Annotated in this window: 41 protein-coding genes, 1 tRNA gene and 1 pseudogene (1 of these 43 cut by a window edge); 31 read left to right on the plus strand and 12 right to left on the minus strand. The window is 46.5% G+C overall.

The window, feature by feature from the left end; translation table 11 throughout:
* The 3 genes from CLV98_RS16505 to CLV98_RS16515 form a co-directional block, all read right to left on the minus strand.
* A protein-coding gene (locus CLV98_RS16505) for a phosphatidylserine decarboxylase family protein (protein ID WP_109675907.1) crosses the window boundary here: on the minus strand, positions 1 to 537 show its 5' portion. Its footprint begins 123 nt before the window's first position; only the first 537 of its 660 coding nucleotides appear in the window; its start codon is at positions 535 to 537; the stop codon falls past the left edge of the window.
* A 184-nt stretch (positions 538 to 721) separates the two neighbouring features.
* On the minus strand, positions 722 to 4,060 hold the full coding sequence (gene secA / locus CLV98_RS16510; RefSeq protein WP_109675909.1) for a preprotein translocase subunit SecA: 3,339 nt from the start codon (positions 4,058 to 4,060) through the stop codon (positions 722 to 724).
* A gap of 193 nt (positions 4,061 to 4,253) precedes the next feature.
* Positions 4,254 to 4,442, minus strand: coding sequence for a hypothetical protein (locus CLV98_RS16515; RefSeq protein WP_109675911.1), 189 nt, complete (start codon positions 4,440 to 4,442; stop codon positions 4,254 to 4,256).
* A 291-nt stretch (positions 4,443 to 4,733) separates the two neighbouring features.
* Between CLV98_RS16515 and CLV98_RS16520 the strand changes: the two genes are divergently transcribed.
* From CLV98_RS16520 to CLV98_RS16550, 7 genes are all read left to right on the plus strand, one after another.
* Positions 4,734 to 4,970 (plus strand): PspC domain-containing protein, encoded by a 237-nt coding sequence (locus CLV98_RS16520; RefSeq protein ID WP_109675913.1) that lies wholly within the window; start codon positions 4,734 to 4,736, stop codon positions 4,968 to 4,970.
* Positions 4,971 to 5,144: 174 nt separating this feature from the next.
* Complete coding sequence (locus CLV98_RS16525; protein ID WP_109675915.1) at positions 5,145 to 6,323, plus strand: acetyl-CoA C-acyltransferase; 1,179 nt, start codon at positions 5,145 to 5,147, stop codon at positions 6,321 to 6,323.
* 104 nt (positions 6,324 to 6,427) lie between these two features.
* The gene (locus CLV98_RS16530) at positions 6,428 to 7,432 is read left to right on the plus strand and encodes a glycosyltransferase family 2 protein (protein ID WP_109675917.1); all 1,005 of its coding nucleotides are present in this window, start codon (positions 6,428 to 6,430) and stop codon (positions 7,430 to 7,432) included.
* Positions 7,429 to 8,571: a glycosyltransferase gene (locus CLV98_RS16535; protein WP_109675919.1), complete on the plus strand. Its 1,143-nt coding sequence runs from the start codon at positions 7,429 to 7,431 to the stop codon at positions 8,569 to 8,571. The genes CLV98_RS16530 and CLV98_RS16535 overlap by 4 nt, the downstream gene beginning before the upstream one ends.
* Before the next feature lie 173 nt (positions 8,572 to 8,744).
* On the plus strand, positions 8,745 to 11,615 hold the full coding sequence (locus CLV98_RS16540) for a putative Ig domain-containing protein (protein ID WP_109675921.1): 2,871 nt from the start codon (positions 8,745 to 8,747) through the stop codon (positions 11,613 to 11,615).
* 124 nt (positions 11,616 to 11,739) lie between these two features.
* Positions 11,740 to 13,554 carry an acyl-CoA dehydrogenase FadE gene (locus CLV98_RS16545; protein WP_109675923.1) on the plus strand — a complete coding sequence of 605 codons (1,815 nt, stop codon included), beginning with the start codon at positions 11,740 to 11,742 and terminating at the stop codon, positions 13,552 to 13,554.
* A gap of 180 nt (positions 13,555 to 13,734) precedes the next feature.
* Positions 13,735 to 14,250, plus strand: a complete 516-nt coding sequence (locus CLV98_RS16550) for a DUF6265 family protein (protein ID WP_109675925.1) — start codon at positions 13,735 to 13,737, stop codon at positions 14,248 to 14,250.
* A 32-nt stretch (positions 14,251 to 14,282) separates the two neighbouring features.
* Here the strand turns inward: CLV98_RS16550 and CLV98_RS16555 are convergent, their stop codons facing one another.
* Both CLV98_RS16555 and CLV98_RS16560 read right to left on the minus strand, forming a co-directional pair.
* Complete coding sequence (locus CLV98_RS16555; RefSeq protein ID WP_211320054.1) at positions 14,283 to 14,858, minus strand: hypothetical protein; 576 nt, start codon at positions 14,856 to 14,858, stop codon at positions 14,283 to 14,285.
* A gap of 14 nt (positions 14,859 to 14,872) precedes the next feature.
* Entirely contained in the window at positions 14,873 to 15,637 is a 765-nt protein-coding gene (locus CLV98_RS16560) for a hypothetical protein (protein WP_109675929.1), read from the minus strand.
* A gap of 214 nt (positions 15,638 to 15,851) precedes the next feature.
* On the opposite strand from CLV98_RS16560, the gene ubiE reads away from it, so the two are divergent.
* From ubiE to CLV98_RS16580, 4 genes are all read left to right on the plus strand, one after another.
* The gene (gene ubiE, locus CLV98_RS16565; RefSeq protein WP_109675931.1) at positions 15,852 to 16,574 is read left to right on the plus strand and encodes a bifunctional demethylmenaquinone methyltransferase/2-methoxy-6-polyprenyl-1,4-benzoquinol methylase UbiE; all 723 of its coding nucleotides are present in this window, start codon (positions 15,852 to 15,854) and stop codon (positions 16,572 to 16,574) included.
* Positions 16,523 to 17,257: a type IX secretion/gliding motility protein PorT/SprT gene (porT, locus tag CLV98_RS16570; RefSeq protein ID WP_109675933.1), complete on the plus strand. Its 735-nt coding sequence runs from the start codon at positions 16,523 to 16,525 to the stop codon at positions 17,255 to 17,257. The genes ubiE and porT overlap by 52 nt, the downstream gene beginning before the upstream one ends.
* Before the next feature lie 177 nt (positions 17,258 to 17,434).
* Positions 17,435 to 17,509 (plus strand) — tRNA-Val (locus CLV98_RS16575).
* 564 nt (positions 17,510 to 18,073) lie between these two features.
* Positions 18,074 to 19,186 (plus strand): Fic family protein, encoded by a 1,113-nt coding sequence (locus CLV98_RS16580; protein ID WP_109675934.1) that lies wholly within the window; start codon positions 18,074 to 18,076, stop codon positions 19,184 to 19,186.
* A 46-nt stretch (positions 19,187 to 19,232) separates the two neighbouring features.
* On the opposite strand, the gene CLV98_RS16585 is transcribed toward CLV98_RS16580, so the two are convergent.
* Positions 19,233 to 19,430: a hypothetical protein gene (locus CLV98_RS16585; protein ID WP_109675936.1), complete on the minus strand. Its 198-nt coding sequence runs from the start codon at positions 19,428 to 19,430 to the stop codon at positions 19,233 to 19,235.
* A gap of 120 nt (positions 19,431 to 19,550) precedes the next feature.
* Between CLV98_RS16585 and CLV98_RS16590 the strand changes: the two genes are divergently transcribed.
* Both CLV98_RS16590 and CLV98_RS16595 read left to right on the plus strand, forming a co-directional pair.
* A complete protein-coding gene (locus tag CLV98_RS16590; protein ID WP_310588732.1) occupies positions 19,551 to 20,549 on the plus strand; it encodes an NAD(P)/FAD-dependent oxidoreductase in 999 nt (332 codons plus the stop codon).
* Positions 20,550 to 20,559: 10 nt separating this feature from the next.
* Positions 20,560 to 20,805, plus strand: a complete 246-nt coding sequence (locus CLV98_RS16595; RefSeq protein ID WP_109675938.1) for a hypothetical protein — start codon at positions 20,560 to 20,562, stop codon at positions 20,803 to 20,805.
* Between the two features lie 81 nt (positions 20,806 to 20,886).
* On the opposite strand, the gene CLV98_RS16600 is transcribed toward CLV98_RS16595, so the two are convergent.
* Complete coding sequence (locus CLV98_RS16600; protein ID WP_109675940.1) at positions 20,887 to 22,311, minus strand: DUF1593 domain-containing protein; 1,425 nt, start codon at positions 22,309 to 22,311, stop codon at positions 20,887 to 20,889.
* A gap of 317 nt (positions 22,312 to 22,628) precedes the next feature.
* Here CLV98_RS16600 and CLV98_RS16605 point away from each other — a divergent pair, with 317 nt between their 5' ends.
* The 12 genes from CLV98_RS16605 (at position 22,629) to CLV98_RS16660 (ending at position 39,048) form a co-directional block, all read left to right on the plus strand.
* Positions 22,629 to 23,504, plus strand: coding sequence for an anti-sigma factor (locus CLV98_RS16605; protein ID WP_146202299.1), 876 nt, complete (start codon positions 22,629 to 22,631; stop codon positions 23,502 to 23,504).
* Between the two features lie 774 nt (positions 23,505 to 24,278).
* Positions 24,279 to 24,920, plus strand: a complete 642-nt coding sequence (locus CLV98_RS16615; RefSeq protein ID WP_109675946.1) for a YoaK family protein — start codon at positions 24,279 to 24,281, stop codon at positions 24,918 to 24,920.
* Positions 24,921 to 25,050: 130 nt separating this feature from the next.
* Positions 25,051 to 25,290: a hypothetical protein gene (locus CLV98_RS23475; RefSeq protein WP_158281283.1), complete on the plus strand. Its 240-nt coding sequence runs from the start codon at positions 25,051 to 25,053 to the stop codon at positions 25,288 to 25,290.
* A gap of 178 nt (positions 25,291 to 25,468) precedes the next feature.
* Entirely contained in the window at positions 25,469 to 27,877 is a 2,409-nt protein-coding gene (locus CLV98_RS16620; protein ID WP_158281284.1) for a TonB-dependent receptor plug domain-containing protein, read from the plus strand.
* Positions 27,878 to 27,889: 12 nt separating this feature from the next.
* The gene (locus tag CLV98_RS16625; protein WP_158281285.1) at positions 27,890 to 29,191 is read left to right on the plus strand and encodes a RagB/SusD family nutrient uptake outer membrane protein; all 1,302 of its coding nucleotides are present in this window, start codon (positions 27,890 to 27,892) and stop codon (positions 29,189 to 29,191) included.
* Between the two features lie 26 nt (positions 29,192 to 29,217).
* Positions 29,218 to 32,286: a SusC/RagA family TonB-linked outer membrane protein gene (locus CLV98_RS16630; protein ID WP_109675952.1), complete on the plus strand. Its 3,069-nt coding sequence runs from the start codon at positions 29,218 to 29,220 to the stop codon at positions 32,284 to 32,286.
* Between the two features lie 26 nt (positions 32,287 to 32,312).
* Positions 32,313 to 33,839 carry a RagB/SusD family nutrient uptake outer membrane protein gene (locus CLV98_RS16635; protein WP_109675954.1) on the plus strand — a complete coding sequence of 509 codons (1,527 nt, stop codon included), beginning with the start codon at positions 32,313 to 32,315 and terminating at the stop codon, positions 33,837 to 33,839.
* A gap of 20 nt (positions 33,840 to 33,859) precedes the next feature.
* A complete protein-coding gene (locus CLV98_RS16640; RefSeq protein ID WP_109675956.1) occupies positions 33,860 to 34,495 on the plus strand; it encodes a fasciclin domain-containing protein in 636 nt (211 codons plus the stop codon).
* A gap of 9 nt (positions 34,496 to 34,504) precedes the next feature.
* A complete protein-coding gene (locus CLV98_RS16645) occupies positions 34,505 to 35,356 on the plus strand; it encodes a DUF5007 domain-containing protein (protein ID WP_109675958.1) in 852 nt (283 codons plus the stop codon).
* Positions 35,357 to 35,362: 6 nt separating this feature from the next.
* Positions 35,363 to 36,994, plus strand: a complete 1,632-nt coding sequence (locus CLV98_RS16650; RefSeq protein WP_109675960.1) for a LamG-like jellyroll fold domain-containing protein — start codon at positions 35,363 to 35,365, stop codon at positions 36,992 to 36,994.
* A 21-nt stretch (positions 36,995 to 37,015) separates the two neighbouring features.
* On the plus strand, positions 37,016 to 37,480 hold the full coding sequence (locus CLV98_RS16655; RefSeq protein ID WP_146202300.1) for a hypothetical protein: 465 nt from the start codon (positions 37,016 to 37,018) through the stop codon (positions 37,478 to 37,480).
* A gap of 53 nt (positions 37,481 to 37,533) precedes the next feature.
* Positions 37,534 to 39,048 carry an Ig-like domain-containing protein gene (locus tag CLV98_RS16660; RefSeq protein ID WP_109675964.1) on the plus strand — a complete coding sequence of 505 codons (1,515 nt, stop codon included), beginning with the start codon at positions 37,534 to 37,536 and terminating at the stop codon, positions 39,046 to 39,048.
* 144 nt (positions 39,049 to 39,192) lie between these two features.
* Here the strand turns inward: CLV98_RS16660 and CLV98_RS16665 are convergent, their stop codons facing one another.
* Positions 39,193 to 40,218, minus strand: coding sequence for a LacI family DNA-binding transcriptional regulator (locus CLV98_RS16665; RefSeq protein WP_109675965.1), 1,026 nt, complete (start codon positions 40,216 to 40,218; stop codon positions 39,193 to 39,195).
* Between the two features lie 160 nt (positions 40,219 to 40,378).
* Between CLV98_RS16665 and CLV98_RS16670 the strand changes: the two genes are divergently transcribed.
* The 3 genes from CLV98_RS16670 (at position 40,379) to CLV98_RS16680 (ending at position 45,431) form a co-directional block, all read left to right on the plus strand.
* Positions 40,379 to 41,818 (plus strand): mannitol dehydrogenase family protein, encoded by a 1,440-nt coding sequence (locus tag CLV98_RS16670; protein WP_109675967.1) that lies wholly within the window; start codon positions 40,379 to 40,381, stop codon positions 41,816 to 41,818.
* Between the two features lie 35 nt (positions 41,819 to 41,853).
* Positions 41,854 to 43,203, plus strand: coding sequence for an MFS transporter (locus CLV98_RS16675; protein WP_109675969.1), 1,350 nt, complete (start codon positions 41,854 to 41,856; stop codon positions 43,201 to 43,203).
* A gap of 620 nt (positions 43,204 to 43,823) precedes the next feature.
* Positions 43,824 to 45,431 (plus strand): MutS-related protein, encoded by a 1,608-nt coding sequence (locus CLV98_RS16680; RefSeq protein WP_109675972.1) that lies wholly within the window; start codon positions 43,824 to 43,826, stop codon positions 45,429 to 45,431.
* A 317-nt stretch (positions 45,432 to 45,748) separates the two neighbouring features.
* On the opposite strand, the gene CLV98_RS16685 is transcribed toward CLV98_RS16680, so the two are convergent.
* The 4 genes and pseudogenes from CLV98_RS16685 to CLV98_RS16700 all read right to left on the minus strand — a co-directional run bounded on the left by CLV98_RS16685 (position 45,749) and on the right by CLV98_RS16700 (position 47,554).
* Positions 45,749 to 45,964 (minus strand): hypothetical protein, encoded by a 216-nt coding sequence (locus CLV98_RS16685; protein ID WP_109675974.1) that lies wholly within the window; start codon positions 45,962 to 45,964, stop codon positions 45,749 to 45,751.
* Positions 45,961 to 46,227: pseudogene (locus CLV98_RS24200) on the minus strand (PDDEXK nuclease domain-containing protein); the annotation flags it as partial. The gene CLV98_RS16685 and the pseudogene CLV98_RS24200, both read right to left, overlap by 4 nt.
* Positions 46,228 to 46,540: 313 nt before the next feature.
* Positions 46,541 to 46,891 (minus strand): AAA family ATPase, encoded by a 351-nt coding sequence (locus CLV98_RS24205; protein ID WP_374755194.1) that lies wholly within the window; start codon positions 46,889 to 46,891, stop codon positions 46,541 to 46,543.
* Between the two features lie 441 nt (positions 46,892 to 47,332).
* Positions 47,333 to 47,554 carry a hypothetical protein gene (locus CLV98_RS16700; RefSeq protein ID WP_146202301.1) on the minus strand — a complete coding sequence of 74 codons (222 nt, stop codon included), beginning with the start codon at positions 47,552 to 47,554 and terminating at the stop codon, positions 47,333 to 47,335.
* Positions 47,555 to 48,265: 711 nt separating this feature from the next.
* Between CLV98_RS16700 and CLV98_RS16705 the strand changes: the two genes are divergently transcribed.
* From CLV98_RS16705 to CLV98_RS16715, 3 genes are all read left to right on the plus strand, one after another.
* Entirely contained in the window at positions 48,266 to 49,264 is a 999-nt protein-coding gene (locus CLV98_RS16705; protein WP_109675980.1) for a M43 family zinc metalloprotease, read from the plus strand.
* 61 nt (positions 49,265 to 49,325) lie between these two features.
* On the plus strand, positions 49,326 to 55,733 hold the full coding sequence (locus CLV98_RS16710) for an RHS repeat domain-containing protein (RefSeq protein ID WP_109675982.1): 6,408 nt from the start codon (positions 49,326 to 49,328) through the stop codon (positions 55,731 to 55,733).
* 283 nt (positions 55,734 to 56,016) lie between these two features.
* Positions 56,017 to 56,778 carry an RHS repeat-associated core domain-containing protein gene (locus tag CLV98_RS16715; RefSeq protein ID WP_262512156.1) on the plus strand — a complete coding sequence of 254 codons (762 nt, stop codon included), beginning with the start codon at positions 56,017 to 56,019 and terminating at the stop codon, positions 56,776 to 56,778.
* The last annotated feature ends 299 nt before the right edge of the window (positions 56,779 to 57,077 follow it).

Here is a 57,077-nt window from a genome sequence, read left to right on the forward strand (position 1 = left end):
GGTACTTTGTTCCACCTGATCGCCCTCTTTCACATACCAGCGAATACGGCGTGCAGCGGCACCGGCTATCTGTCGAAACAAGATATCTACGCCTACATGATTCCGAATCACCACCGTGGTACGCTCATTTTCGGTGCTCGACTTAGGGTGCCAGGCTACCAGATATAGCCCCGGATGGTATTTAAAATACTGGATAACGCCCGAAATAGGGTTCCAGTTGATATGCACATTCAGGGGGGACATAAAAATGCTTATTTGCCGACGTGGACCTTTAAAGTATTCGGTTTCGACCACCTCCTCTATGACCACCACCTTTCCATCGCAAGGAGCCACTACCTGCTTCTCGCTCTGATAGGCCAAGCGCTTGGGCACCCTGAAAAACTGCACTACCAAAATAAAGAGTACAATACTAGCCACCAGGGTGAGTCCTACTCCCCAATGCCCTTCCGGCAATAAATAATTCAGTCCTAAATTAATGAATATCAACACGATGGCCGTTGCCGTCATAATTGTATATCCTTCTCTATGCAATTTCATATTGGGGCGATTATTGATTTCTTTTCTAACGAGTCTGCAAATATCGCATATTTCTTGAATCGAGCAGAAAGAAAAACCCCACCTTTCCGCTAAAGAAGGGTGGGGTTTTCTAATAATGGCAACGATTTTAGGCCCATCTGAAAGCCCTAACGGTTATGAGAGGGATTCAGGAATGGCCCCTAGGCTACTCAATTACAACGCATTCGCCATTTTTGACTTCCTGTTCTACTTTCTTATATTTCACGTCGCGCAATACCCGGCCATCGCGATATTGAACAGAAACTTTTTGATTTCTGTCTGCAATTTTTTCAGCCTTAACAGGCTGGGCTTTGGTGGTATTTTCCATTGGAGGAAGCTGTCCATTCGCCGTTTCTGAAGCTATATCCTCCTCCCGATTGGTGTGCAACTCGGGGGTGGGGGCTTGTCTACGGACCTGTTGGGGCACTGCCGTGGCCGGTGCTGCTTCTTCCTGAGGGATATCGGCGCGCATCAAGAAGGCGATCATATCGAAGTTCACCTTGCTCAAGAAGCGCTTAAACAACTCCACGGACTCGAATTTATAAATCAATAAAGGATCCTTTTGTTCGAAGACGGCATTCTGAACCGATTGCTTGAGATCGTCCATCTCCCTGAGGTGTTCCTTCCACTCCTGGTCGATCAGCGAAAGTACGATCGCCTTCTCCATCTCCCGGGTGATCTCCTTACCAGCTGTTTCAATGGCCTTTTCTAACTTCACCACCACGCCAGTCTGCCGAACGCCATCCGAGAATGGGATCATAATTTCGGTAATGGTGCCTCCTCTTTCTTGATAAATGGAGTTTAGGACTGGCAGGGCCTTATCGGCAATGTTTTGATTTTTGTCCTGATAGTGCTTCTCTGCGGCTTGATATAGGCGACTTAACCGATCGTTGGTCTTTAACCCAGCAAACTCGGCTTCGGAGAAGGGCAACTCAATGCCTAAGGTCGTAATAGAGGCCAGTTCTAGGCTGCTGTAATTTTCGGAAACCGACACGATCTCCTCACAAACGTCGTAGAGGGTATTGGCGATGTCTACCGCTAGTCGTTCTCCAAATAGCGCATTCTTCCTTCTGGTATAGATGGCATCCCTCTGGTAATTCATCACGTCGTCATATTCTAGAAGACGCTTACGCATACCAAAGTTATTTTCCTCCACTTTTTTCTGAGCCCGTTCAATGGACTTGGTAATCATGCTACTTTGTATCACCTCTCCTTCTTCGAGGCCCATCCGGTCCATCACCTTGGCCATCCGGTCGGAGCCAAACAGACGCATGAGGTTATCTTCCAAAGATACGAAGAACTGCGACGAACCAGGGTCGCCTTGGCGTCCCGCCCGTCCCCTGAGCTGGCGATCGACCCGGCGGCTTTCATGACGCTCGGTACCAATAATCGCCAAACCACCCGCAGCCTTTACATCGGGCAATAGCTTAATATCGGTACCACGACCGGCCATGTTGGTGGCGATAGTCACCGTGCCTGGCTGCCCTGCTACGGCTACTACCTCTGCCTCGCGCTGGTGCTGCTTGGCATTCAGTACCTGATGCGGTATTTTCCGCAAGGTGAGCATCCGACTGATAATCTCTGAGTTTTCTACCGAAGTAGTACCCACCAATACGGGTCTGCCTTGCTGTACCAATTCGACGATCTCGTCGGTCACGGCATTGTATTTCTCCCGTACCGACCGATATACCTTATCTTCCTCATCTTTACGTACCACCGGTACATTGGTAGGAATGGACACTACATCCAATTTATAGATCTCCCAGAATTCCCCCGCTTCCGTTTCGGCAGTACCCGTCATACCCGCCAATTTATGGTACATCCTGAAATAATTTTGCAGGGTTACCGTGGCATAGGTTTGGGTGGCATCTTCCACCCGTACATTTTCCTTGGCTTCTATGGCTTGGTGCAGTCCATCCGAATACCGGCGTCCATCCATGATACGCCCCGTCTGTTCGTCGACGATCTTCACCTTGCTATCCATAATCACATACTCTACGTCTTTCTCAAAGAGCGTAAAGGCTTTTAATAGCTGATTGACGGTGTGGATCCTAGCCGTTTTAACGGAATAATCGCGTATAAGGGCTTCCTTTTCGATGATACGCTCCTGTTCGCTGAGCTCGGTATTTTTCTCGATCGCATCCAGATCCACCGCTATGTCGGGCAGGATAAAGAAATTAGTCTCTTCCGACTCTCCAGTAAGGAAATCGATCCCCTTTTCGGTAAGCTCTATGCTGTTATGTCTTTCATCGATGGTAAAGTAAAGAGGCTCATCGGCCACGGGCATCAATTTTTGGTTCTCGGCCAAATAGATCCCTTCCGACTCTTGCATCAGGGCTTTAATCCCCCCTTCACTCAAATACTTAATTAAGGGCTTGTACTTAGGCATCCCTCTATGGGCCCTGAATAAGGCTAAAGCCCCTTCTTTCTTATCTCCAGCATTTATTTTTTTCTTAGCCTCATTTAGCAGCTCCATGGCCAGTTTTTTCTGGGCTTCCACGATCTTGGCTACCCTAGGCTTCAAGAGGATGTATTCCTGCTCGTCGCCACGGGGTACGGGTCCACTAATGATCAGGGGGGTACGGGCATCATCGATCAGTACGGAATCGACCTCATCGACCATGGCAAAATGGTGCTTGCGCTGAACCAATTCCTCCGGCGTACGTGACATATTGTCACGCAGGTAATCGAAACCAAACTCATTATTGGTACCGTAGGTGAGGTCGGCTCTATAGGCATTGCGGCGAGCCTCGGTATTGGGTTGGTGCAAATCGATACAATCCACACGCATTCCATGAAACTCGAAAAGGGGCGCATTCCACTCCGCATCACGCTTTGCTAGGTAGTCATTGACGGTGACGATATGTACCCCTTGTCCGGCGAGGGCATTCAAGAAGGCTGGCAATGTAGCCACCAAAGTCTTTCCTTCACCAGTGGCCATCTCGGCGATTTTACCCTGGTGCAATACCAACCCACCTATCAGCTGCACATCGTAATGTTGCATGCTCCAGCGTATCGGCTGGCCGATCACATTCCAGGTAGTTGCCCACCGGGCCGTATCTCCTTCAATGGTGATATGTGACTTCTTGGTCGCTATTTCCCTGTCGAAGTACGTAGCCGTAACTTCCAGGCTCTCATTTTCCTTAAAACGCCTGGCAGTTTCTTTGACGATAGCGAAGGCCTGGGGCAAAATATCCAACAGTATTACCTCCAATTCCTTATCCCGATCCTTGGTAAGGGCATCCACTTGCTTGAAGATGGACTCCTTGGTATCCACATTGGCTTCTGCCCCTGCCTGCTGCTTAAGCTCCTCGATTTGCGCATCGATGGCTTTGAGCTGAGTGGCAATATGGGCTTTCAAAGCCGTAGCGCTGTCCCTTAATTCGTCGTGCGACAAGGCGGTTAATTTGGCGTATTCCGCATTGATCTTGTCCACGTAAGGGGTTAGCTCTTTGAGATCCCGTTCCGATTTGGTACCAAAAATCTTCGAAAATATTTTAAACATGATCTTCCTATATTGAATTTATATCGTCCTTGAAATTTAAATTATCAGTCCCACAATCCACAAAATGCCAGATTGTCAGCAAAGTTGCTAAAAAGCTTTACAAATGTAATCCATTGGAAATAGTATTTTATACCCCGCTTTATTAAACCTTCATTAAAGACGGCGCCTCCTACCCATAGGATACGCCTGAGGGCTAGGCTAACTCGCAGTTTTTTTCATTAAAAAATTTGATATCCCCGGTCTCCTCATTCCTACATTTCACCTTGCCCGTAATTTTGACGCTAGCTCCTTTAGGTATTTTCTCATGGGCCAATATCACCCAAACCTCGGGGTCATTCTTAACCCGTACCCGCACTCGGTCATTAAATTTTTGAATCGCCATCTGATCTAATAGGTATATATAAGTTTCAAATTTACCAAATTTAACTTTACAGCCACTAAAATACGGCCGATTCCCCCGAACAAAATCCAATAGCCACCCCGCTTATCCATAACGCTAATGTGATGCTTACCAGTATTGAAGCCCCAAAACCGTCTTCGACAATTCCTTAGAAAACCTATCTCATCGCCTTTCTACCGTTTCTCCTGCTTTAGAACCATCTGTACCTTTATATATGCACTACCATGCAATACATAGTACCTTTGAGACATCAAAACAAAAAATCAATTAGCCATGAACAACAACAAGTTATATCGAAACACCCACCAAAAAATTTTAGGAGGCGTCGCCTCTGGCCTTGCCGATTATTTCAATATCGACACCGTTTTTATCAGGGTATTATTCGTGCTAGGCATCTTTATTCCTGCCCCCCTCCCCATCGTGATCGTCTATATCGCATTTTGGATACTCATGCCCGATATCGCTAAGAAGCCCAAGGAATTAACAGAACATACCTGCGGCGGTATTTAGAACTGCCGACACTTATGAGGAAGCCATAATGCAAGTCGATACAGAAATCCCGGACCGGTAGAAAACGTTTTCCACCGGTTTGTTGTTTTCAAGTTATTCACTAATTTTACAATAGTATGCTAGCATACTATTTGTAGTATTAGGCATTTCCAGAACCATTATCCCCATAAGAATATGAACGCATACATTGTTTCAGGTTACCGTACGGCGGTCGGCAAGGCCAACAAAGGTGGTTTTCGATTTACCCGCCCCGACGATCTAGGTGCTAGGGTCATTAAGCATATATTGGCACAATTACCCGAGCTGGACCCTAAGCGGATCGACGACGTGATCGTGGGCAATGCCGTACCAGAAGCCGAACAAGGCATGCAAATGGGCAGGTATGTGGCACTTCTAGCCTTACCCGAGCAGGTATCTGGGATTACTATTAACCGGTATTGTGGCTCCGGGGTAGAAGCCATTGCTATGGCAGCCGCGCGAATACACGCCGGCTTAGCCGACTGTATCATAGCCGGAGGCACGGAGTCCATGTCGATGGTGCCTACTATGGGCTGGAAAACGGCCCTCAACTACGATATTGCCAAATCCAACCCCGACTACTACCTGAGTATGGGCCTTACGGCCGAGCAAGTGGCCAAAGACTTCAAAATAGACCGGGAAAGGCAGGATGCCTTCTCCTACAGCTCGCATCAGAAAGCATTAAATGCTCAAGAGCAGGGTTATTTTGATAGTGGTATCGTTCCAATAACGGTAGAAGAGACCTACTTCGATCCACTGACTGGGAAGAAAAAGACGAGAGAAAATATTATTAGCCAAGACGAAGGCCCCCGAGCCGATACCACCCTCCAGGCATTGGCCAATTTGAGACCGGTGTTTGCGGCGGGAGGCTCTGTAACTGCGGGTAATTCATCACAAACCTCAGATGGTGCAGCTTTTGTGGCTGTTATGTCCGAGGCCATGGTAGCGGAGCTCGGGCTTAAGCCAGTTGCCCGAATGTTAGCTTATGCCACGGCGGGGGTAGAACCGCGTATTATGGGGATAGGTCCCGTAGCCGCCATTCCAAAGGCCCTAAAACAGGCCGGTCTACAACTGAACCAAATAGAACAAATAGAATTGAATGAAGCATTTGCCGCTCAATCCTTGGCGGTCATCCAAGAGCTTGGTATAGACCCTGACCTGGTGAACCCCAACGGCGGGGCTATAGCCCTGGGCCATGCGCTGGGATCTACTGGCGCCCGGCTCACCGTACAGCTCCTCAATGAAATGCGCCGTCGCGACCAAAAATATGGGATGGTAACTGCCTGCGTGGGAGGAGGACAGGGAGTGGCCGGAATTTTTGAAAGGTTAAACTAGCCTAGGCTCAAAAACTAACCATCAAATAATCTCCGTGTAAGTAATTTATAGCTTACACGGAGATTTTCCTATTTTTGCCCTTCCACCGAAAAGGTCATAATTAAATGGATGTATCCATCATCATTGTAAACTATCGCACACCTCAGCTAATTATCAATTGCTTAAAGTCTGTCTATCAACACACCACCAATCTCCAATTTGAGGTTATTGTAGTCGATAACGACCCAGAAAATGGCGGCCAAAACTTAGTACAGGCCGAATTCCCCGGGGTTCGGTGGATCAATATGGAGCAGAATGTGGGCTTTGGCATCGCTAATAATAGAGGGATGGAGCTGGCTACAGGCAAATACCTCCTCTTGCTCAATGCCGACACTTTACTAGTCGACCCGGTGATTGAGACCTTTTATGATCGGATGGAAAGCCGCCCCGATATCATAGCAGCCGGTGCCATGCAATACTATGCCGACCATACCCCCATTCCCTATCACTCGAGCTTCAATGCCATCCATAAAACCATGTATCTGGTACCCCCAGGCGCACTTTTCACCCGTTTATTGGACAGGCTATTCCCTGAGCCCCAATACCAGGACCCCAATGAATGCGATTGGCTGGTAGGCGCCTTTATCTTTCTAAGAAGCAACGGCTTCGCCCAAACGGGGGGCTTCGATGAGAACTTCTTTATGTATGGCGAGGATGTAGAGTGGTGTAAACGACTCGGGCAACTGGGTAAAATATATTATTTTAAGGATTGCAAATTCCTCCATTTAGAGAACAACAACCCCTTCCGACGCACCGATATCAGCTGGATTAACCGATTTGGCACCCAAATGCAGGTCTCTAACTTACTATGGGTGCGCAAGCAATTTGGCCCATTCACCTTCTTGTTTTTGATGCTACATTATTTAAGTATGATTCCAGTTATTTATATTTGGAAAATCGTTCTGAATATACGTATGGGCAAAAAACCTTTCGGTGAGCTCCGCCAACAAGGTCTTTATACCAAGAAAGTCATGGTGATGACGCGCTATTTCTGGAAAATCCTGCTGAATAAGCGTTATCTTTTTAAGATTTTACCTTCCGAAAATATCGATTTACAGGCTCGTTTATGAAAGAAAAAATACGTATTCTATTTTTCACCCCCTATGCATCCAGAACGGGTTCGGAGGTGATGCTATGGTATATATTCAAGCACTTCGACCGTAGTAAGTTCGAAATGGGGGTGGTCAGCTTTAGAAAGGGCGAATTGGTGGATGAACTCCCTGCCGATGTGGCCTTTTACCACGTACCCGACCATTACTCCCTTACCCAGAAATTGGCCTTTCACTTGGGATGGAACCCCACTATTCAAGGAATTAAGGCCGCAGCCAAGGATTTCAAGGCCGACTTCTGGTATGTCAACACCATCATGCTCCCCTTTGTGGTGGAACAAGCCCGAGAGCTCAATATTCCCTGCGTTACCCATGTGCATGAATTGGGCCATACCTTCGCCTCATCCAGCAAGGTTAATTTTAAAAACCTAATCGAATACTCCGATTTGCTGGTAGGCTGCTCCCAAATAGTCTGTGACATTTTGGAAGAACTTGGGGCCAAAAACATAAAAAAACTGTATTCCTTCGTTGACCTAGAGGCCATACAAACGAACCCCGAAAACGCTGTAGCGATTAGAAAGAAGTTAGGGGCCAAAGCAACGGATTTTATCTGGATTATGTCGGGCACCAGTTCGGAACGAAAAGGCTTCGACCTGCTTCCGGAGTTGGCACAAAAACTACCCGCCGACAGTACGCTACACCTGGTATGGGTAGGGCGGCTCCTAGACGATGGACTCACCTACTGGGTTCAAAAAAGCTGCGAGTCGATCCAACATATCAATATCCACCTGGTAGGCGCACAGCATAACGACTATTACAACTACTTGGCCGCCGCCGATGGCTTTATGATGACCTCGCGCCAGGAGCCCTTTGGCTTGGTGATGGTGGAGGCGGCATGGCTGGGCAAGCCCATCGTAGCCTTCGAAAGCGGTGGACCTCAGGAGTTTATCAACGAAAAAACTGGATCCTTAATCCCCTGCTTCGATACGGCACTATTTGCCGATGAGATGATCAGATGGAGGGCAAACATCCATGACTACGACGCCGAGTCTAGCAAGCGGCATTGCATTCCCTTTGGTACCACTGCCGGAATGGCCAATTGGTGTGAGATGATGGAAACCTTTTATAACCAGAAAATAGTTGCCACCGAACCTTCCTGACGTGGTCAGAAGCAAGGGATGCTACTGCATGCTGCAGGGCTTGGGCTTTTATAAAACAGGCACTAAAATAAAACCCTCACTATTGCGTATTAAACTGGGAGTCTTGGGCTTCTACTATGCAAACATGGCCTCTAAGCATGGAGTAGCCGTCCGATTATCTATTATCTGTCTTTATGAATCAACTCTACCGATCCATCCATCATATTGTGGCCGCATTGCTGCTGCTAAGCCTCGGACTGTCAACAGGAGTCCAAGGCCAATCGGCGTCCACCGAAGCCGACAACCAACGCTACCTAGCCCTGCTACTGCTCAACTTACCCATCGAAAAGGGCCCTGAACTGGAGCTGATCCGTACGGCCCACAATTATGGTCTCAATGCGGTATATATAGCCATCCCATGGGACAAGGTTTATCAGCAATCTCCCACGGAAACACCCAAATGGGAAAAATTTGACGAGCAGATCCAGTTAGCCACGAGTCTTGGAATGAAAGTGGCCTTACGCATACATCTGGGCCGCCATAGCACCCGTATCAACGGCTTCTGGGAGGAATCTGACAGTCAATGGAGCCAATTCGACACCCCCTTGCTGGGCGGGTATCAGGACACCGCATTTGGTTTCGACAACCAGCCCATTGTAAATAAGGGCTTGGCTTTTATTAAAGAAGTCACAAACAGATACAAATATCTTCAAACAGAACAAAAATTACTTTTTATCTCCGTCACCAATACCCCCACCCAAGAAGGGGAATATTATAGTACCATTCTTAAAGACGGAAAAGAAGTCCCTACCGTATACGACTACTCCCCAAGCATGCACAAAGGCTTCCAAGAATGGCTCAAAACGAATTATAAGAAAATTGAACGCATGAATTTCCTATGGGGAACTCATTACAAATCTTTCGACGAGGCTCACGCTCCGTCCACGCCTTGGGAGCCCGACCAGGCCTTCCGCCAGCGATTTGGAAAGGACTGGTACATTTATAGACACCTGGTATTCAAAAAGTATGTAGAGCAGACCGTAGATGCTATCAAATCGGTAGATGCCAATATTAAAGTTATTTCCGACTATGGCTCAGTATTTGACGGAGCCTCGCTACGAAGGGGTACCCTGGCTTATATGGATTTGAACGAAAAGACGGATGGAATAAAAGTCAATGACGACTTGGTGAGTTTCGACCACCGCTGGTCGGTAGATATCCTCAAAAGTGCGAGTCCTTCCAATTACCTCATTGCTAACGAACTTTTTGTCAACGAGTTTTTGGATAATACCATACACCAGAAACAGATAGACGAGAATTTCGCCCATGGGGCCAAAGTAGTGGCCGCCCTTATTTCTACCACCAAAACCCTACAACGATCCGAACCTTACTTGCGCGCCGCCGCCGCCAACTGGCTCAACAAACCCATGCCCCCGATTGTTTACACCGATTCGGTGGGTTACCGGCTATCGGATGCTGTAGAAAAAAAGGGGGCTCAGAATGTGATCTACCAGGCTTGGGCACAAAAGGCCTATGCCGACCCCAATAATCCCCGCCCCATCAAAGTGGTGTTGAATGAAGATCTGCTACAACCCTCTTACTGGGACGATGCCTCCAACTACCCACCCTATATCTTGAGGCCTATACCCATGCAGATCGTAGCGGTCAATAAAGACTTCAGCTATAAACTACCTACCGACACCTTTTCGGACGTCGATGGTACCATCGCCAAAATGGTCGCCTCAGGCTTGCCCGCATGGTTAAAGTTTGAAAATGGCACGCTATGGGGCAAACCCACCACCCTCGGTGACTTCCGAATAAAAGTAACCGGCACCGACGATGAGGGTGGAAGTACTGAAGCCTTCTTTACGATCCGGGTCGACACCCAAGAAAATGCCAACAGACCACCGACGGTCAATAGTAACTTCTCGAACCAGACCATCGCTATTAACGAAGCCTTTAGCTTGCCCATTCCGGAGGATGCATTTATAGACGTAGACGGGAAAATCACTAAAATTGAAGCGTTCGACCTGCCCAACTGGCTGAAGTATGAGAACAGAGTATTATCTGGAACGCCCACATCCTTAGGCGAATCCCGGATATTCCTAAAAGCTTATGACGACCTGAACGCCTTCGTAGAAACCTATTTTACCATTAAGGTGGTAGAGCCACAGTTTCTCAATCAGCCTCCCTATGCCTCTAGTCCCTTTCCTGTCAAATATGTTTCGGTAAACTATCCCTTCGAATACGTGCTCCCTAACGTATTTGGCGACAATGACGGCTATATATCGTCCATCTCGATTCAGAATCGCCCGTCATGGCTCGATTTGTCCTTGAACGTGCTTTCGGGCACCCCTACCGAGGAAGGCGAATATCGGCTCATCATTAGGGCCTACGATAATGGTGGAGCTTATGTAGAGATTCCACTGATCCTGATTGTCGAAATCCCCCGCCTGCGCTTTGAGCTGGTAAGGGGCGGAAGGGCCATAGACCAATCCATAATTCGCAAATTAGAAGGCGATAACGTCATTCCATACGACCAAATGCCCCCACTCATCAATATCTATGCCTATGGGAATTTCGATTATGACCGAGTGAATTTTGACTTGACGGGGCCCTTTCATTACAGCTCCTCGACCAACAAATTCCCCTATGCCTTATACGATAACGAGAGTGGCTTCCCGCCCATGGCCGGCCGATATACCCTCACCGTCAAAGCTACCAGCCGCGACAGCACGGTCGTCAGCAACTCCATCCAGTTTAGCATCAGCAAAGGAGACTCTCTAGACATTGTAGGGGACATACCGGCCTGGGATTTCTACCCCAACCCGGTTACCGACGTACTCAACATCCGCTTGCCCAACGATAAGAATAATCTGCTCATAGAATATGCTTTGGTGACCAGCTCCGGGAAGATTATCCCCGTACCGAAGGAGTATGTCACCACCGCCGACAACCTAAGTAATATTGCCCTGTATAAGATGTTTCTGCCGGCTGGTATATACCTAGTCCGCCTCTCCAGCGAAGGACAACTCCTAAAACAGTACCGGATTTTTAAAAAATAAAAGGAGAAGTATTTTTCAATTAGTATGCTTGCATAATAATAGGGAATAATTATATTTGTACTGCGAATTTTAGTATGCACGCATACCAAATACTCATTCCAGAACCACAAATCATAGACGTATCATGCCCGTTGCAGAAAACACCAATGCGATCATAAAAGGAGGAGAGTTCCTGATTAAGGAGACCATAGCCCAGGACATTTTTATACCCGAGCAGTTTGGAGAGGAGCAGCGGATGATCGCTGAGACTTGCCAGGATTTTTTAAAAACAGAGATCTGGCCACGACTAGATGAAATCGATGACGCGAAGTCACCCGAGCTGATCGCTTCGTTGATGGACAAAGCAGGGGCATTGGGGCTCCTAGGTACGGTGGTGCCCGAAGAGTACGGGGGCTTCGGGATGGACTTTAACACCTCTATGCTCGTAGCCGAAACCACCGGAGCGGGCAACTCTTTCTCTGTGGCACTTTCGGCCCATACCGGCATAGGAACCCTGCCCATTCTGTACTACGGAAACGAGGAGCAAAAGCAAAAATATTTACCTAAACTCGCCTCTGGCGAGTGGAAGGCCGCCTACTGCCTTACCGAGCCCGACTCAGGATCGGATGCAAACGCCTCCAAGTCCAAAGCCGTGCTGACCGCCGACGGCCAGCATTATAGGCTAAATGGTCAAAAGATGTGGATCACCAACGGCGGCTTTGCCGACGTATTGATCGTATTTGCCAAAATAGAGGAAGACGGAGCTACTGATAAAAGCTTATCGGCCTTTATTATCGAGAAAAGTTTTGGCGGCATCACCATGAATGAGCCCGAACATAAGATGGGCATAAAAGGATCCGATACCCGGCAAATCTTCTTCAATGACTGCCTGGTACCCGTCGAGAACCTACTCTCGACCAGGGGCAATGGCTTTAAAATAGCCGTTAATATTCTGAATATTGGCCGTATCAAACTGGCTGCTGCTGCCTTAGGAGGTGCCAAAAGAGTGGCACGTCAGGCCATCAATTATGCCAATGAACGCCAACAATTTGGAACTAGCATATCCTCATTTGGTGCTATCAAACATAAGCTTGCCGAAATGGCCCTGCGGATGTTCGCCACGGAGTCGGCTGCTTACCGGGTAGGGCAGCATATCGACGACCTTATCCTGGCATTTAAAGAGGGGGGCATGTCCGATGCGGAGGCTAAGCTGAAGGCTCTGGAGGAATTCGCCATTGAATGTGCCATCATGAAAGTGCATGGCTCGGAAGTGCTCGACTATGTGACCGACGAGGGGGTACAAATTTATGGAGGCATGGGGTATTCGGCCGACGCACCCATGGACCGTGCCTATAGAGATAGCCGAATCAACCGCATCTTTGAGGGAACTAACGAGATCAACCGCCTGTTGGTGGTCGACATGATCCTAAAAAGGGCGATGAAAGGCCAGCTCGACGTGATGGGCCCCGCCGCGGCTGTCGGAAAAGAGATCCTCTCCATTCCCGATTTTAGCACATTCGACGATGAAGGGGTGTTCGATGCGGAAAAGCGCACCCTAAAGAATTTGAAAAAGGCCGTCTTGATGATTGCCGGTGCGGCCGTTCAAAAATATATGATGAAACTATCCGACGAGCAGGAGATCATCATGGACATCGCCGATATGATCATAGAGATTTATATTGCCGAATCGACCCTGCTAAGGGTAGAGAAACGAATAGATCTGTATGGTGCCGATAGCAACGAGCGGTATAAAGATATGGCCTTGGTATACCTACATGGAGCGGTTGAAAAGATCGGTGCTTCTGGCCGCTCAGCCATCACCAGCTTCGCCACGGCCGACGAGCTGAGAGTGATGCTGATGGGCCTTAAAAGATTTACCAAGATAGAGCCCTACAACCTCAAAGAGGCCCGTCGGCGCATTGCCGATGACCTTATTGCCAACAACGATTATAAGTACTAAAAACTTCAAACACTTCGGGGCCAATACCCGATACAACTAAAAGCCGCTTTTAGCGTGCCGAGCCAAATCAGCATCAGGTTTGGCTCTTTTTATATTTTTGGGGGATGTAACTTCCATGTAAATGGCTAAATTGCCCCCCAAATTATTTTTCATTCACCTAAATCCTAAATCACGACGAATATGATTCGCCTAAAAAAGTGTCCACTCATTTTAGTGATCGGCCTGGCCTTGCTCACAATAACCTCCTCGAACCTCCTGGCGCAAAGCTCCAAAACGGGCTCCTTAGAAGACTTAAGCTTCCTTAGTGGTCAATGGAGGGGTGAGTTTTCGGGAGGACCCATAGATGGCGGATGGACCAGCCCTATGGGCGATAATATTGTGGGTTACCTCCGTATGATGAAAGATGGCAAAGCGACCTTATACGAAATCTTTGCCTTCGAACAGACGGAGAATGGGCCTGTAGCAAGGGTAAAGCACTTTAAGCCTGGGATGATCTCCCTTGAAGAAATGGAAGTGTCGGACACCTATCGCTTCATTGAAGCGGGCAAAAACACGGCCTTATTCGAAAAAAATGACGGCTCGGTACGCATTCTATACGAACTCCGGAAAAAAAATCAATTGGTCTTTCAAAAAGGACTCCTTGAAAATGGCACCTGGGTATATAAAGACCTCTTTATCTTCAAAAAATTATCCTAATCGCTCGGACCCGCATTACGGCGGGTCCTTTTTTATAAGGCCATAATCCGAGTATCGGTAACTTCTTCCCTGTTGGCCTCTAAAAAATCACAAAAGGATCTAATTTCACCCTGTTGAACGGATAGGTCCAAGGGCATCTGATATTCTTCTTGGTACACCCGATGAAAATCGGTGATGACATAGCGCAGCCGCCGGATCCCTCGAGACTGCAGGGCCGGCAGATAGAAATTCTGATGATCCTGGGCGAAGCGTCCCGGACTGTATTGTCCGGTTGTCTTAAGATCTACCGCCAGGGTGGTACCTATCACGTCCACAAATCCATACACGAGCACATTATTCCAACGATGCTCGCAATATACCTGGGCCTTTAGCATAGGCCGAGGTAAAAGGGCCCGTACCTGCCGTAGCAGCTCGGGATCATAAGCCTCCTCGTCGGTACCTTTAATGACCGCCTCTTCGAAACTGATGCCTTTGCCTTGTGCCTTAGTTGTCGGCATAGGCACCCTGTTGACCCGGTCGAGCAGTTGCTGCCGATCGAGATACCCTTGGGTATAGCGATGGAAGGTATTGAGTAAGGAAGGATAAAACCGGTATTTGATTTCGTTCATGGCCATACTTAAAATTAGCGTTTTTGGCTCCCAAACCGATAGGTGACGGAAAAAACCAGGTAACTATATCGATCGTTGGGGGTATCGCTGTAGCTCGTGCTTTCCTCGGGATTCACCAGCCTATAGCCCGACGTTGCGTCCAGCTTGTCGGTCCTGACAAACCCAAACCGATAGGCCATGCCCAGGCGCCAATGAGGCCTAGGATTAAAGTCGAGCACCATCCCCAAAGGTATAACCCCTTCATGGGTATTTTTGATCCCGCTGGGCCCATGTGGTTTGCCCCATTTCAGAAATAATCCGTTCCGCTTGCTACTCGAACTGTTAGAAAAGCGTTGCAGCACGTTGCTATCGATATCATAGGCCTTCGCATTAAAATTCATGAGCCCTAACCCACCGCATAGCACAATATTGAAGCGGGATGGGGTCTTTTCTTTGTTCCATTGCTCCATCACATTCCATTGGGCCAATAGGCCTATTTCGTTGAATCGGGTGATAAAATAAGAATTAAAATAAGGGATCCGCTCCCCTCCCAATTTTCCTACGGCATAGTCCAGCTCCAAAGCCCACCTCCTATCGAAATGGTAGGATACCGAGAGGTCTACTACCCCTTGCATATCCTGGTTGTTGAGCTCTCCGTAAAACTGTGTAAGGCCAGCCTGCCCGCCTACCTGCCAATACGACTCTTTAACGCGACGAGAAGTACCGCTCTTTTCGCCCTGCCCAAGAACCTGTCCGCAGAGTACCAGTCCTACTATCGCCATGGCCCACCGTCTTCCCATCTCCCCCAGTGCTTAATGCCCCGCCTCTCCAACACCGACTCCCAGAAATTTTAATACCAAGATGAATGTTGGTATCTCACTACCCTTTAGCCAAGACTAACTTGGTGCTTAGGTCCGTACTTGCGACTTACCACCTGAGAATTTGTCAGTAAATAAGGGTCCTAGCAACAAATACCATTAGCTTTGTAGTTCTAAACTTTAAGACAAATCACTCATGAGTGTATTACCATATAAAGATAAACAATCTAGTAAGAGCGAACAAGTAGCTGAAATGTTCGACAATATCTCGCCAAAATATGACTTATTGAACCACGTCTTGAGCGGGGGAATCGATATTTATTGGCGCAAAAAGGCCATTAAATTGCTTCAAAAACGACAGCCTAAGGTGATCCTGGACATTGCCACAGGAACGGGCGACTTCGCCATAGAAGCCCTCAGCTTAAAGCCTGAAAAGATCATCGGGGTGGACATATCGGAAGGCATGCTGGAGGTAGGCCGTAAAAAAATACAAAAACTAAACAAACAAGATATTATCACCCTACAAACGGGCGACTCCGAAAGATTGACCTTCTCGGACAATTATTTTGATGCCGTCATCGTTTCGTTTGGGGTAAGGAACTTCCAGAACCTGCTGTCGGGACTCACGGAAATGAACAGGGTAATGAAGCCCGGTGGCACCTGTGTGGTCGTAGAATTTTCTAAGCCACAGTCCTTCCCCATTAAGCAGTTGTACCACTTTTACTCAAAGTATTTGTTGCCGCTGATCGGCAGGACGGTCTCCAAAGACCAAGCAGCCTATTCTTATTTGCCAGAATCGGTGCAGGCATTCCCCGATGGAAACGCTTTTCTAGATATTTATACCAAAGCAGGATTCAAAAATACCCAATGCATACCATTAACATTCGGAATTTGTTCAATATACGTAGGCCACAAATAGCCCTACTCCTCGGCCTCTCGTTCATTGCCCTAAATACCTCCGACGTATCGGGGCAAAACATACGCCGCAAGCACCTGGAGTACTACGACGACAAGCCTATTCATTACGGTATTTTGTTTGCCGTTCCTTTTACCGATTATCGCTTTTCGCATAACACGGATTTCTTAACGAAGGACAGCGCCTTTCTGGTAGAGTCGCCTAAGACGGCGGCCTTTCGGATGGGTTTTACGATTAATGCCTTTTTAAACGATCGTTTCGACATCCGTACGACTCCTTCGGTATCCCTTTATGACCGCCAGCTTCGCCTCAGTTACCCCAACGGAAGCAGCCAAATCACCAAACGGGAATCGACTTGGGTAGAGATCCCCCTTTTGCTCAAGTATAAATCCAAACGACGGGGCAATAACCGCATGTATATGATAGCAGGGTGCTCCCTCGGATTGGAAACTAACGTCAAGCGAAACAGAGGGGGGAACTCCGCAGTATTGGACACCCGCACCAGCGACTTTACCTTCGACTATGGCGTGGGATTTGAGCGCTTTTTCGAGTTTTTCAAATTCGCCCCCGAGCTACGGTTTTCTCATGGCATGGGCAATGTGCTGAATCCCTCCACTACCGCCAATACCATGGGCATCAAAAATCTCCGGACACATACGGTAACCCTATACTTAAACTTCGAATAGGAGCCGTAGGCAAGCAAAAACAATATCTAAAAAAGTTTATTTCAAATGATATTGATAATCAGATCGTTAAAAATTTTTTGAAAAATAAATCCATTTTTTTTCAAAAAACATTTGCACAGAAAAAAAATACCCTGCATATTTGCACTCCCAAACGACGAGTAAGGGACCACAAAAAAAGGGAGTTTAGCTCAGTTGGTTCAGAGCATCTGCCTTACAAGCAGAGGGTCGGGGGTTCGAATCCCTCAACTCCCACAATAAAAAAAGCTTCGAAACACGGTTTCGAAGCTTTTTTTATGCCTTAGATATTCCCAAAAAAGATCGGATCAAGGCCGAAACCTGTGAAGGGGATTATTTTTTCAGCTATAGGCCTTAGGCCCTATGCTTTAGAGCTCAAGGATCAAACGATTTTCTTGGAGGGCTTCATCTGATAAAATTAGACATACAGTCTGAATAGAAAAAAAGAAACATCTTTGACCCTTTTTGGCCGATGGCATCTTTTCGGCAATATTTTCAAAATATTCAATTTGAATTAAAATTCATTACCACATTATCCCAGCGAGATAAAATGTTTATAGACATACAAACAATGATTCGTCTATGACGATGCCGTAGGTATCGAACATCTCAGTTACATGCTTAAGCCATGTTACTCCCCAAACTTGTTGGTTGATCCGAAAAAATTTGCTCTAAAATTCATCGTAGAGCTGACATATAGACTTATATTTTTCCGGTTGGCACAATTATGAGTTATAGAATGTCTTTCTATAACTCATTTTTTATGCTAATATTGAGGTATAGAATCAGGAGCTATACCTCATGAAATGGATTTGGGAACATAAAGACTGGCCGAATTTTACTTTTGATCAAGACCGTTTTTCAAAATTTGAAATAGAATTTCATAGAAATGCGGGTCTCATTATTGGCTCATTGTCTGGTATTACTACGGATGAGATTGATGATCTCAGGGTCGCAATTCTGAGTAATGAGGCAATTGATACCTCCAGAATTGAGGGTGAAATCCTCGATAGGGATTCGGTTCAATCCTCTATTCGTAAGAATCTGGGCTTACAAACAGACGGAAGGCGAGCAAATCCCCAAGAGGCGGGCATTTCCCAAATGTTGGTCAATCTCTACAAAACCTACTCCGAACCTTTAACACAGGAAAAGTTATTTAACTGGCATGCCATGATTGTAAATGGGCGAGCCGATCTGGAGGTGATAGGTGGATATCGCATCCATTCAGACCCTATGCAAATAGTCTCTGGCCGGTTAGATAGGCCAAAGGTATTTTATGAAGCTCCACCGTCTTCCCGTATTCCAGAAGAAATGAAATCCTTTATTGCTTGGTACAACAAATCAACGGAGGAGGGGCTGCCGACAATGATTCATGCCGCCATTGCCCATCTGTATTTTGAACTTATTCACCCGTTTGAAGATGGAAATGGCAGGATAGGGCGTGCAATTGCTGAAAAATCGCTAGCCTTGGCAGCAAAGCAACCTTTGGTCACTTCTTTATCCAGTGTTATTGAACTGGATAAAAAGGCTTATTATCAGGCTTTGGAAAAGGCGAACGGCTCTTTAAATATTAACGAGTGGCTTGAGTATTTTGGAACAAAGGTACTGGAAGCCCAAAAGCATGTTCAGGAATTAATTACTTTCGTTATTGCCAAGGCAAAATTCCTGCAACAGTTTGATTCAAAACTGAATGAACGCCAGAAGAAGGTCATACTACGGATATTCCGTGCGGGTCTGGATGGTTTTCAAGGAGGCCTAAGTGCAGAAAACTATATCAGAATTACACAGACTTCCAGAGCAACGGCAACGCGTGATCTACAAGAGCTTGTAGAAATGGGTGCATTAAAACGGGAAGGTAAACTAAGGCATACGAGATATTATCTGGATAGAATAGGCGGAACACAAGCCAATTAAGGATTTGAATATTCATAGGATTGTATAGCCTAACGAAAAATGCTGCTCAATTAATCTTGCCCGCTATACGGTTTACATTATCCGGCATAACACCGAATTCTTTGGCCAATGCGTTCCATTCGGATAAGGAATCCTGAACTCGTTCAATTCTGCCTGTGGCTTCTTTTTGTGACAAATCAGCATGTTCGGCCAATTTCATTAAATCCTTAACACCTGGATTTTGGCCTTCACCGGCAACCATCATACCCGGCAACCATCATACTTTGATGTCCTGCCGGTCCTGATCAAAAATCAATATTTCTTTATTTGCAACAATGTTGCAAATAAAGAAATATTAGCTAATTTTGAATAAAATCGGGAAGATATGACCAGAAGAGCGTTCATAAAACTCGCCAGTACGGCCGCATGGGCTTTTACACCCTCAGCCCTAACTCCTAATATGACATTCTATCCTATGAAAGACCAGACAGATTTCGACGTAATTATTATTGGCGGCAGCTATGCAGGACTTTCGGCAGCCATGACTTTGGGCCGTTCCTTACGGAGCGTGATGATCATCGACAGCGGTAATCCCTGCAATAAACAAACGCCACATTCGCATAACTTCATAACTCAAGATGGAGAAAAACCACATGTTATAGCCGAAAGGGCGAGGACACAGGTTTTGAAATACCAGACGGTAGTGTATTTGAAGGGGCTTGTGGTGCATGCTGCAAAAGAGGGAAATGGCTTTAGGATTGTCACCCAAAAAGGGGAGACATTCGAGTCCAAGAAATTACTTTTCGCAACAGGGATAAAAGACCAAATGCCCGATATAGACGGCTTTGCTGACTGCTGGGGAATATCGGTAGTGCATTGCCCCTACTGCCACGGATACGAGATACGCAATCAGAAAACGGGGATCATGGCCAACGGACAGCGGGCTTTTCATTTGGCCTCATTGGTTCGTAACCTCACCCCAGACCTCACCATTTTAACCTCGGGCAAGGCCGACTTTACAGAGGAACAGCTTTTAAAATTGGACAAGAACGGTGTCACGATTATTGAAAATCCGATTTCAGGAATCGATCACCAAAACGGGTATATACGGCAGGTGGTATTTGACAATGGCAGCAAGGAAAACTTCACGGCCGCCTATGCCGCGGTACCTTTCGTGCAACATTCCGACTTACCCGCCTCCCTGGGCTGTGAACTTACCGAACAAGGCTTACTCCAAGTAGATATGTTTCAGAAAACGACCGTCTCTGGTGTTTTTGCCTGTGGCGACAATGCGAACCCCATGCGTTCGGTAGCCTTTGCCGTATCGAGCGGTACCATGGCCGGGGCTAAAATAAACATGGAATTGACAGAAGAAATCTTTTAAGAAAAGAAATATGATCCAGGTATTTATAACAGACCTAAGAGACCCCTCCCAAGCCAACACTTTGTTGGATACGCTTGAAGCCTCGCTGGAGGGGCTAAAAATCAATTTTGACTTTAGCGACACGAATCAACCATTTCCATGCGGACATACCATACTTCGAACCGAAGGGGACGACATCCATACGGAAAAGCTCCTCTACATTCTTAATAAATCGGGAGTCGCTTGCAGCCCTCTAGAGGAAAGAGTTTGCTACTAAACACTGTATAATACTGCTAAATGATGCCCGCCCCTCACGAGCCCTAGAAATAGGACGTAAGGAGCGGCCCCTTCTTAGGCCTTAAGGCTTAATCGTGACGATCACCCTTTTATAGCTTGTCATGGCCGGAGTACCTTTATCCGAAACCTTCAATATAAAATGGGCGGTTTCTTCTTTGGATACTTTAGGAGCTTTTACATTAACCCGGTACACATTTTCAGCCCCAACGTTGATTGGCGACCCTTTATACGTCCCCGCTTCGGGATAGTGAAACCACAGAAAGCTTAGGTTATCGCCATCGGGATCCTTGCTATCGATGGCGTTTAATAGAAAGCTCTCTCCAGACTTTACCGTCAGCCGATCGGCATGGGCCAATACCGGCACAGGGGCATGGTTTGCCTCAGCGTAGGGCTGGGTACACCAGTCCATACGGGCTGCAAAGTCATTTTGAAAATCATCTCTCCATCGCCATAACGTCACTTTATCATTTTTAAAAATTGAGGTATCCCGTTTTACCGAGCGACCATACGCACTGGGCCGATAGGGGCTATAACTATCGGCAGCGTTGGTCCATATGGCCCGAGTCTCCGGCTGAATGGGCACGATAGAGCTCCCATCTTTGACCTTCGAAAAATCGGGAATATAATGCTCGTACCGACCACCCCATCCCCCCCATTCGGGATGTTCGGATTCGTTGAGTCCATTAGGGATAAGCGACAAAAATGCGGGCGTATCCCCCTCCACACCCCAAGCCACATCGGGATATACCGCCCCCAATGGGCCATGATTTTGCTGTATGTTTTTGGCAATCCAGTCGTTGCTGATGCTAGAGTTATCTATACCCGCCACAACACTATTGACACCCGACCAGGTCGCCTGGCCATAGTCATCCCCTGGGCTAACGATATAAAAAAGCTGGGGGAATTTAGTTCTAAGCCAAGCCCCGCTGTCGTCCTGATCGGAAATGGTGTACACCCGCAGCTTCGAAACCAACCTTTGCACCTCCGACGCCGTTTTAGTTTTTTCTATTTTATAAAGCGCTTGGGCGAGGGTATTCACCCCTCCCCATACCGACACCCATAGGGGCCGCTCGTCGTCGTCTTCGAGGATTTTGATGATCCAGTCGGAGCCTTCCGAATCCTTCCCCTCCCCTACTCCTTTCATTCCATAAACAGGAAGTCCCTTTTTAATGAGCCCTAACACCGACTCTGACGATGGGAAGTCTGGGCTGTGCTTTAACAAATTAGGCTGAACTTTGCCGTAAGCATGGACGATCTTCTGGATGGACTCGGGATGTATAGACGACTGCAACCAACAGGAGGTAGTGGCGACGATCCCTTTGAGCTCGATTTCGTTGGAATATAACAGCAGACGCACAAACGACTGGCTATCATCCGGATCGGCTTCTATATCGGAGAGTATGATCACTCTGTTCTTATGGGCCGCCTGGCCCATAAGGCCTCCAGAGCACACCAATAACATAATAAGAATAAAAATGGGTTTCATGAGGGACTATTCTTGTATTTGTCGTTTAAAAACATAAATTTATTCCTATTATCAGATTAAAACTATCGATAATTTGACCTAAACAGGTTGTATTATGATCGATCCATTGCGGGGAATTGCCTAGCTGTTGAGGATTATAGCCCCCAATCAAAAAATATTGATACCACGCAAAAGCAACCTCCCGACACTACCCTTCGTACATGTTATATCAGCCCTCCAGTATTATTCCCTTCCGTTCCCTTTGCTAACAACCGTCTGAACACGCCGAAAAGGACATCAAAAAGGAGTAGGCAAAACACTATAACTATACATACGAAATGATGAATCTAAAAATCCTAGCTTCCATGGTCGTACTTGGCCTGTTTGCAACTTCCTGCAACGACCACAATAACGACCCTATGAGCCCGCTGATGTTGAACATTACAGGACTCGAAGATTTGGGTGCAGACTTCAGATACGAAGGTTGGCTGATCGTTAATGGAGCCCCCGTATCCACCGGCACTTTCTCTGTAAATTCGAGTGGAACTCCTTCTAGTACCTCGTTTTCGATGCTTACCGCCAACCTTACCGGGGCCACCAAGTTTGTGTTGACCATAGAACCCTATCCCGACAGCGACCCCACCCCCTCTGCTACACATTTACTGGCCGGTGACTTTACGGGCACTACGGCTCCTCTTTCAATAGGCGCACCTGAAGCTTTGAATAATGACTTTACGGCGGCGACTGGGAAATACATCCTGGCCACCCCCTCTAATGGGGATAATACCGATGAAAACAGTGGGATATGGTTTTTAGGCAGCCTCCCTCCCACGGCGGGGCTAGTACTCCCCACCCTGCCAGCTGGCTGGAAATATGAAGGCTGGGCCGTTATAGGAGGCACGCCCGTCACCAGTGGCACTTTCCTAACTCCTATGGGAGCCGACGAGTTCAACGGCTTCAGCGGACCTAGTGCTACGCCACCATTTCCAGGGGAGGATTTCCTTGTCAACGCCCCAACGGGGGTAACCTTCCCCACCGACCTGTCGGGTGGTAAGGTCGTGGTGAGTATAGAACCCTTTCCCGACAACAGCCCCGCCCCCTTTCTGCTAAAACCCCTGCTGGCCGACGTACCTGCCGGAGCCATGGACCACGTCGTCTATAACATGAACAATATCATTGCCAGCAACGCGCCTACTGGCACGGCTACTCGGTAATGGTTATACGCCAGGTTCGCATTCCGCACCCTTTGCGAATACGGATTGCGAACCTGGGATTTTTGAGATGGGTTATATTTTGATTAGCTTTTCGACCCGCCCATGCCCCTTGCCTGTGAGCTTCAGAAGGTGGGTTCTAGCCCTAAAACTATGTAAAAGAATCGATATAGTAGTCGGTTGACTAGAAATACTGCTCCTTACCTCCGCCGCCCCATTAAGATCAAAAAGCTCCCACGGCCAATTTTGCCCCGACACTAAGTCCAGCCTCACTTCCACACTAGCCGGATTGGGGCAAAGCTGCATGGTTTACCCTTCAAAGTAGATGACTCTGAAGGTCCTCTAGTTGTTGGGCTTTAAAGTGTATCTCCCACCGTTGTTCGGCCTTAAGGAATTTTTAGGAATTATAATCTCTGTCAATTTATTACTTGGTAATCGCTACCGTATCCATATAGGCCGATAGTGCCTTTGGCATAGTTGATGCATTTTGGAAAATACTCTACCCATTTTATGTCCTTAAAAAACCCGAACCGTAGGCTACTGGATTAAAATATTCTTCAAAATGGCCCCCTACAGCGTTCCCGTTTTTCCGCTCGGTCAATAAATCTTTATATTGCGCCATGGAGAGCCCAGCAGAACTTCAAAAAAGCAAAATCAGTATTATTCGAAGCATCACTAGAATTTATCCAAAGTTATTACTTTTGAATAAAAAACACGCTCTACACCATCGATCAACGATTTTCTCTCCTATTATACCGATTAGAAATATCCCCTTACATGATTTCACATCAAAAAAGTTCTAAAACCCTGGCCATTGGCCTGGCCAGTTTAGCCGGGTTCGTCGACGCCCTTGGTTTTTTAAATCTGGGTGGAGTCTTTGTCTCATTTATGAGTGGTAACTCCACCCGCTTCGCCGTTGGGGTCACTTCCGAACTGCCCCTTAAAATCACCTTGATTCCCTTAGGAATTATTGCCCTGTTTGTAGCTGGGGTAATGGCCGGGCGAGCTATTCGGCATTATTTCCCCAAAAGGCCTTCCACTGCAGTGATGGTGTTTATCTCAGCTGCCCTCACCGTCTCCAGCATCATTCATGGTTCCAGACTGACCCTACTCGACCTCCCCCTGATGGCCATCGCTATGGGAGCCGCTAATAATGTATTTTTTAGGGAAGGGGAAGTGAGCGTCGGCGTCACCTATATGACGGGCACCCTTGTAAAACTAGGACAACGACTGGCCGGAAAGCTATTAGGAGAAAAAGAACAGGAGTGGCTACCCTATTTCCTTTTATGGATGGGCTTGGTTGCCGGTGCAACTTTGGGTTCATTTACCTATACCCACTGGGGGCTTCATGCCCTTTGGATTGGGGTAGCACTATGCCTAGCCCTAACGCAATTCTGCGCTTGGATTGAAAACAAGTAACGCAACTAAAGGGTCAAAACCGGGAATCAACTAGCATTTAGTTACTTTGAGACGACTTAGAGGCCCAAACCTCTAACCGCAATAAGTAAAAGCCACAATCACTATCCAAGATTTACGAATCTATTTAGACATGCAGTGCATCTATTCTAATTCTAATGGATGGGAATGGTGTCGATCCAATGCTGAGCAAATCCGTCTGACAGCTGCACAGGGCCATCTGAGCGGCCGTCACACCCCTTTGGCACCCCATATCAATCCAACGGCATATATTTCTTCTGTTACTTTTTTGTTAAGCTATAAATGGGTGATTATTGCCATTATGGCCCAGAATACCATTTCTGAGCTTATCTCGAGAAGGGTCGCCCCTTAAACTTTACCTTCCATAACAATAAATTAATGGCTTGAAACTTGATAAATGGTTAGCATTTGTTAATTTTATCGTAAACAAATAGCTCATAATCAATTTAAAGGCATGATTGGTATAATATTTGTTAACATCAGAAGCCCACAAAAATCTCACCATTTGAATGAATTCTAAAACTCAAAGAATGAAACTACTTCCTAAACGCTTTTGCAAATTAGCAAGTGTTTTTCTTGCCACGTCGGTTGCGATAGGCCAAGCCCATGCACAGGATGTGCTGGTGATGGATAGCTTGGCCATATCTAATCGGAGTGGAGTAGAAAACAGTTTGCAGGGCACCGTAGCCGGATTGAGGGTAAAAGATTGGACCGGCACCCCCGGAACCCAATCCATCATCAATCTTCGCGGCCTAAGCCTAGACCCTACCAATGAAGCGACGGCACCGCTCATTCTGATTAACGGGGTCCCCGTCATCACCAGCCCATCGAACGTTACGGGCATTAACCCACTTAGTTATTATTCACCAGAACAGATCGAACGGATCGAGATCCTTAAGTCTGTAGATCAACTCGCCGCCTATGGCGTTCAGGCACCCAATGGTGCTATCAACCTGATTATGAAAGCCGGTAAGGCTGGGCCATTGCACCTCAGAGGATCGGCCTCTGCGGGGGTCAATGTGCTCCACGACTTCGATTACCGTACCGATGCCTTCTACGACTTCAACTCCACTGCTCGCAGGAAGGTCTTTGAAAGTGGCTCCATCGTCCACCAGCAAAATATCCTCGTGGATGGAGGAGGAGACTATGGCTCCTATTTATTTGGGCTAAATAATTATTCGGACGAAGGGGTTCTAAAGTCGACGAAGTTTGGCAGACAGTCATTATTCCTTAACGCCAAATACAATATCACCCCCAAGTTGAAAGCCCATTTTTATAACAACTTGGCCCTGACGAATAGGGATGGCCGTTATGCTGGTGAGTACAGCCGTGCCTTTACCCTTCCAGTCATAGAAGATGAAACCTTTTTTATGGACAAAAAGCGGAATGTCGCTTTCCTATCCTCGATTGGGCTTTCTTATCAGCTTGGTCCTGGTCTGAGCCTAAATACCACCGCGGGAATATCCTATGAAGGTGCTAGCCGAGACATATATATACCTTCCAACATCCTGAAAGGCAGCATATATGCTTCGAGTGATGCCTACAAACGACAACTCATCTCCATCAAAAGTGCCTTAAAATATCAACCCACTCTTTCCAATGACTGGACCATGGACCTCACCTTGGGGCATGAGCTTAGGGCTACCGACAACCGGCTGACTTCAGTTGGAGGCTCCCGTAGCCTAGAAAGCGGTGGCTCCAACTTCGTAAAAGTGGTTACGGGCTATAATGCCAATCAGACCGATGCACTTTCGGATCATGATGTGGAGCAACTAATTGGCTTTTATGGAATCGGAAAATGGAGCTACCGTGACGATCTCAAGGTCAATTTGGTACTTAGAACCGACGGAAGCTCGCTTTATCAAAATAAATGGGGTTTCTACCCTGCAGTAGGTGTCGTATATAACCTAGCGAACACACTTAAGCTACCAGTAACGGCAAAGCTATCTGCAGGAAAGATGGGCATGTTAAACCGGCCCCAAGCTTACCGTGGTGAGCTGGTTGCAAAAGGCGATTATTATAACGGCAACTCCCTAGGAATTGGCCAGCTATACCCCGCCTTCAGAGACGCCAAAAGTGTCGATGTTACTGAAATAGATGCGGGACTATCCTTCCAGATCGCCCCATCCATCACTTTCGATGTCAATTACTTCAATAAAACGTACCAGGACTTTATTTACAAGCGTTACCTGCCCAATAGCCAAGGGATCGACTACCAGTACGAAACAGGTGGGAAACTTGGATTATCAGGATTTGAATTCACCTTGAATGGTACCTGGGTCCATTCCGATCATTTTACTTGGTCGAGCAACCTGAACCTAGCCGCTTATAACAACCAAGTCAAGGAGCTCCCCAACGACCTCACCAATACCAGCCTCGCCTACCTTTCGGCCTTGTCGGAGGGCGACCCTATCACGTCGTTGGTAGCTTACGAGGGCAACCAACAGAAGGTTATTGGAAATAGCGAGGCGAAATTGTTTGGAGGAATCAGCAATACCCTGCGCTTCAAGAACATTTCTGCAAGCTTCGTTTTTAACTATGCTTCTGGTACAGACGTACTGACCGAATCGTTCGGTAGCCGCTATGATGCCGCTTCGGTTGACCACCAATTTCCTTTGAAAAATGCCGAGACCCCTTATTACTTTATTCAGGGGGATGCTAAAAACCCCGTGTATCAGGGAATACGCACGATAGAGCCCGCTAGTTTTATTCGGTTAAATAAAGCCGTGGTAACCTACCATATGGCCTCTTTATTTAAGAAGAATCAAAGAGTAGAGGACTTCCAATTGTTTTTAAGAGGGGACAATCTAGCCACTTTTACTAAATACAGCGGATTCAATCCGGAGGAGAATGTAGCGGGAGTTAGAAGAGCAGACCTGAGCTACACCGGGACTCCGCTCCCAGTTGTTTTTGCCCTTGGTTCTAAAATCGTATTTTAAATAATGGTAATCATGAATATAAAGATTTACTCAAAACTTTGGAAACTGATACCCATTGTTGTTATATCATTTTCCTCTTGCACCGACTTCCTTTCCGTCACTCCCGATAACAGAACAGAAGTGGAGGGGTATTATACTACCGCCCAAAGGGTGGACCAAGCCGTAGTGGGCACTTATGTGGACCTACGCCGCGCCCTGCTTAGCAACTACTCCTGGCTGATGTATGGAGAGGCACGGGCTGCCGATGTGACCGTCAATGTAGACTTTCAACCCTACGTAGCTGCACAGCGGCTCAAGGTCGATCATTATGAATTGAAACAGTTAACCGACTGGGGATATTTTTACGATGTTATCAACAGTGCCAACGAGGTGTTGGATATCGTTAATACGGCAGAACCTGAGGTGCTTTCAGAATACCAGCGCACCTTATATCGGGGAGAAGCTTTGGCTTTAAAGTCCATGGCGTACTTCTACCTAACCCGCATTTGGGGGGACATCCCTTCTGGAGAAGCTTCCGATATGGGCCAACCACTCACTGCAGCAGCCGCAGTGGATCGTGCTGCTGCTTATGCCAAAGAGGCCAAGGATTTATTACCCTGGGTTTTATTGAACGACGATGGCATCGAAAGTGCCGCCTTGACCGCCGTTAGGTTCAATAAAACAGCGGCATCTTTATTGCTCGCCCAAGAAGAACTTTGGGCCAACAAAGGTTCTGAGGCTCTCACCACCTTACAGGCACTCTTCGCCGATGAAGCCAGTTTATCCGGATTTGGCCTTTCTTTAGGAATAGACCGACGTACTGAAATCCCTGAAACTCCGCTGAGCGGGACCATGGTCAGTATGCCCCTGGACAGACTCAATTCCTTATACCCTGAAGGAGACACACGCCGTGCCAGTTTATTTACAGTTTCAGCTAGCCAAGGTACAGCGACCCTGATCGTAAAAGATCAGTCGAAGCTCGATTTACTAAAACTAGGTGAACTTAATCTGCTTCTTGCTGAAGCCTACTGGCGTTCGGGCCAGTTGGAAGAGGCCATTCAATACCTGGTTACGGCTGCTGAAGGGGCCACCGAAGATTATACCACCTTGTCGGATGGTACCTTCGCAGATGCGCTACTGCTAGAGCGGCAGCGGCTGCTTGTTGGCACAGGACAGCGCTTCTTCGATCTCGTTCGGTTCGGCAAGGTAAGCACCTTCGTTCCCGAATTCAGCGAGACTGATGTACAGAATGGGGCCGCTTATTGGCCTTTATCCGAAAGCAGCATCAGTGGCCATTCCCTTACTCAAAGTAGTTATTGGGCCAACCAACAATAACATTGACCCTTTTAAAAAATATTCCCATGGAGACAATCATACAAAGAACTTGTTTTCTTCTCGTAGTCCTGTTGCTTCCTATGCTAGCATTTGCCCAAAAGGCTCATACTGGCAAAGTAACCGACCAAGATGGAGAAATACTAATAGGAGCGACCGTCGGGGTGAAAGGCACCGATCGCTTTACCGTGACCGATATTAATGGTAAATATACCTTATCCCTTAAAGTAGGTGAAACCATCATCTGCTCTTACATAGGCTACCATACCAAGGAAGTGGCCTACCGCCAAGCTTCCGACTTAGCCATTCAGCTAGAATCTAGTGTAGAAGAGCTAGAAAGCGCCATTGTTATAGGCTATGGTACCCAGATCCGCGAGGAAGTTACCGGGTCTATCTCGGAAATCAAGATGGACAAGCTCACCGAAACACAGGTGGCCGATTCGTTTGAGTCGCTTTTACAAGGAAAAGTAGCTGGGATGAACATACAGCTCAACTCCGGGGAACCCGGATCGAAACCCACCATCATCATTAGGGGGCTTGCCGCGGTGAGCCGGGGGGATGCCTCTGCTGTATCAGAGCCCTTATATGTGGTGGACGGAGTACCGATTATTTCTAGGACTGCCGACGAATTCTCAATTACCAGCACCAATGTACTTGCTGATCTTAACCCCAGCGATATAGAAGACGTGGTCGTGCTAAAAGACGCCTCTGCAGCGGCCATTTATGGTTCTAGAGCAGCGAACGGGGTTATCTTGATCACCACCAAAAAAGGGAGACGAGGCAAGCCACAAATTAGCTTCAACGCCCGTCTGGGGATCAACTACGTTCCGCAACTACAGGATGTGGCCGGCGGGGCTAAAGAACGAGAGCAAGTAGCCCGTTTGTATGCTTCTTACGCTCCCTACGGTGTTACTATGCCTGCCATGTATACCGATGCCAATAATCCCTTTTACAACAATTCGTCGGATTGGCAAGGATACTTGTACAATACGTCGGTAACTCAGGATTACAGTGGTTCCATCCGTGGAGCTGGTGACTTTGGACAGTACAGCATCAGCATGGGTCATATGGACAACAAGGGTATTTTGTTCAATACCGGCTTCAAGCGCTACAGTACCATGGCGAGCACGAGCTTTAACGCATTGAAAAACACGCTCGTAATCGACAATACCTTGGCCGTATCGCGTACCGACCAAACCCGTAACCCCGATGGACTCTCTACAAATTACTCCACCCTCTTACCACTACCCAACCAAGAGATTGTTAAGGGGGCCGAGGTATATGGATTAGGCAAGAGTTCCAACCTAAATGACCGGATTCGTTTTAGCTCAAACGCAACCCTGAACTTCATTAAAAACCTGACGTACAAAGCGAGCCTCAGCCTTGAGTATACGCGTAGTATGCAGGATTCTTATAGTGCTTCGCGCCGTACTTTGAGGGCCACCAACAGCAGCGGTACCAGTGAAAGCCGAAACTTATTGTTTCAAAATACCCTGAACTATGCCCCCAAATTTGGTGACGGCCATAGCTTAAGCTTTCTTTTGGGACAAAGTGCAGAAAAAATAGAGACCAAAATCACCAGCGTGAGTAGTGTGAGCGCCTCCCCTACCTTATCGGAGACGGTCAACTGGCCCACAGGAAACGCTATTGGCTCGAGTAACTACACGGGAAGTTCAATATTGTCCTATTTCAGTCGGTTAGACTATTCCTACAAACAGAAATATATGATCGGTGGCTCGTTGCGGGCCGATGGGTCGTCCAAATTCGGACAAGCCAACCGCTGGGGTATTTTCCCTTCGGTCTCGGTAGGCTGGAACTTCGACAAAGAGGGTATTTTTGAGGATGTAGAATGGCTGGAAAGTGGTAAGATTCGCGCCAGTTACGGGGTTTCTGGAACTACCTGGAACAACGACTACCTGGCTCTGGGAATTATGGACGGAGGTTCTCTGGACAATTACAATTCTAACCTGGAGATTTCTTATGGTGGTATTTCTGGGTATTCTCCATCTTGGTACGATGGGTTTAAAAACGAAAACCTAACCTGGGTAAAGAGCCAGATGAGCAATGTCGGGATGGATGTGTCCTTGTTTGGTAATAAAGTCGAATTCATCTTCGATGCCTATGAAAAACTCACCAAAGGATTACTCCTAACCACCTCCCTGCCTACTACTTCGGGATATAACGAGGTATACCGGAACGCGGCCAATGTACTCAACCGAGGACTCGAATTTACAGTAAACACCAATATCAATGCCGGAACGAACTTCAACTGGAATACGGGACTTAACTTCGCCCTTAACCGAAATAGAGTGGTGGCTCTGCCAGACGGAAACGCCGATATCATCAAAACCAGTACTTCTGGTCAAGATTTCGGATCTATCGTAAGGACGGGAACGCCACTGAACGGATTTTTCTTCTACGAGTCTCAGGGTATTTACCAAACGGAAAGTGAGATCCCTGTAAACCCAAAAACGGGTGCCTCTCTTCTTGGTTTACAGAACAAAATACTAGCCGTGGGCGACCGTAATTTTAAAGATCAAAACGGTGATTATATCATCGATGTCGATGACCGAATCTACGCCGGAGATCCTAACCCCAAATGGACCGGTGGATGGACCAACGACTTCAGATACAAGAATTTTGGACTCAACATCATCTCTACGTTTGTAGTGGGCAGAAAAATTGTAAACACCGCCTTGCTCGACCGTTTACAGTTTGGAAAAGACTTTGCAGGAACTGGCTCTATGCCCAACTTCGACAACTACTCAATATGGGAAAAGAGTGGAGATGTGGCCAAATACCCCACCCTCAACCCCTGGAACGACGCCTCCCAGATCGTCTCCTACGACTCGGAATATGTAGAAGATGGCTCTTACTTCAAGGTCAAAGCGGCGACATTGTCTTATAACCTAAACAGCAAAATGCTGAACCGCCTTGGGATAGGAAGAGCTCGGGTATACTGCACCTTCGACAATATTGTCACCTTCCAAAAATACAGTGGTCCTGATGCCGAGCTGGTCACCATCGACGGCTTCGACGCCTCTGGAGGGTATCCGATGCGGAGGATGATGTTATTTGGAGTTTCACTGGGACTATAGTAAAAAAAGTTAAATCGTAAGAAACTATGAGAAACAAGATATTTGTCACCTGTCTCACCTCCCTGTTACTTATCTCTCAGGGATGTAAAAACTGGTTGGATCAACTACCGATCAATACCGTAACGGAAGATCAGGCCTGGAAGACGGGCAGTGATGCCGAAGGAGCCGTAGCCAAGTCATTCGCTATCTTTCGCCGTGCGCTTGCCGGGCTCACCAAGGACGACACCCCCTCCACCACCAGAAACGGCGCCTGGGGTGACTATTATTTCTGGGGCGATGCACGTTCTGGCGACTGGATAACCCCCAATAATGATGGGGATTGGCAAGCCGGATTCAATAACAACCTTATTTCACGTACCCAGCTGGAGCCCATGACCAACTGGAGGCTTTTCTACCGAGCCATTGAGCAAAGCAACCTCGTATTGGAGAACGTCCCCAATATTACTGAAGGATTCACCGCCGAAAGGAAAGCGCAATTACTAGCGGAGGCACATTTTATGCGAGGAATGGCCCACTTTTATGCTGCACGCGTGTGGGGAGATATCCCCATTAACCTGAGTGCTCGGAATGTAACACCGCTTGGCCGGGAACCCCTTAAGGATGTTATGGAGATGGTAGTGGCAGAAGCCGACGAAGCCATTGCCGTACTTCCATGGATGTACTCTGGCACCCGAAAAAAAGTAACCTCACGTGGTACCAAAGGGGCCGCCCTGGCCTTAAAAGCCCATGCCTTAATGTGGCTAAAAGACTACCAGGGAGCTTCTGATGCCCTGAACCAAATCGTAGAAGAAGGTACATTTAGACTGGCTCCTATCGAAGGCTTCCGGGATATGTTCGACACGGGAGAGTCCGAAGAGCTTATTTTTCAGATGTTTTATGATGCCAGTATCGGGGAATTTTCGGATTACTATGGACATATCATGACCTATTACCTGACCAACCCCTATACTTCCAGAAGTAACCTCTCGCTAGCCGTTCCTAGGTCAAAAATTCTAGAAATATATCCAGACTACGCCCGAGACCAATCTGATAAGCGGGTAGCCGAATTTTTCCAAAGCATCGATTTTTCGGTAGGAGAAAACGAGATCAGGCCCATCTTTGCCGATCCTTTGGCCAACGGAGAGCGCCAGATTATGTTTGCTAAATTCAGAAAAGCCAAGGATCGTTCCTACAATTTAATGGATGGTCCGGTACCTATCTTCCGCTATGCCGATATTTTATTGCTAAAGGCGGAAGCCGATGCCCGGCTTGGCAATGTAAACGAAGCCCTGGTCAACCTCAACCTGGTACGCACCCGGGCTGGTATCCCGGCCTTCAATAAGTCTGATCAGCCGCTTTTAATCGAAGAGATCCTAGAGGAGCGGCGCCGGGAACTCATCGGTGAGTATCAGCGCGTATACGACCTGGTACGCCTAGGGCGCCTCCATGAATTCAATCCGGCTATCACCGAGCAGGGGGAAAAAGATGGGGCTGGCTTCTTCCCAGTAAGCGATGAAGCCTTCGCCAATAACCCCAATATGCAGCAAACCTATTACTGGCAGTTTAACCAATAACCCGAAAACAAGCAGTCAAAATGAAGAGATCTATTATCACCATGGTACTTGCCACCGTCCTCTTTTCTTTCGGATGCAGCGACGAGTATTTTACCGATGGGGGCGTGCAGGCCGATCTGACTGGTACCTTAAATGTATCGACTATGGATTATCTGCAGAGTGAACCTGCCAAGTTTGATACCCTCGTTAGCTTAATAAAGTTATGTGGATTAGAAACTGAAATCTCCACGCCAGGAAGTACCTTTTTGGCGCCCCAAGATTATTCCATCCACAATTTTTTTAAGTTACTCTATCCCGACGAAACCAAATGGCCCGCTCTTACCGACCTTTCGGAAGAAGAAAAGAGCGCCATCACTCAAATTCTCAGGAATTATATCATTCCCGATCAAGAGATTGAAAGGTCAGGATTGTCGCCCGCCTATAGCTACGCCACCACACAAGGGGGTAAAACGGCTCGCTTTAACCTGATCCGTACCGACTATATCGGCAATGTCAATATGGGAGCGGCCTTCATCGTTTTCGCACTCGATGTTAGCCCTGAAGGTAGCTCAGTAGAGCGCTTTCAATCCGTAACTGTGGTGACCTCCGGGTTGCGTTCCACCAATGGTATGATCCATATTCTGGATCCCAACACTCACATCTTTGGATTTAATTAAGCAATAGCTATGAAACTTAAAAATACTTTAAAACTTTTCTGGAGCCTCTCTATGACGATAGGCTTTGCCGCCCTTCTCTCAGGGTGTGAAGAAATACCCGCGGAAGGAAGTTTGGCGCCCGACATAGGTTACAAAAACCGGAAGCAATATGCAGTTTCAGGACTCACCCAAAATATCGGAGAATTCCTTACTTCGAGTTCTACGTTGCCTCTAAAGTTTGAAATTGTAAATATCACCGAGACCAACGGTCAGGATATATCCGCATTGAACGAACAACTGCCAGTAGTACGGTATAAGGAAGCCCTGGTAGGCAATGAAAGTGCCGCAGAGCTGGCTCTAAAATCAGAAATTGTTCAGCAGCCTGCCATTTCCATCAACCCCAATACAGGGACGATCGAATTGCTAGAGGGCAATAGAATCCCATCTGGAGAATATCGCTTCGACGTTCAAGTAAGCAATACCTCTGGTAGCAAGGTGCTTAAGGATGCTATTATCATTGAATTCGTGGAGTACCAGGTATCCTCCTGGTCCACCGGAATGAAGTCCACTCCACAGATAGAACGAGTGGCCGATTCGCCCAATCAAATCCTTTTTGTGGGGTATCTGGATGGTGAACAATTACCTGGCAACCGTATCGACTTTACCGAAGAACGGAACCTAGGCTTTAAAGGCACCTTTGTCGACGATAACGAGCAAGGAGAATTGTGGAACGTCAATTTCCCTGTAAAAAATGCAAACACCTATTGTAGCTGGAAAGTGATCACCGACAATAACGGTAAAGAAGAAGTGAGCTATGTAAGCGAAAACTTCGACTTCGTTTTGGGTATACCAGGCAGTTATGTAATTCGACTCTATAAGTAAAAGCATATGAAACATTCTATTAAATACTCCTTCTTAGTCTTGGCCCTTTTTATAGGAGCAGCTGGCCCTGTCCTCGCTCAGGAAAAAGCCAAAAAAATATTAGTTATCGGTGTAGACGGTATTATTAATACTGCCCTGGACTACGCCACGACGCCCGGTGTCGACCATCTGTTGGCTGATGCTTCTTTCAGCATGAGCGGCTATAGCGGCGTACCGGCCTACTCTACCACCGGTTGGGCCACCTTACTGACGGGGGTAGGCCCTCAAAAACATGGGGTAGTAGCCGACAAAACCTTTACAGGACATAAATTTGACGCATATCCATCGGTAATCAACCGGATCAAATCGGTCAATACCACCGACAAAGTCGCCTCCATCGTTCGCAACGAAGGCATCAACACTTTGCTGAACAGCAATGCGGATTACAAATTTCATTTCGATTCCGATGGGGCCGTTTTCGACAAAACGGCAGAGCTACTCCAGCAAGCCGATATCGGCTCCCTGTTCATACAGTTCAGCAGTCCGGCAGAGGTAGGCAAAGAGGTAGGCTACCAGCTGCGCGAGGCACGCTATGTACAGGCCATTCAGCAGATTGACACTTATGTGGAGCAACTGCGCACCGTCCTCACTGCACGCCCTACCTACGCCAACGAAAGCTGGGCGGTCTTCTTGGTGTCGACTCACGGTGGAACCGAGACCGGCATCACCCTCAACAATAGCAGCCAAGAGTTTGATGTACCCATCATATTGTCGGGGGGAGCGTTGGATAAAAAAGAGTTAATCGGAACGGCTATTGATGCCCGTGAAAACAATGACAATATCCTCACTATAGACAAGGCCTCTTCTGGTGATAAGACCTTCGTGAGAGTACCCATAGGCAATACGCCCCTGCAAGGTATGGACAAATTCACCATAGAATTATGGGTGAAAGCGGGCGCTAATTCCAGTGATCCCTCCATCATAGGCGACAAGGACTGGGACTCAGGTGGCAACCCCGGCTTTACGCTGTGCCGTAGCGGAAGCTCTTGGAAGATCAATATTGCCAGCGACAAACGACAACGCTATGACATCGGCTCGGGCAAGACCCTCGAAGATGGAAACTGGCACCATATGTGTGTTACTTTCGATAAAACCAACGAGTGTATCGTTTATCAGGATGGTGAAAAAGTAGCGGAATCGAAGCTTACTTATAAACCAGAAGACGATATGGCTTCGCCTTACGATTATATCTGCTTGGCTCAAGAGGGCACTCAACGCTATGGTGGAGGCGCCCCCAACTGGGCAGGATCCTTCAACGAGGTGAGAATATGGACCGACGTTCTCTCTCCCCAGACCATCAAAAACTATATGTACCAACGCGACATCGAAAGCAGTACACACCCCAACCTGTCTTCTTTGAACCTCTACCTCAAACTCGACGAGGTGCGTGGGACGGTCATTCAGGATCATAGCGGCAAAGGCCACCATGCTGAGTTGGTAGGCCCAGCTTCGGAGCGTCACCCATTATACCCCATCGGGATGACCGACGTGGCCATAAACATTCTTAGTCATTTAGACATCCGTGTGGACGGCACCTGGGGATTAGAAGGCAACTCCCTCAAGTCTAATGTCCCTTTTCGTCTGTTCAAAGTTAAATAACCCACTATTATGCAAGCAAAAATGAATTTTAAAACAAGTTTATTGGCTCTTGTAATGCTGGCGGTCTTAGGACTAAGCGCCTGTAAAGAAGATGCTATAGTAACCACCCTAGACCCCGAGCAACTCGTAGCGGGCAGGCTCGGTGGCACCTGGGCCAAGCCAACCAATATCGTGACACCAGAAGGCGTCCCCTCCGAAGTTTTCGGTGCCATGAGGCTGGTATTAACTACCGACGAACTCGGCAAGCCCTCCGAATTCCTGGGCCAAGACTGCCCTATCATATTTAGCGGGGAAGCCGGAACCTGGGCCGCCACCGGCAGCCAGGACGACGCAAAGGTGATGCTGACAGGCATTACCCCTGTTGACGAGTTTACGGCGAAAGTGAACTCCTCTTCCCTTATCATTTCGTTTCGAATGGGCTGGGAAAACACCGATACTGGAGTTACAGGAGAGGGAGACTTTAGCGTTACCCTCAGCCGCCAATAAACCAAAAGAAAATAATTGATTCACCATACAAGAAGCTTCTAAAGAAAGTCTATATGAATATCTTTAATTATACCTCCCTAAACAGGCTATTCCTGATGGTCCTACTGACCTCCTGCTGCCTACTATCCTGTAAAGAAGAATACGATCATACCCTAGATGTCACCAATCCAGTGGTGGTCAGCTTCAACCCCGTGCTGGGCGTCGAAGAAGTGTCGGTCAATAGCCACTTGGTGTTGACTTTCGATAAAGATGTAAAAAAAGGAGTAGGAAACATTGTCATTACTGGTGAGTCTGCTACCAGGACCATCGATGTCAATTCAGATGCAGTAACCATTGGGGACGATGCTCGTGTTGTTACAATCAATCCTGGAGAACTGGAGTCGGACGAGACTTACACCGTAACGGTCGATCCCGGCGCCCTGACCGACCTACTGGACAATAAGTACATGGGAACCATAGCCGCTACTCCCTGGACCTTTACCACCGCCGGCAATAGTGGTCCGCTTGTAATAGCCCAATCTCCTGCTCAAGGTAGCACTGACGGCTCCTTGTTTAAGCTTCAGCTTACCTTTTTGGCCGAGGTAAAAAAAGGTACCGGTAATGTTGCCGTGTACACTTCCAATAATACCAAGGTGGCCGAATTGTCCATAGCCAGTTCGAATGTTACCGTTCAAGGCAGCATGGTCGTTATCAACTTAAACACCCCACTCGAATTTGCGACAGACTACTATGTAACCATGGACAGCGGTGCGCTGCTAGATGCCGACGACAAAAAGTTCAAAGGATTCAAAGGAAGCACAGGGTGGACATTTACCACTACGAGCGGTAGCGGCAGCGACCTGGCGGTATATTTACCCTTGGACCAAGACCTATCCGACGCAAGTGGAAATAGATTCGACGCCAGCAATGGAAGTACCGCTTCGGCACCCGTAGAATTTACCAATGATCCGATCCGCGGGAAAGTGGCCAACTTCGTGGCCGGTTCATTTGCCGTGTTGCCCAAGCACAGCATGCTACGCCCCTCGCTCACTCAAAACTTTAGCATTAATATCTGGATGAAGCTTAAAGGAATCGGCTCCGACCCTGCACTCTTCTCCAACTCCGACTGGGGTTCAGGAGGGAATCCAGGCCTGGTATTATGTACCGACGGAGGAGCCACTTATACCGGCCCAGGATCTACAGGCAGGGGATGGATCACCAAGGTAGCAGGAGGTGGCAAACGCCTCGACTGGAGGGCCGGTTCAATGACCCCTCAGGCCCCAGCCCTGTCCGACAACGAATGGCATATGGTGACCATAATCTATAACCAAACCATCAAACGCCTGCAGGTATATATTGATGGGGTGGAATACACCCAAGCCGACAATGCCAGTAGCTATGACCTGAGCACGCTGACGGGGCCTCTTTGGGACGAAACCAACGACTATCCATTCACTATTTGGGAAGATGGTACCGGCCAATACAATGCCAACAGCGACACCCGCAAGGCACTGGCTGGGTTCGTCGACGACCTACGTATCTATAACAAGGCGCTTACCCCCGAAGAGATTACCGAATTATTCCAATAATGGGAATCCTATTTTAGGACCATTAAGCTGGCAGGAAGCTACGCCAGCTTAGTGCCAAGAGGCCGACTCCATCACACGACACCACGTCGCTGCTGAGGGTCGGCCTCTCTTTATTGCTACTATTGCCTGGGCTGGCAACGTCACCTAGTGTTTGCCACTTCCTCTGGCTGTCGACCCTCTATAAATTAGCTTGGCATCCAAAACCAAGGTTCTGCTATCTGAGCTACTATCCTGAATTTTATCCATGAGTAGCCTGGCGGCAGCTTCTCCCATTTCCTTGAGTGGCTGCTCAACACTCGACAATTGAGGAAAGACACTCGTAGATAGTTCGGTACCTGAAAAACTACAGATCGCCACCTCCTCCGGAACCCGAATCCCTTGCTCCAAAAGGTAATTCATGGCGCCAATGGCTAAGGTATCTGTAAAGGCAAATATGCTGTCGAAAGCTATTCCCTTTTTCAATAGTTCTTTTACCGCCTCTTTCCCATGACCAAAAGTCGTCCCATGCGTTTTTACCATCAACTCAGGGTCAAATATCCCATGTTTTACCAGAATTCTTTGATATCCCGCAGCACGCTCTGTGGCGTTGCGCACGGTAGGCGGTCCCATCAGATGGACAATTCTTTTACATCCAGTGCTGATCAGATGCTCGGCCATCAGCGAGGCTTGTATATGGTCGTTGACGATCACCTTAGATACATCCAGAGCATTTCCGGGTATTCTGTCGAAAAAGACGATCGGGGTGCCCCTCTCCATGATTTGGGCATATAAGGCCTGGTTATACGTCTCATGGCACAGGTTCAGGATGATACCATCTACATTAAAACGCTCTAGCAGTGTCAGATTGTCCCTTTCCGTGTCAGGACTTTCATCCGAAACCAGGATAATCACCTTATAACCGATATTATTGAGGAAGGCTTGTATCCCTTTCAGTACATTGGCGGAGAAAGGCGTCACCATTTCGGGCACTACCAACCCAATACTTTTCGATTTGCCATATCTCAAATTGAGCGCCGTCGTGTTCGGCTGATAACCCAGCATCTCGGCGGCCTCTAACACCCGTTTCCTCGTTTCAGGATGGATGTTCTTATGGTTAAGTAGCGCCCTGGAGATAGTTGAGGTCGATAGGGAGAGGTGTCGCGACAAGTCTTTTAAAGTGGTTGGTTTCATAGGATCACGCTGTACTATAAAGCTCCTGAATTCTTTGTTTTGTGGGAACGTTCCCAGCTCTTTGGGAACGTTCCCAGCCTTCTATTTTATATTAAAATTACATTATAGCTTATTATTCTTATATGTTCGAGACATCAATCATTAAAAGAATTCTTCGAAGATGAACATAATAGAGAATCGTTACAAGTCTGAAGGGGTAATATCGGGAATTTTACACTTCGGGGTGGGAAACTTCCATAGGGCTCACCAGGCGTACTATGCCAACGAATTGCTTATGCGCCACGACCACCAGGACTGGGGAATCTGCGGGGTGAGTCTGATGAAAACGGACGCGAAGATAATTGAAGGACTCAGAGCACAGAATCTTAATTATACCCTCACCGTATGTGCTAGCAATGGAGACAAGCGCGTGCATCAAATAGGGGCTATCACAGAACTCCTGGTGGGCTATGAAGACCCACAGGCGGTTATTGCAAAAATTGCCTCCAAATCTATTCGGATCATCTCCCTCACCATCACCGAAGGGGGCTATAACCTCGACAAGGAAACGGGAGAATTTATCCTAAACAACGAAAACATAAGTCATGACCTGCAGCACCCGAACACGCCCGCTACCGTATTTGGCTTCGTGGCCGAAGGGTTAAGAGCCCGTATGCGCCAAGGAAATGGGGGAATCACCATTCTTTCCTGCGACAACCTCCAGCATAATGGCCATACCGCCCAAAAGGCTTTTACGTCATTTATACAGGCTCAAGATAGTGAATTGGCCGACTGGATGAGCAGCCATGTTACCTTTCCCAATAGTATGGTAGACCGCATTACACCTTCCACAACCCCGGCCGATATAGAGCGCTTAAACCAAAATAGCGGGATCCAGGACCTTGTTCCCGTTTATTGCGAAGATTTTATTCAATGGGTCATCGAAGACGATTTTGTGGCTGGAAGGCCCGCCTGGGACCTGGTAGGCGTACAGTTTACCGACGATGTAAGCGCTTTCGAAAATATGAAGCTGAGCCTTTTAAATGCCTCCCATACGCTGCTGTCCTACCCTTCCTTTCTAAAAGGCTATCGGGCGGTAGACCAGGCCATGCAAGACCAGGACATCAGGACTTTTGTACAAGAGTTTATGGATAAGGACGTTACCCCTTATGTGCCAGCACCCCCAGATACCGACCTCACCGAATACAAACAAATACTCATCGAACGGTTCTCCAACTCCGCCGTGAGTGACCAGGTGAGCAGGCTCTGTTTCGATGGGATTTCCAAATTCCCCGTTTATATCATGCCCACCCTCGCCCAGATGATCCGCGACGACCAAGACCTGACCAGGATGGCCTTCCTGTTTGCCGTCTATAGGCATTATCTCAAATACCAAGTAGACGATACCGGCCAGGCATTCGTATTTGCCGAACCATGGCTGACCCCCGAAGACCAATTGTTGCTTCACAGTGAAAACCCCGTGGATTTCCTTGGCTTTTCTGCCTTTAAAAGCGTCCAGCTAAAAGCGTCCGATTCCTTTGTCGAAAGCTATCATATCTTTGTCGTTGGCATTAAGGAGCATGGCGTTGCCAAAACCTTGTCCTCCATTCTGTTCCGTTAAGTAGCCCCCAATCAAAAATCTAGATCGATCGTATTATGAAATCCAAAATGAGTAGAAAGCTGTTGCCTTTTATGGTGGTCACCATCATTTATTTCGTCGTGGGCTTTTTAACGACGGTCAATGAGCAACTGCAGGCGCCGCTGAAATTCACTTTTTTGGCCGATGCAGGGAGCCTGAGAAACACCTTCACGACCCTGGTCTCTTTCTTTTTCTTTCTAGGCTATCTGTTTAGTGGAAACATGGCCAGTAGGTGGGTCAATGCCTTGGGCTACAAAAGCACCATCCTTCGGGGCCTTCGGTTTATGATCTGCGGACTATCCATGTATTTATGCTCCGCCCTGCTAGGATACAAATACCCCGAATTGGAGTTTCAAATTGGCGATGCCATCGTGGCCTATGGGTTCGTAGTGTTTATTATGGGCTCCTATCTGATGGGCACCTCGGCGGCCATCATTCAAGTGGTGGTCAACCCGTATGTGGCATCCTACGATTTGCCTGGCACCCAGCCCGTCCAACGACTCAATATCACCACGGCCGTCAATTCAATTGGTACCACTTCGGCACCGTTCTTTGTAACGGTAGTGATGTTCAGCGGTGTTTCTATCGAAAATATCCAGATAGATCAACTGCTGTGGCCCCTGCTGATGCTGATGCTCTGCGTAGCGGCCGTGACGGCCATCACCCACCGACTCGACCTTCCCGACATCGCCAATACCCGGTTTGCTGCCGGCGAAAAACAAGAAAGAAGCATCTGGTCCTTCCGCCATTTTGCCTTGGGGGTACTCGCCATTTTCTGCTATGTGGGCACAGAGGTGGCCATTGGCGCCAATATCAACCTATATGCCTTCGAACTCATGGATACCGGCCACCCCATCACCTTCTTCGGCAGAGAGGATTTCATATTCGGCGGGGTCGACTACGGCATACATGCCTTGCTGTCGACCCTGTATTGGGGAGGATTTCTGGTAGGTCGATTCATTTCCAGCTTCTTTAGCACCATCTCGGGCCGTAGCCAGCTGGTCGTAACGTCGGTGCTGGCTACCATCCTGGCCGTAACGGCCATTGTCACCGAAAACCTTTGGTATTTGGTAGGGATTGGCCTCCTACACAGCACCATGTGGAGCTGTGTATTCTCCCTGGCAACGAAAGGCCTTAACAAATATACTTCCAGGGCCTCCGGAGTCTTTATCTCAGCGGTGTTTGGAGGTGCGGTCTTTACCATTTTACAGGGTGGCCTGGCCGATGCCCTAGGCTCTTGGCGATGGACCTGGACCCTTTCCGTTTTCTGTGAATTGGTGATTCTCTATTACGCCCTATACGGGTCGCGTATTCGGGAAGAGGACATGTTGACCCAACCCAGTGAAGAAACATTAGCCCATGGTTAAACACCCCGGACTCTGGTCCATAACGCCATAACGGTCCTTCAATAGTAGAGCTTCAAGATCATTAATACTTCATAACAAACCCATGGCTAGTATAGCCAAATCGTGCGAATCCTGCGGGCTTCAATGGCTACTTTTGCTATTGAAGTCCGTAGGATTCCTTTTCGTATTTATAGGCCTAGTAGATTTTATTGGGTGTTATTGATCCATTCGGGACAGCATCGAAAGCCTCTAAAGGTCATCAAACTTTCGTTATTCTTTCACAAAAAATAGGCAAATAACAGCAAGTCAAGAAGTTTTGTTGTTCTTAACCACATGAATCCTTGGAACTGACTCTAGCTTAAACAAGGTCATAGCGAATCGTATTCCATTACTGATATTTTACCCAATGGACGGGTAGGTTTTTGTTCCAGAACGGAATATATGTAACAGACCTAATAAAAAATAACCGGATAAACGGCCACTACAAAAAGGAAAAAATAGCTGGAGTAGTAGTAAAAAACTAAAGAAAAAAGTGAGGCTTGGTATTGGAAAGAGAACATATTTTTGGTTCTTGACATGAATTATCTCGATAACCCCTTCTTTCTATTATTTTTCTAATGGTCAGAGCAACACTTAGATACATGTTTACTTCAAAAAAGAAACTGCTAGATCAGTTGAAAAATAAGGCAGGTAAAATAAAAGAAGAGACATTTGATTTTAATAGAATTACCCGCTTTTTCTTACTGAGCGATAAAAATCATCACTATCAGGTTATTTCGGATCGGACCTTTAAAGACCTTGACATGGATGAAATATTTATGTTCTTGGATCGTACGACTTCAAAAGTAGGGCAGCAATTTTTATATCTTGTATTAAGAACCATCCCTGTTCATTATGATAGAACCGAAAAATTTGAAAAAATTATTCAGATCCTGAAAGAAAATCCAAAAATTAAAGCGGAAATTCTATTTGAACTATCCGTATTAAACAACCAAGATGCCTATAATATCCCTTCCATTTTTTTAGAAAACCATACTCCGAAACCAAAGTGGTTTTGGGTGATCCAAACGCTTTCATTAACAAGCATTTTCTCTGTTCTCCTATCGTTTATTTTTCCACAATTTATAATTTTTCTTATTTTCTTACTTGCCGCTAATTTTACAATACATTATTGGAATAAGCTCAATGTCTATAAATATAGCAGCTCCATTCCGCAGTTATTACTACTAAACCAGGCAGCCAAAAAGATTGTTAAACTCCAGGAATCAACATCCGAACAACTCGATATCAGTGAATCTATTAAGGCAATCGATAGTCTTGGTATTCAAATGACCCTTTTTAAACTCGAGGTAAAGCTCCAAAGTGAAATCGGTCAGATCGTGGAGTATATAGTTGAATTAATAAAAGCCTTCTTTCTTATAGAGCCCTTAGTACTCTATAATGTCTTAAAAGAGTTGGATTTAATGAGAGAACATGTACAAAAAGTATATAATTATATCGGGGAAATAGATGTAGCTATGTCTATCGATTTTCTCCGTGAAGATTTGCCATATTTTTGCTTACCAACCATTAGTACTGCCCAAAAACAGATACTGGCCGTAGAGGTTTACCATCCCCTAATTTATCAATTCATTCCGAATTCAATAAGCCTAAACGGCAAATCGGCCTTGTTAACCGGATCGAATATGTCAGGAAAGACGACCTTCATCAGAACGATAGGCATCAATGCGCTAACTGCTCAAACGATTAATACTTGTTTTGCGAAAGAGTTTGTGACTCCCACTTTAAAAATACATACCGCCATCCGTATTGCCGATGATCTTTTAAATAATAAAAGCTATTATTTTGAAGAGGTACTCGCAATAAAAGCTTTAATGGATGAAAGTGCCAATAATCATGGGAATTTATTTCTACTGGATGAGCTATTTAAAGGAACCAATACCGTTGAAAGAATCGCATCTGGAAGTGCCGTTTTAACACACTTAAATGAAGTAAACAACATTGTTTTTGTCGCTACTCATGATTTAGAACTTGCTGAACTATTGAAGGATACGTTTTCTTTGTTTCATTTCACGGAGGTAATCCAAGATGGGACTATTCTGTTTGATTATAAAATCAAATCTGGAAATTTATGTAATACAAATGCCATTAGAATTTTGGAGCTAAATAATTATCCCGTGGAAGTAATAGATGAAGCAATCCGACTGTCAAGTCAGATTTACAAATATAAAATCAAAAGCGACAACTAGCTAATAACGAAATTAATATAGTCCTATTTCTCTGTATCTGGTTATTCTGCCCCCGGAGTAATTTTGCAATATTAATATCCCTAAGTAAACTCACCTTTCCTACTCTTTCACCCTCTCTCCATTCTTGCTTATATATTAATGGTTCTGTATTAGCAAAGGCAAGGTATTTTCCGTACTTAAATATCACAACCACCGCTGTGTAATAAAATTGACGATTAAATGCGCTGGCTATATCAGCTAATTATGAGCAGGTGGACCGCATATTGTTGTCCCTTGGCTTTAATGTTATTCCAAAAAATTACCGTCGTAATCCGATTTTATTTTTTCAATCTCCAATGACTTGTTGCCTCGAATGCCGCATCATCTACCATGCCAACAAAATTAACATCTTCGATAAGTTGAAAAGTGTCTTTTAGTATTTCTTTGGCTGTAGTGGGCTCAACAGTTACATAATTGATAGGCACTTTCAGGTCACTGAAAAAGCCCTTGAGTGCAGGGAGAAAGTCGAGGTGGGAGAACAGTTCTATATTCATTTGTTAAAATTTTTCAGTTCTTTTTCAATGTATTTTTCAAGTTGGGCTTTGCTGGGCAATTGCACGAGGTATTTTTGGACGAAGAATCGCTCATCCATTCCAGCTGTGGCATATTTTACGAAGGCCTGGTCTTTTTCGGCCACCAACAGTATCCCGACCGGCGGGTTGTCACTGGCTTCGCAAACTTCTAGTTTATAATAATTAAGATAGGTATTAAGCTGGCCTATATCGGCATGTTCAAATGCACCAATTTTGAGTTCTAAAAGTACATAACAACACTACACTATTCCTTTAATGCATTCAAGTTCATAAAAAGTACGTTTGAGCGGCTCGTCAAGGGAAAATAGTTGTTCGAAATAGGTGTAAGACAGTTTCGAAATAAGTACTTCTGAAGTTTGTTGACCGGTTGCGATAACTCTTCAATTTTAACTGGTAGTGCGGGTATTTCAGAAATGGTGGTCAGTGCCCCCCGAATTGGATCAAGCAATTGAGGATACAGTATATAAAACTGTCGGTATTTCCGTAGTGCCCTTTCGTCCATCCCTTTTATGTTTATAAGAGCTGTTCCCAGTTCTTTTAAGTCTTGGCAGCCGTTGTGTTGGTCAAAATTTCCCGAACATCTGCATCATCACCGTTAAGGTACATATGATCCTTTCCGGCCAATAGCGATTCGACTAAAGTCGATTTCCCAGATTGGCGAGGACCGAAAAGCAAAATAGCTTTTCCTTTAAAAAGTCGTGGTTCGATCTTGTCGTGAAGCAGTCTCGTTATCCGAAGGACTATTATCCGGTTCGTAGACCAATGCCTCCATTCCTCGAAACCAGATAAATGCCAACGATCCAATGGAGTTATATCGTAAGGCAATATGTTTTGCGAACGCAAAAGGCGATCCAATACATTTATTATTTCATCCCTGCATACGTCCATCTCAGATAAGGAATTCAACCTTTCATAAAGGTCATCTATCTGATATTCAAGAAAATCGCATACCCTGATCACGCAAAACAGATCATTCAGGGAATGCCGGAGGTTTGTGAAAACCTTTATCAATGAGTTTTAAAAGTGGTTTCTAGCCGTTTTGAAAAGCAAAACCGTCGTATTAAAATAAAAGCATAATGATGGTACACATCAATACACTCCTGTGTGCCAATTACGAAAGAACACTTCGGGGATCACAGCACATGTTAGTCCCCACCGCTCTTTATACACCCATCAAATATTATATAAACGTGTTATTCTTTGATGTGACTTATCATATTAAAAATTTCAGCGTAGAAGGTGCCATTCAAATTCATTCAGGTAGATAATAGGGGGCTACTCTTTAGCAACCTTTAATTTGAAGTGGATTGAACCACCTTTTACGGCAGGTTATGCCAAAAATGGGTTAGCTGGCAATGTTTTTAGAATGATGTGCAGCGCTTTATCTTGTGGCCGTAACTGGTAACAAACCGAAGTATCAGCTTCCATATCTGAACACCGGTCAGTCCACTGCTGCCAGGTGATACTTTTTTCATTGAACAGCACTCCGCCCAATTTGTGGCTTACGGCTGCGTTCATCGCATTCAGCTCAAAAATGGTAATCGTTTCCATGGCGTTGTCTGGTTTTACGGTTGAGACGGACTTGTCTGCTGCCGGTCATCTTTACAAAATGACATTTCACAGCAATATTTTATGTTTATAAGGTATCTTACAAACATAAAATAACGAATGGATTCAACTCTAAATATTGTTTGCTAGCCGAATTTGCGTCGATCTCATCTGCCCATTTTAGTAATGCAACCGCTCCGCAACTGCATTACTAAAATGACTCATTCTACTGTTTAATGTAAGGAAAAAAAGAGAACCTGGTTATGTATCGGTTTGCACTTCTGTGATTTGCTTCCTACATTACCAGTCAAACCAAATTAGTTCGAACTTAAATTATTAGATAACAAGACATCAAAATATAGATAGTGTTTCGCTTAAAATTTTCCTGCGTTTGAAAAGTGGAAATTTACGTAAACAGGGAAAGTAGAAGTGAGGCGCCTGCGCGAAAGCGTGGGCGTTCCCTTTGCTTTGTTTACAGGGCTTCGACTCCCTCAGACGCAGGCATGGAAATCAGCCCGCGCTTTTGCTTTTAACCGCTTAATAAGTTTTTGGGACAACTCAAAAATACCGGCGATATGTTTGTATAACCGAATTACTATACATCCAGTATGTTTGTTACTTACGGTTAACAACCAGTCTAATCACTAGTTTAAAGGCTATGGCTACAAAGGTTAAACCGTTGAAAGTTAAATTATTAAACATCAACAGCTAATTATGCCACACATTTCCCTGACCGGAAAGTGCCATTTACTAGGCTCTTTCCTGATTTTGTCAAACCTGTCTGCGAGCCTAGCACAAGAGCGTCTTTACAGACATTTCAATACCCAGAACGTGCGTCTGGCAACCATTAAGAAATTTCCTGAATACTCGGAAAACCTGATTGTATTGGAGAACTCCATTTCCAACTATGCTTCCAGAGGTGATAACGGACAAATTATTCAGGTTCCTGTCGTATTTCACTTTCTGCAAACAGCTTCGCAGAAAATGCCCGATGAAACACAGGTGAACTTCCAGCTTGAAGTCCTCAATAAATACTTTGGTAGTTACACCGCTCCCGAAACCAAGGACTTTCCAAACCCTGATGTCGAAAAGTTTATATCCATGGGTGTCAGTACGGGTATACAATTCTATCTGGGCGAAATACCAGGTGCTTCAGGTGGGATAAACAGCCTGACCGTTGACCGGAAAAACTGGGGGATATCCAACGAGATACAGGATCCTAAGAAAAATGGGGGGTTGCCCGCAGCTGACCCTACAAAAACAATCAATATCTGGATCGGGGAGCTCGATGGCAACAATGCCGGTTATGCACTCTCACCAGGTGCACCTGCTGCTATTGACGGTATCGTGATTGATCCGGATTTCTTTGGCAATGAAAAAGGAACTGCAAAAGCCCCTTATTCGCAAGGGAAAACACTGGTGCACCTGATGGGGACTTACCTGGGGCTTTATGAGCTTTGGGATGAAAAAGAACCCTGTAAGGATGACCTTGTAGAAGATACCCCTTTGCACGATGTACCAAGCAGTACCGTTTCGACCGAAAAAAATACGCGCTATGTATGTTTTTGCCCTGGTACACCCACAGCCATGTATATGAACTTTATGGATAATACCGATGATGCCTCTTTATCCCTGTTCACAGAAGGCCAAAAGAAGCGGATGCGCGCTGTCCTGCTTTCTGACAATCTGAGAAGCGGACTTTTAAAAAAGTAGCCTTCGTTTGTCCTTTTTGCATTTGTTCCTACTTCATTCCCTGGACTAATCTATTACCGGCATGTTTAAGATATTTACCCTTTTCACAAGTATTGTTTTCTTTGCCCTTAGTGCTGTTATAGCACAACCCATCAACACCGCTATCAAGGACGTATCCATGCCTGCTCCCAATGCGGCAAGCCTTGGGAAATATGGGGATATCCCTGTAGGTCATTACACAGGTGTACCTAACATTGGTATGCCTATACATACCATCACAGACGGCCCTTTAAGCTATCCGGTATCACTGAGTTACCACGCCGGGGGAATCAAGGTAGGAGAACCTGTCAGCTGGATTGGACAAGGGTGGAGCCTGTCAGGAAACATGATCAGCCGGACAATTCAGGGAAAAGCAGATGAGAGCTGCGACGGCTATTTTACATCTGGAAGGTTTATTGCAGTGCAGAATGACACCTGTATAGTACCAGCGGCCCCTTATACTTATGTTACTCTTCAAAATGGGAATACGGATGCAGAGCCCGATATCTTTTCTTTTTCAGTGGGTGGTTGCAGCGGCAAATTCTATATCGAAGCCGATATGACCAATGACAATGTAGTCAATGGAAAAGTAGTACTGATCCCTAAGCAGGATGTCAGGGTTACCTATGAAACATCAGGATCCTGCGGGACTTTGCAATTAAAGAAATTTACGGTCACGACCCCAGACGGCGTACGGTACGAATTCGGCAATATTGACAATGATGCCAATAATAAAGGTATTGATATACAGCAATTCGATGAAATAGTCGGCTCCACGGTTTCGGCATGGCAACTGAGAAGAATCTCATCCGCCGATGGTAATTATAGCATCAACCTGGACTATGTGCAGGAAAAATACCGCTATCAGCACAAGGCAAGCGGTAGCAGTGCCTCTACCCTATTACCCTTTCCAACAACCACACCATCTGGCTCTTATTACTACCATGTAACCGATGTTTTAGGCTGGCGGCTATCTTCCATTACAAATGGTGGAGCTACCAACACCGTTACCTTTCTGGCCGCAACGGCCACTCGGGAAGACCTGAGCGTGTCTCCCTGGAATGTTGGCAGTTCTCCCCAGCCCCCGAAAGCACTCGCAAGTATCCAGGTCCAGTCCGGAACGTTGTGCAAAAAATATGACCTGGCCCAATCCTATTATGAAGATACCACCGCCGACAAGAGCGGTACCACTGCGGATAAAAGGCTCAAATTGACATTGGTACAAGAAAAATCCTGCGACGGGACAGTAACGGCCAACCCCTATACATTCCAATACCATGAACTGGCGGGAAATACGTCTTTTCTTCCTAACAGGATGTCTTCTGGCATTGATCATTGGGGTTTCTATAATGGTGCTGTTACCAACCCGCATTCAGGCCTTAATATCCCTCTTACCAAATTGCCAACCTATACAGTCGGCGGATATAATGTGCATCCCGTAAAAGGGGGTGCGAACCGGGAAACCAATGAAGCCATGATGATGCTTGGAACCCTGCGCAGCATATCCTGGCCCACCGGTGGCTTGACTTCATTCGAATACCAGGCCAATACTGTGTATGGCAATAAAGATGTCCTTACTTTTACCGACATGGGAACAATGACCAGAGCACCCGGTGGCTGTTCGGTCTACCTGGTCGCGGCCGGCTCATTTAATATTGCAACCCAAACAGCCACGGAAATCGGCAATTTGTACTATCAGTGGATTAAAAACCCGCCACCACCACAGCCCAGTACTTGTTCCGAAGGAACTCACCTGGACATTCGCCTGATCAATGCGACAACCAGCGTCGTACTTGCCACAGTTTCTACCTCTCTTCTTTCAACCCAGACTACCCAAACGGCGGAAGGGATATTAACCGAATTGTTCAGTGGCGTGACCATACCTGCCGGCACTCCTTTACGATTTGAAATTTGGGGCAAAAACATGACGGGCTCCTTTACACTTAGAAAATTAACAACCACAACTACATCTGAAAATTACGCCGTCGGTGGTCTGAGGATTAAAAAGGTAACCAGCAATGATGGGACCACAACAGGACAGGATGTAATCAAATCCTATTCATATGCCAAAGCAGTAATACCGGGTCAATCCAGTGCAATCTTGTATGCAAAACCTATATATGGATATGTTTTCCAAGGGTGTATTGGTTCCTGTAATGGGATTCGGACAGGCTCCGGCGCCTGCCCCGGAAATGCCAGCCAGTTGCTGCAGACCCATTTCTTTTTTGAGACGTCTGTGGTACCGCTTGGATCATTTGAAGGTTACCACATCGGCTACTCTGCCGTGCAGGAGTATTTTAATGGTTCCAATTCGGGCTATTACAATTTATACCAATATTACAATGATCCCGTGCAAGCATTCAACGGCATCCCGTTGGTGCCGGTCCAGCCCCGTATCGGTTCGGGAGAAATGGAATCCAAAGCCATGCGGAATACTTTCGGCGGGGATGTTTCCTACGACATTTATGAAAAGAAACCCGAGACCCCGCAAGCCAGTCTGGGTGTATATGTGAAATTCAATACTTACTTAATCAATGGTGATCCGGGTGGCACACCCATCACTTTCTGGAAAAAATACCCGGTTTTGACTAGTCCATTCCGTTATCAGAACGTCACTTCGTATCGTGACGGGCAAATCACGGCTATCGCAAAACAGTATAACGGTACAAACCACCTGCAGGTAACCAAGGAAACCCTCTCCAACTCCGATGGGAAGGTCACCGAAACCGAATACAAGTATTCGTTTGGCCTGCCGGGTTTACCTGCCGCGCAGCTTACAAAATTCATTGACTTAAACCTGCTCGTACCGTTAGAAACAGCTGTGAAGGTAGGCGGTACCATAGTCAATGGAAATAAAACCGAATATGGTTTCTTTGATAATACTTCGGGTAATTTTTTAAGCACCACTGCGTCAGCTACCACCAATTTCATCCGTCCTTACCAGTTCAAAAGCTACGAAGGTGCTGGGTGGGTGCAGAAAGGACAGATAGACAGCTACCACGGAACGGGCACCAGCACCGGGCGCGCCGGGCTTCCAAAGCAATTTACCAAAACGGGCTGGCTGGCCGAAACATACGAATGGACCAGTGCCGGGCTGATCAAGCAGCGCAAATTCAAGGATTTCCTGTGGAAATATGAATACCTCACAGGAACCAATATGGTCAGCAAAGTCACCAACCCGGACGGCCAGTTTACCGAATATACATATGACAAGCTCCTGCGCCTGGACGAAGCCAAAGCCCGTGCCAGTAACGTGAAAACAAAATATACCTACACCTTTCCTGTTGTGAACGCTTCGGGGGTCATTACCTCCTTTGGCAATGTAAAAAGCACAACTACTTTTACCGCTACCGCCGGAAGCAGCCTGGCCACACAGGAAACCTTCCAGTATGTCGACGGGCTCGGCCGTGGTATAGAAACCGTGCACAAAGGCAAAACACCGTCCGATACCGACCAGGTGATCGCCACCGCTTACGACAACCAGGGCAGGGTAAGCAAAAGTTTTGAGGCTTTCGCCGGTACGGCCAATACAGGTGCTTACCAGGCACCGGGTACCAATGCCCACACCCTTACTGAATACGAACCCAACCCGCTCAACCGGATCTGGAAAGTAACACCACCTGTCTGGGCGGCCACCACCAACACCTATGCTGCCAACACCAGCGGTGATGCGGTGCTCAATTACAATTTCGCAACAGGTGCATCTACCACCTTTGGTGCAAACCTGTTGACCAAAACCACCACCACCGACGGAAACGGCAACAAGTCCATCACTTTCACCGACAAAAAGGGGCGGATGCTGCTTAGCCGCAAGGCCAACGGTGCTGAAAGCAGTAAATCGGATACCTATTATGTCTATGACGACAAAGACCGCCTCGTACGGGTGCTGCCGCCGGGCGCAACCTGGTCAGATACCGAGCTGGTGTTTACCTACCAATACACCAACAATGACCTGATCAGCCAGAAAAAAGTACCGGGCAAAGCTTATGAGGCTTTTGAGTACAACAGCCGCGATTTGCCTGTAAGGTACCAGGACCCGATCCTGCGCGCCAATTCAAACCGCTGGATGGGAAGCAAATACGATGATTATGGACGCCTCAGCCAAAAGGGCGTATACGGCTCCGGGACTGGTGACGGCATTGTGCTCTCCAACAAGATCATCGAAAACATATACAGCACTGCCACCACAGGCATAGAAACAGACAAGCTCAAAACCAGCAAGGTACAGGCCTTCACCGTGGCCGATCCCGTGGTAACGCCCGCAGCTGCCAATGCTGTGCTGCAGACCACCTTTAATTACGATACCTACGGGCGGGTGAGCTCCACTACGGGCAATAACCATACCAATGTTGCCAGCACTTCGGCCGAAAGTGTGACGTACGGCTATGACCATGGCGACAACATCCTGTCCGAAACCCGAACCAGTGTGCACAGCGGGGGCACCACCAGTATCACCAACACCCGTTTGTTTGATGCCTGGGGACGCCTCACCCAAACCAGCCAGAGCATCAACGGGGCTTCGGCAACGGTGATCAGCCGGTTGGCTTATACGGCCAAAGACCAGCTCGCAAACAAAAAGCTGGGACCAGGTACCAATGGTTTGCAACAGGTAGACTACGCCTACCTGACCAACGGTCTGCTTAGCTCCATCAACGGAACCGCGGCGTTGAGCGGTAGCACGTTCCCTGTCAGCAACATGCTCACCAATTTCAGCACGCCTACCTTCGCTGCCACCACTGACGATCTGTTCCGGCAAACGCTTGAATACAATACCCTCACCACTGGGTTGAGCGGTACGGCGCAAAACAGCGGCAACATCGGGCAGATGATCTGGCAGGTAAAGGGCAGGGCTGCACAGGCTTATGGATTTACCTACGATTACCTGGACAGGCTCACCAGTGCAAAATACAGCAGCTATACCAACACCGGTACCATTAATACGGCAGATTACTACGGCGAAGCCCAAACCTTTGATGTTCGGGGTAACATCACCTCCATCACCCGAAAGGGCATGGTGAAGGGTACTGCCAATTATACCAATGCCACCATTGACGGCCAGACGTTGACCATACCCGCCGGTGGAAACCTGACCTCCCAGAGTATAGGTGTAAACAGCATCCCGCCAACGCGCGTTAATATGGATGCACCGCACAACCATTTGAATTTGCCTTCCAAGTTCGACTTCGGCACGAGCAATGTGATTGAGCTGCTTTATGATGGCTTGGGAAATAAACTACGTAAAACCGTAAAAACAGCCGGAACAACAACTTTAACCCAGGATTACCTCGACGGTATCGAACTTAAAAACAATACCGTGGAAGCGGTTTACAATGAAGAAGGAAGGGCGTTTAACAATGGCGGAACCTTCCGGTACGAGTATGTGCTGCGTGATCACCTGGGCAATACAAGAGTTGTTTTTTCTGATAAGAATAATTCAGGAAGTATTGACAATACTGAGATACTTTCTGAAACACACTACTACCCTTTCGGGAAAAGTTTTGACGGGGCTTGGTATAGCGATGCCACCGCTGAGAAATACCGTTATCTTTATAACGGCAAGGAATTAAGCGAAGAATTCAGCCTTAATTTTTATGATTATGGGGCAAGGTGGCTGGATCCGAGCATGGAGAGTTGGTGGGAGGTGGATGGGTTGAGCGAGAAATACTATTCATTATCTCCATATGCTTATGTGGCGAATAATGTAATTAATGCCTTTGATCCAGATGGGAAACGAATTTTTTGGGTCGGAGGAGCAGGTAATGATCAAATAGGATGGAATTATACAAACTCCTGGAAAAAAGCAATGACCGAAGGAGGAATAAATGGATTTACAAGACTCAATGTATCTCATGATGATCCTATTGCTCTAAAAAATGGAGGGACTCCCTGGGGAGACATTATGTTTACAGCTTTAAGAAGAAGCCAATCTTACGATTTGGCAGCTACTTATAATGAAAATGATCCATTAGGAAGTAATCGTGGTATTTATACGAAACAAGTTCCAATTGAAGATTCACAAGTCAATAACGCTTATAACGGAATAATACAAAATATTCAAAACAGCCCATTGAGAGTAGGAGAGCAGTTAAATTTAATCGGTTATAGCTATGGAAGTGTTCTTCAAGCTCATGTGGCATTGAAGTTGGCGAATTCCGGACATAAAATTGATAATTTGGTTTTAGTTGGAAGTCCAATATCCAATGATTCTGAGCTCTATAAGACTCTAATTAGCCAGAAAAATATTGGGAAAGTAATAAGATACGATATCCCTGGCGACAAATTAAGTAATCCAAAATCATTGCTTGATTTTATCCAAGGAGGGCGCCAAAACGGTGACCCAAATAATATCGGAGCAGGATCACATTTCGATTTAGCACGGCCTGGAATCAGCACATACGAAAGAGTAAGAAATGTGGTTGTTGAATGGTTAAAACAACAAGGAGTCAAATAACTTTTAACTATGAATAAAATAGCATTAAGGGTAGCAATTATATTTTTTGTTTTCTATGGAATAACTTCAACAATTGGATCTATATTCTTAGTGAGTTGGGGGGGGAATAGCAAATTTAAACAAATACTCCTCTTTTTCGAATCATTTCCTATTGATTGGAATCGGCTGATAGTAGATTATTCTACATGGTTCTTGTTATTGAATATCCTTTTTTGGTCTTCCATTGTTTATATATTATGTATTGTTATATTAAAATTTACCACCACCTCAAATACAAAAAATAATAAGTGAAGAGTTCGGCCTTAATTTTAATGATTATGGAGCAAAGTGGCTCGATCCGGGAATGGAAAGTTGGTGGGAGATAGATCCATTATCGGAGAAATACTTCAGTACTTCCCCATACAACTATGTGCATAATAACCCGATTAATGCACGAGACCCCGATGGACGCATTGTAGTTTTTATAAATGGACAGAAAAGTACAACGCAAGGTCTTCCGCAGTACTGGGAAGGGTTTGATCAGGGAGTTATGACACATTTTAACGACGGAAAAGCCCAGTACTACGATGGATCAATCGGTGGATGGGCAAGTACTTTTGGAGGTGGCGTATTTACCGGTATGGGCAATAATATCTCTGCTAGCAACCGGTATAGAGCAGGCAAGGAAAAGGGCTATGAAGATGCCGCTGGACTTATAGCCGACTTAGCGAGAGATGATAAAGGTAACATAACAGAAACGATTAAGATCATCACGCATAGCATGGGTGGAGTTTATGGAAGTGGTTTTATAGGAGGTTTGAAAAAATTCCTGAAAGAAAATCCGGAATTGAATAAACAAGTGAAGATAAGTCTGATTGCCCACTTTGATCCGTTTCAGGGAGGTAGTATCATAGCTGATCCCAATGTATTTACCATGCAGTTTATGCATAAATTCGGAATCACACAGGACGGTAAAAAGCGAAATGAAAGTGATTCCTTTTGGTGGTTGGCTAATGAAAAAGGTAAAGGGATTAAATCAGAAGTTTATTATAGAAAGCCCAAATGAAGCTGCTCACGGTATTTCAACGTTTTTTAATGATATTAGAAATTTGAAGCAAGGTAACTACACATGGAGTGGGAGTGCCTGGATTTGTAACACTTGCAACTAATATGCTCTATGCAAAATCAGGTATGGCTTGTTATACTTATGATTATGGGAAGTTGTTCCCAGTCGCAGAATCAATCGATGGATACACCCGATAAGTTCAAATGCATATTCTGTTCTATACTGACCCCCTTCTGGTGATACTGACCCCTCTATAAATAGTTTTGGAGCGTAGACTCCAATGGTCTGACAATTTTACA

The organism is Dyadobacter jejuensis (genome assembly GCF_003149085.1).
Taxonomy (GTDB): domain Bacteria; phylum Bacteroidota; class Bacteroidia; order Cytophagales; family Spirosomataceae; genus Dyadobacter; species Dyadobacter jejuensis.

Coding starts and splice junctions, on each gene's coding strand:
- secA (WP_109675909.1), bottom strand. CDS start 4,060: ATGTTTAAAATATTTTCGAAGATTTTTGGTACCAAATCGGAACGGGAT.
- CLV98_RS16515 (WP_109675911.1), bottom strand. CDS start 4,442: ATGGCGATTCAAAAATTTAATGACCGAGTGCGGGTACGGGTTAAGAAT.
- CLV98_RS16520 (WP_109675913.1), top strand. CDS start 4,734: ATGAACAACAACAAGTTATATCGAAACACCCACCAAAAAATTTTAGGA.
- CLV98_RS16525 (WP_109675915.1), top strand. CDS start 5,145: ATGAACGCATACATTGTTTCAGGTTACCGTACGGCGGTCGGCAAGGCC.
- CLV98_RS16530 (WP_109675917.1), top strand. CDS start 6,428: ATGGATGTATCCATCATCATTGTAAACTATCGCACACCTCAGCTAATT.
- CLV98_RS16535 (WP_109675919.1), top strand. CDS start 7,429: ATGAAAGAAAAAATACGTATTCTATTTTTCACCCCCTATGCATCCAGA.
- CLV98_RS16540 (WP_109675921.1), top strand. CDS start 8,745: ATGAATCAACTCTACCGATCCATCCATCATATTGTGGCCGCATTGCTG.
- CLV98_RS16545 (WP_109675923.1), top strand. CDS start 11,740: ATGCCCGTTGCAGAAAACACCAATGCGATCATAAAAGGAGGAGAGTTC.
- CLV98_RS16550 (WP_109675925.1), top strand. CDS start 13,735: ATGATTCGCCTAAAAAAGTGTCCACTCATTTTAGTGATCGGCCTGGCC.
- CLV98_RS16555 (WP_211320054.1), bottom strand. CDS start 14,858: ATGAACGAAATCAAATACCGGTTTTATCCTTCCTTACTCAATACCTTC.
- CLV98_RS16560 (WP_109675929.1), bottom strand. CDS start 15,637: ATGGGAAGACGGTGGGCCATGGCGATAGTAGGACTGGTACTCTGCGGA.
- ubiE (WP_109675931.1), top strand. CDS start 15,852: ATGAGTGTATTACCATATAAAGATAAACAATCTAGTAAGAGCGAACAA.
- porT (WP_109675933.1), top strand. CDS start 16,523: ATGCATACCATTAACATTCGGAATTTGTTCAATATACGTAGGCCACAA.
- CLV98_RS16580 (WP_109675934.1), top strand. CDS start 18,074: ATGAAATGGATTTGGGAACATAAAGACTGGCCGAATTTTACTTTTGAT.
- CLV98_RS16585 (WP_109675936.1), bottom strand. CDS start 19,430: ATGATGGTTGCCGGTGAAGGCCAAAATCCAGGTGTTAAGGATTTAATG.
- CLV98_RS16590 (WP_310588732.1), top strand. CDS start 19,551: ATGACCAGAAGAGCGTTCATAAAACTCGCCAGTACGGCCGCATGGGCT.
- CLV98_RS16595 (WP_109675938.1), top strand. CDS start 20,560: ATGATCCAGGTATTTATAACAGACCTAAGAGACCCCTCCCAAGCCAAC.
- CLV98_RS16600 (WP_109675940.1), bottom strand. CDS start 22,311: ATGAAACCCATTTTTATTCTTATTATGTTATTGGTGTGCTCTGGAGGC.
- CLV98_RS16605 (WP_146202299.1), top strand. CDS start 22,629: ATGATGAATCTAAAAATCCTAGCTTCCATGGTCGTACTTGGCCTGTTT.
- CLV98_RS16615 (WP_109675946.1), top strand. CDS start 24,279: ATGATTTCACATCAAAAAAGTTCTAAAACCCTGGCCATTGGCCTGGCC.
- CLV98_RS23475 (WP_158281283.1), top strand. CDS start 25,051: ATGCAGTGCATCTATTCTAATTCTAATGGATGGGAATGGTGTCGATCC.
- CLV98_RS16620 (WP_158281284.1), top strand. CDS start 25,469: ATGAAACTACTTCCTAAACGCTTTTGCAAATTAGCAAGTGTTTTTCTT.
- CLV98_RS16625 (WP_158281285.1), top strand. CDS start 27,890: ATGAATATAAAGATTTACTCAAAACTTTGGAAACTGATACCCATTGTT.
- CLV98_RS16630 (WP_109675952.1), top strand. CDS start 29,218: ATGGAGACAATCATACAAAGAACTTGTTTTCTTCTCGTAGTCCTGTTG.
- CLV98_RS16635 (WP_109675954.1), top strand. CDS start 32,313: ATGAGAAACAAGATATTTGTCACCTGTCTCACCTCCCTGTTACTTATC.
- CLV98_RS16640 (WP_109675956.1), top strand. CDS start 33,860: ATGAAGAGATCTATTATCACCATGGTACTTGCCACCGTCCTCTTTTCT.
- CLV98_RS16645 (WP_109675958.1), top strand. CDS start 34,505: ATGAAACTTAAAAATACTTTAAAACTTTTCTGGAGCCTCTCTATGACG.
- CLV98_RS16650 (WP_109675960.1), top strand. CDS start 35,363: ATGAAACATTCTATTAAATACTCCTTCTTAGTCTTGGCCCTTTTTATA.
- CLV98_RS16655 (WP_146202300.1), top strand. CDS start 37,016: ATGAATTTTAAAACAAGTTTATTGGCTCTTGTAATGCTGGCGGTCTTA.
- CLV98_RS16660 (WP_109675964.1), top strand. CDS start 37,534: ATGAATATCTTTAATTATACCTCCCTAAACAGGCTATTCCTGATGGTC.
- CLV98_RS16665 (WP_109675965.1), bottom strand. CDS start 40,218: ATGAAACCAACCACTTTAAAAGACTTGTCGCGACACCTCTCCCTATCG.
- CLV98_RS16670 (WP_109675967.1), top strand. CDS start 40,379: ATGAACATAATAGAGAATCGTTACAAGTCTGAAGGGGTAATATCGGGA.
- CLV98_RS16675 (WP_109675969.1), top strand. CDS start 41,854: ATGAAATCCAAAATGAGTAGAAAGCTGTTGCCTTTTATGGTGGTCACC.
- CLV98_RS16680 (WP_109675972.1), top strand. CDS start 43,824: ATGTTTACTTCAAAAAAGAAACTGCTAGATCAGTTGAAAAATAAGGCA.
- CLV98_RS16685 (WP_109675974.1), bottom strand. CDS start 45,964: ATGAATATAGAACTGTTCTCCCACCTCGACTTTCTCCCTGCACTCAAG.
- CLV98_RS24205 (WP_374755194.1), bottom strand. CDS start 46,891: ATGGACGTATGCAGGGATGAAATAATAAATGTATTGGATCGCCTTTTG.
- CLV98_RS16700 (WP_146202301.1), bottom strand. CDS start 47,554: ATGGAAACGATTACCATTTTTGAGCTGAATGCGATGAACGCAGCCGTA.
- CLV98_RS16705 (WP_109675980.1), top strand. CDS start 48,266: ATGCCACACATTTCCCTGACCGGAAAGTGCCATTTACTAGGCTCTTTC.
- CLV98_RS16710 (WP_109675982.1), top strand. CDS start 49,326: ATGTTTAAGATATTTACCCTTTTCACAAGTATTGTTTTCTTTGCCCTT.